Origin of the sequence: Micromonospora psammae, assembly GCF_036902725.1 — a bacterium.
Taxonomy (GTDB): domain Bacteria; phylum Actinomycetota; class Actinomycetes; order Mycobacteriales; family Micromonosporaceae; genus Micromonospora.
The window spans coordinates 56,133-113,413 of the sequence record NZ_JBAKHM010000018.1; the positions used below are offsets into that span (position 1 = coordinate 56,133).

General features: G+C 73.7%; 48 protein-coding genes and 2 pseudogenes (2 of these 50 cut by a window edge). 25 read left to right on the top strand and 25 right to left on the bottom strand.

The annotated features are described in order from the left end of the window. The 5 genes and pseudogenes from ligD to V6U79_RS20870 all read left to right on the top strand — a co-directional run. Positions 1-701 carry the 3' portion of a non-homologous end-joining DNA ligase gene (gene ligD / locus V6U79_RS20850; protein WP_334526906.1) on the top strand. Its footprint begins 340 nt before the window's first position, so only the last 701 of its 1,041 coding nucleotides appear in the window; its start codon lies beyond the left edge, outside the window; the stop codon is at positions 699-701. Between the two features lie 324 nt (positions 702-1,025). Continuing rightward, the gene (locus V6U79_RS20855) at positions 1,026-3,821 is read left to right on the top strand and encodes a helix-turn-helix transcriptional regulator (RefSeq protein ID WP_334526903.1); all 2,796 of its coding nucleotides are present in this window, start codon (positions 1,026-1,028) and stop codon (positions 3,819-3,821) included. A 553-nt stretch (positions 3,822-4,374) separates the two neighbouring features. After that, positions 4,375-4,505 (top strand): annotated as a pseudogene (locus tag V6U79_RS20860) (GMC oxidoreductase); the annotation flags it as partial. Positions 4,506-4,617: 112 nt separating this feature from the next. After that, on the top strand, positions 4,618-5,727 hold the full coding sequence (locus V6U79_RS20865; RefSeq protein WP_334526900.1) for an NAD(P)-dependent alcohol dehydrogenase: 1,110 nt from the start codon (positions 4,618-4,620) through the stop codon (positions 5,725-5,727). 306 nt (positions 5,728-6,033) lie between these two features. Continuing rightward, positions 6,034-7,350, top strand: a complete 1,317-nt coding sequence (locus tag V6U79_RS20870) for an iron-containing alcohol dehydrogenase (protein ID WP_334526897.1) — start codon at positions 6,034-6,036, stop codon at positions 7,348-7,350. 14 nt (positions 7,351-7,364) lie between these two features. Here the strand turns inward: V6U79_RS20870 and V6U79_RS29840 are convergent. Beyond that, positions 7,365-7,585, bottom strand: a pseudogene (locus V6U79_RS29840) (hypothetical protein); the annotation flags it as partial. Positions 7,586-7,736: 151 nt separating this feature from the next. On the opposite strand from V6U79_RS29840, the gene V6U79_RS20875 reads away from it, so the two are divergent. Then, positions 7,737-7,910: a hypothetical protein gene (locus tag V6U79_RS20875; RefSeq protein ID WP_334527021.1), complete on the top strand. Its 174-nt coding sequence runs from the start codon at positions 7,737-7,739 to the stop codon at positions 7,908-7,910. A gap of 18 nt (positions 7,911-7,928) precedes the next feature. Here the strand turns inward: V6U79_RS20875 and V6U79_RS20880 are convergent, their stop codons facing one another. Next, entirely contained in the window at positions 7,929-8,222 is a 294-nt protein-coding gene (locus tag V6U79_RS20880; protein ID WP_334526894.1) for a hypothetical protein, read from the bottom strand. 42 nt (positions 8,223-8,264) lie between these two features. On the opposite strand from V6U79_RS20880, the gene V6U79_RS20885 reads away from it, so the two are divergent. From V6U79_RS20885 to V6U79_RS20905, 5 genes are all read left to right on the top strand, one after another. Further along, positions 8,265-8,672, top strand: coding sequence for a hypothetical protein (locus tag V6U79_RS20885; RefSeq protein WP_334526891.1), 408 nt, complete (start codon positions 8,265-8,267; stop codon positions 8,670-8,672). Positions 8,673-8,759: 87 nt separating this feature from the next. Beyond that, positions 8,760-11,951: an FtsX-like permease family protein gene (locus V6U79_RS20890; protein ID WP_334526888.1), complete on the top strand. Its 3,192-nt coding sequence runs from the start codon at positions 8,760-8,762 to the stop codon at positions 11,949-11,951. Positions 11,952-11,985: 34 nt separating this feature from the next. Then, complete coding sequence (locus V6U79_RS20895) at positions 11,986-14,694, top strand: FtsX-like permease family protein (protein ID WP_334526885.1); 2,709 nt, start codon at positions 11,986-11,988, stop codon at positions 14,692-14,694. Between the two features lies 1 nt (position 14,695). After that, entirely contained in the window at positions 14,696-15,694 is a 999-nt protein-coding gene (locus V6U79_RS20900) for an ABC transporter ATP-binding protein (RefSeq protein ID WP_334526882.1), read from the top strand. Beyond that, positions 15,691-16,410, top strand: coding sequence for an ABC transporter ATP-binding protein (locus V6U79_RS20905; RefSeq protein ID WP_334615535.1), 720 nt, complete (start codon positions 15,691-15,693; stop codon positions 16,408-16,410). The genes V6U79_RS20900 and V6U79_RS20905 overlap by 4 nt, the downstream gene beginning before the upstream one ends. 718 nt (positions 16,411-17,128) lie before the next feature. Here the strand turns inward: V6U79_RS20905 and V6U79_RS20910 are convergent. Continuing rightward, on the bottom strand, positions 17,129-17,581 hold the full coding sequence (locus V6U79_RS20910; protein WP_334615537.1) for a GNAT family N-acetyltransferase: 453 nt from the start codon (positions 17,579-17,581) through the stop codon (positions 17,129-17,131). Between the two features lie 74 nt (positions 17,582-17,655). Between V6U79_RS20910 and V6U79_RS20915 the strand changes: the two genes are divergently transcribed. After that, on the top strand, positions 17,656-18,168 hold the full coding sequence (locus tag V6U79_RS20915) for a potassium channel family protein (RefSeq protein WP_334526874.1): 513 nt from the start codon (positions 17,656-17,658) through the stop codon (positions 18,166-18,168). On the opposite strand, the gene V6U79_RS20920 is transcribed toward V6U79_RS20915, so the two are convergent. Together V6U79_RS20920 and V6U79_RS20925 are read right to left on the bottom strand one after the other, a co-directional pair. Next, positions 18,095-19,657, bottom strand: a complete 1,563-nt coding sequence (locus tag V6U79_RS20920) for an alpha/beta hydrolase (protein WP_334615570.1) — start codon at positions 19,655-19,657, stop codon at positions 18,095-18,097. The genes V6U79_RS20915 and V6U79_RS20920 overlap by 74 nt on opposite strands. A gap of 54 nt (positions 19,658-19,711) precedes the next feature. After that, positions 19,712-20,827, bottom strand: coding sequence for an ATP-dependent DNA ligase (locus V6U79_RS20925; protein ID WP_334615538.1), 1,116 nt, complete (start codon positions 20,825-20,827; stop codon positions 19,712-19,714). Positions 20,828-20,963: 136 nt separating this feature from the next. On the opposite strand from V6U79_RS20925, the gene V6U79_RS20930 reads away from it, so the two are divergent. Then, on the top strand, positions 20,964-21,173 hold the full coding sequence (locus V6U79_RS20930; RefSeq protein WP_334526869.1) for a hypothetical protein: 210 nt from the start codon (positions 20,964-20,966) through the stop codon (positions 21,171-21,173). Positions 21,174-21,194: 21 nt separating this feature from the next. Here V6U79_RS20930 and V6U79_RS20935 read toward each other — a convergent pair whose 3' ends face one another. Continuing rightward, entirely contained in the window at positions 21,195-21,686 is a 492-nt protein-coding gene (locus V6U79_RS20935) for a GNAT family N-acetyltransferase (RefSeq protein ID WP_334526867.1), read from the bottom strand. A gap of 79 nt (positions 21,687-21,765) precedes the next feature. Between V6U79_RS20935 and V6U79_RS20940 the strand changes: the two genes are divergently transcribed. Next, a complete protein-coding gene (locus V6U79_RS20940; protein WP_334615539.1) occupies positions 21,766-22,260 on the top strand; it encodes a DUF1990 domain-containing protein in 495 nt (164 codons plus the stop codon). A 49-nt stretch (positions 22,261-22,309) separates the two neighbouring features. Here V6U79_RS20940 and V6U79_RS20945 read toward each other — a convergent pair whose 3' ends face one another. From V6U79_RS20945 to V6U79_RS20990, 10 genes are all read right to left on the bottom strand, one after another. Next, entirely contained in the window at positions 22,310-23,920 is a 1,611-nt protein-coding gene (locus tag V6U79_RS20945) for a hypothetical protein (protein ID WP_334615540.1), read from the bottom strand. 75 nt (positions 23,921-23,995) lie between these two features. After that, positions 23,996-24,916, bottom strand: coding sequence for a DNA-3-methyladenine glycosylase family protein (locus tag V6U79_RS20950; RefSeq protein WP_334526858.1), 921 nt, complete (start codon positions 24,914-24,916; stop codon positions 23,996-23,998). A 352-nt stretch (positions 24,917-25,268) separates the two neighbouring features. After that, the gene (locus V6U79_RS20955; protein WP_334526855.1) at positions 25,269-25,928 is read right to left on the bottom strand and encodes a hypothetical protein; all 660 of its coding nucleotides are present in this window, start codon (positions 25,926-25,928) and stop codon (positions 25,269-25,271) included. A 202-nt stretch (positions 25,929-26,130) separates the two neighbouring features. Further along, positions 26,131-26,910: an anti-sigma factor family protein gene (locus V6U79_RS20960; protein WP_334615541.1), complete on the bottom strand. Its 780-nt coding sequence runs from the start codon at positions 26,908-26,910 to the stop codon at positions 26,131-26,133. Further along, complete coding sequence (locus tag V6U79_RS20965; protein ID WP_334526850.1) at positions 26,907-27,605, bottom strand: sigma-70 family RNA polymerase sigma factor; 699 nt, start codon at positions 27,603-27,605, stop codon at positions 26,907-26,909. Before V6U79_RS20965 ends, V6U79_RS20960 begins: the two co-directional genes overlap by 4 nt. Before the next feature lie 80 nt (positions 27,606-27,685). Beyond that, positions 27,686-28,543 (bottom strand): spermidine synthase, encoded by an 858-nt coding sequence (locus tag V6U79_RS20970; RefSeq protein WP_334615543.1) that lies wholly within the window; start codon positions 28,541-28,543, stop codon positions 27,686-27,688. Continuing rightward, the gene (locus V6U79_RS20975; RefSeq protein ID WP_334615544.1) at positions 28,543-29,511 is read right to left on the bottom strand and encodes a hypothetical protein; all 969 of its coding nucleotides are present in this window, start codon (positions 29,509-29,511) and stop codon (positions 28,543-28,545) included. The genes V6U79_RS20970 and V6U79_RS20975 overlap by 1 nt, the downstream gene beginning before the upstream one ends. Positions 29,512-29,626: 115 nt before the next feature. After that, positions 29,627-32,101 (bottom strand): AAA family ATPase, encoded by a 2,475-nt coding sequence (locus tag V6U79_RS20980; RefSeq protein ID WP_334615545.1) that lies wholly within the window; start codon positions 32,099-32,101, stop codon positions 29,627-29,629. Further along, the gene (locus V6U79_RS20985; protein WP_334526840.1) at positions 32,101-33,249 is read right to left on the bottom strand and encodes an exonuclease SbcCD subunit D; all 1,149 of its coding nucleotides are present in this window, start codon (positions 33,247-33,249) and stop codon (positions 32,101-32,103) included. The genes V6U79_RS20980 and V6U79_RS20985 overlap by 1 nt, the downstream gene beginning before the upstream one ends. A 125-nt stretch (positions 33,250-33,374) precedes the next feature. Beyond that, complete coding sequence (locus V6U79_RS20990) at positions 33,375-35,120, bottom strand: ATP-binding protein (RefSeq protein ID WP_334526837.1); 1,746 nt, start codon at positions 35,118-35,120, stop codon at positions 33,375-33,377. Between the two features lie 225 nt (positions 35,121-35,345). Here V6U79_RS20990 and V6U79_RS20995 point away from each other — a divergent pair, with 225 nt between their 5' ends. Then, positions 35,346-36,980, top strand: a complete 1,635-nt coding sequence (locus V6U79_RS20995) for a hypothetical protein (RefSeq protein WP_334526834.1) — start codon at positions 35,346-35,348, stop codon at positions 36,978-36,980. On the opposite strand, the gene V6U79_RS21000 is transcribed toward V6U79_RS20995, so the two are convergent. Then, positions 36,910-37,386 carry a DUF7144 family membrane protein gene (locus V6U79_RS21000; protein WP_334526831.1) on the bottom strand — a complete coding sequence of 159 codons (477 nt, stop codon included), beginning with the start codon at positions 37,384-37,386 and terminating at the stop codon, positions 36,910-36,912. The genes V6U79_RS20995 and V6U79_RS21000 overlap by 71 nt on opposite strands. 191 nt (positions 37,387-37,577) lie before the next feature. Beyond that, complete coding sequence (locus V6U79_RS21005; protein ID WP_334615546.1) at positions 37,578-38,363, bottom strand: pyrimidine reductase family protein; 786 nt, start codon at positions 38,361-38,363, stop codon at positions 37,578-37,580. A 150-nt stretch (positions 38,364-38,513) separates the two neighbouring features. On the opposite strand from V6U79_RS21005, the gene V6U79_RS21010 reads away from it, so the two are divergent. The 6 genes from V6U79_RS21010 to V6U79_RS21035 all read left to right on the top strand — a co-directional run bounded on the left by V6U79_RS21010 (position 38,514) and on the right by V6U79_RS21035 (position 45,088). Beyond that, positions 38,514-39,059 (top strand): plasmid pRiA4b ORF-3 family protein, encoded by a 546-nt coding sequence (locus V6U79_RS21010; RefSeq protein WP_334615548.1) that lies wholly within the window; start codon positions 38,514-38,516, stop codon positions 39,057-39,059. Positions 39,060-39,297: 238 nt separating this feature from the next. Continuing rightward, complete coding sequence (locus V6U79_RS21015; RefSeq protein ID WP_334534381.1) at positions 39,298-40,590, top strand: ABC transporter substrate-binding protein; 1,293 nt, start codon at positions 39,298-39,300, stop codon at positions 40,588-40,590. Positions 40,591-40,700: 110 nt separating this feature from the next. Then, on the top strand, positions 40,701-41,669 hold the full coding sequence (locus V6U79_RS21020) for a carbohydrate ABC transporter permease (protein ID WP_334534378.1): 969 nt from the start codon (positions 40,701-40,703) through the stop codon (positions 41,667-41,669). A gap of 11 nt (positions 41,670-41,680) precedes the next feature. Beyond that, complete coding sequence (locus V6U79_RS21025) at positions 41,681-42,523, top strand: carbohydrate ABC transporter permease (protein ID WP_334534375.1); 843 nt, start codon at positions 41,681-41,683, stop codon at positions 42,521-42,523. Further along, on the top strand, positions 42,520-43,953 hold the full coding sequence (locus V6U79_RS21030) for a GH1 family beta-glucosidase (protein ID WP_334615549.1): 1,434 nt from the start codon (positions 42,520-42,522) through the stop codon (positions 43,951-43,953). Before V6U79_RS21025 ends, V6U79_RS21030 begins: the two co-directional genes overlap by 4 nt. A gap of 88 nt (positions 43,954-44,041) precedes the next feature. Beyond that, complete coding sequence (locus V6U79_RS21035; protein WP_334534370.1) at positions 44,042-45,088, top strand: LacI family DNA-binding transcriptional regulator; 1,047 nt, start codon at positions 44,042-44,044, stop codon at positions 45,086-45,088. 179 nt (positions 45,089-45,267) lie between these two features. Here V6U79_RS21035 and V6U79_RS21040 read toward each other — a convergent pair whose 3' ends face one another. Beyond that, entirely contained in the window at positions 45,268-46,365 is a 1,098-nt protein-coding gene (locus tag V6U79_RS21040; RefSeq protein ID WP_334615550.1) for a phosphotransferase family protein, read from the bottom strand. A 145-nt stretch (positions 46,366-46,510) separates the two neighbouring features. On the opposite strand from V6U79_RS21040, the gene V6U79_RS21045 reads away from it, so the two are divergent. Together V6U79_RS21045 and V6U79_RS21050 are read left to right on the top strand one after the other, a co-directional pair. Next, positions 46,511-47,212, top strand: coding sequence for an ACT domain-containing protein (locus V6U79_RS21045; protein ID WP_334615551.1), 702 nt, complete (start codon positions 46,511-46,513; stop codon positions 47,210-47,212). Positions 47,213-47,300: 88 nt separating this feature from the next. Next, positions 47,301-48,377, top strand: coding sequence for a GNAT family N-acetyltransferase (locus V6U79_RS21050; protein WP_334615552.1), 1,077 nt, complete (start codon positions 47,301-47,303; stop codon positions 48,375-48,377). A 37-nt stretch (positions 48,378-48,414) separates the two neighbouring features. On the opposite strand, the gene V6U79_RS21055 is transcribed toward V6U79_RS21050, so the two are convergent. The 3 genes from V6U79_RS21055 to V6U79_RS21065 all read right to left on the bottom strand — a co-directional run bounded on the left by V6U79_RS21055 (position 48,415) and on the right by V6U79_RS21065 (position 51,659). Then, on the bottom strand, positions 48,415-48,819 hold the full coding sequence (locus V6U79_RS21055; protein ID WP_334534359.1) for a VOC family protein: 405 nt from the start codon (positions 48,817-48,819) through the stop codon (positions 48,415-48,417). A gap of 30 nt (positions 48,820-48,849) precedes the next feature. Further along, on the bottom strand, positions 48,850-50,415 hold the full coding sequence (locus V6U79_RS21060) for an aldehyde dehydrogenase family protein (RefSeq protein WP_334534356.1): 1,566 nt from the start codon (positions 50,413-50,415) through the stop codon (positions 48,850-48,852). 497 nt (positions 50,416-50,912) lie between these two features. Then, on the bottom strand, positions 50,913-51,659 hold the full coding sequence (locus V6U79_RS21065) for an LPXTG cell wall anchor domain-containing protein (RefSeq protein ID WP_334615553.1): 747 nt from the start codon (positions 51,657-51,659) through the stop codon (positions 50,913-50,915). A 370-nt stretch (positions 51,660-52,029) separates the two neighbouring features. On the opposite strand from V6U79_RS21065, the gene V6U79_RS21070 reads away from it, so the two are divergent. Both V6U79_RS21070 and V6U79_RS21075 read left to right on the top strand, forming a co-directional pair. Then, complete coding sequence (locus V6U79_RS21070; protein WP_334615554.1) at positions 52,030-54,936, top strand: glycoside hydrolase family 9 protein; 2,907 nt, start codon at positions 52,030-52,032, stop codon at positions 54,934-54,936. Positions 54,937-55,013: 77 nt separating this feature from the next. Continuing rightward, on the top strand, positions 55,014-55,544 hold the full coding sequence (locus V6U79_RS21075) for a DUF488 domain-containing protein (protein ID WP_334615555.1): 531 nt from the start codon (positions 55,014-55,016) through the stop codon (positions 55,542-55,544). Between the two features lie 98 nt (positions 55,545-55,642). Here the strand turns inward: V6U79_RS21075 and V6U79_RS21080 are convergent, their stop codons facing one another. The 3 genes in view from V6U79_RS21080 to bioB are tightly spaced (at most 8 nt apart) and all read right to left on the bottom strand, a layout consistent with a single transcriptional unit that may run on beyond the window. Next, on the bottom strand, positions 55,643-56,149 hold the full coding sequence (locus V6U79_RS21080; protein ID WP_334615556.1) for a GNAT family N-acetyltransferase: 507 nt from the start codon (positions 56,147-56,149) through the stop codon (positions 55,643-55,645). A gap of 4 nt (positions 56,150-56,153) precedes the next feature. Further along, positions 56,154-56,357: a biotin synthase auxiliary protein BsaP gene (gene bsaP, locus V6U79_RS21085; RefSeq protein ID WP_334615557.1), complete on the bottom strand. Its 204-nt coding sequence runs from the start codon at positions 56,355-56,357 to the stop codon at positions 56,154-56,156. 8 nt (positions 56,358-56,365) lie between these two features. Next, on the bottom strand, positions 56,366-57,281 hold the 3' portion of the coding sequence (bioB, locus tag V6U79_RS21090) for a biotin synthase BioB (RefSeq protein WP_334533661.1). It continues 80 nt past the right edge of the window; 916 of the gene's 996 nt are visible here — the last part of the coding sequence; the start codon falls outside the window, past its right edge — the gene reads right to left on this strand; its stop codon occupies positions 56,366-56,368.

The following is a 57,281-nucleotide window of genomic DNA, read 5'->3' on the forward strand; positions in this document are numbered from 1 at the left end:
CCGCCCAGATGGGCACCATCGTGTTCCACCCCTGGCCGGTGCGCGCCGCCGACGTCGACCGCCCCGACGAGCTGCGGATCGACCTCGACCCGCAGCCCGGCACCGACTTCGCCGACGCGGCGACCGCCGCCGGGGAGCTGCGCGGGCTCCTGGCCGAGCTGGGCGTCACCGGCTGGCCGAAGACCTCCGGCGGCCGGGGCGTCCACGTCTACCTGCGCATCCAACCCCGCTGGACGTTCACCGAGGTGCGCCGGGCCACCATCGCGCTGGCTCGCGAGCTGGAACGGCGCCGGCCCGAGCTGGTCACCACCGCCTGGTGGAAGGAGGAGCGCGGCCGGCGCGTCTTCGTCGACTACAACCAGATGGCCCGGGACCGCACCATCGCCTGCGCGTACTCGCTGCGCGCCAACGCCCGCGGCACCGTCTCCACCCCGGTCGACTGGGACGAACTGCCCGACGTCGACCCGGACGACTTCGACCTGCGCAGCGTCCCGGCGCGGCTGGCCGAGCGGGGCGACCCGCACGCCGGCATCGACGACACCGCGTACGACATCACGCCGCTGCTGGAGTGGGCCGACCGGGACGCCGCCGCCGGCCAGGGCGACCTGCCCTACCCGCCGGACCACCCGAAGATGCCCGGCGAACCGAAGCGGGTCCAACCCTCCCGGGCGAAGCGCGCCGTCGGCGAGGATCCCGCCTAATCCGATCTGGTTCCAAGGGGTCGGTGGTCGTATGCGGTCAGGGATCGCGTCACGGACACCGTCCTGGGGGTGACCGGCCCGCGGGGGACCCGTACGGGGTGGCGGTTGGCCCCCGGATGCGGTGCTGCTATCCGGACGAACCGCCACTTTCGTCACCGGTCGTGCTCGCACCGCCTTGATCGGCGGTAGGCGGTGTTCATACTCACCTCCCAAGGCTCAATGGGTGTGGTCCGTAAGAGATTCGGAAATAGAGCCGAACCATGAACAGTGGCGCGAGCACCCCGTCCGGGCTGCGGATCTTCCGGCGATAGGGTCGACAGCACTATGGCGCGGGTACGGCGAACCGAAGCCGATCTGCTCGACGGCATGCTCGAGCGGACTGTAAGGGGAAGCGGTGGCGCGGCGGTTGTCGTCGGTGAACCGGGGATGGGGAAGACGTCGCTGCTGGCCGATGTCGAGGCGCGGGCTCGGCAGCGCGGCATGCGCGTACTGCGGTGCCGGGGCGTGGAGTCGGAGAGGGACATGCCCTTCGCGGGCCTGCACGAGCTGTTGCGGCCCTGCCAGGATGGGATCGAGCAGCTGGCCGGGCCGCAGCGGGCCGCGCTGGACAGCGCGCTGGGGCTGAGCGACCGGCCCGCGGAGCGGTTCCTGGTGTCGGTGGCGGTGCTGGGACTCCTGGTCGCCGTGGCCGAGGAGCGGCCGGTGGTGGTCCTGGTGGATGACATGCACTGGCTGGATCCGGATTCGCGTAACGCGCTGCTGTTCGCGGCCCGGCGCCTGGCCCTGGAGTCGGTGTGCATGGTGCTGGCCGCACGACGTACCCCCGAGTGGGATGTGGGCCGGGCCGGGCCGCCGGTGATCGAACTGGGGCCGCTGTCCGACACGGAGGCGGCAGCCGTGCTGGCCGAGCGGCACCCGGAGATCGTTCCTCCGGTGAGCGAGTGGCTGCTGACGGCCGCCGCGGGCATCCCTCTCGTCCTGTTCGAACTCGCCTCCACGCTCGACGCGGCCCAGCTGAGCGGGACAAGGGAGCTGCCCCCAGACCCGGTGGTGGGCCCGCGGCTGCGCGCGGTGCTGCTCAGCGATGTTCAGCGGCTCGGTCCGGATGCCCGGCGGGTACTGCTGCTCGCGGCCGCCGAGGGCGGGGAGGATATGGACCTCCTGCTGCGGGCGGCCAAGTCGCTGGGGATCGGCGCCGAGGCGTTCGACGCCTTGCAGGGTTCGGGAGCGGTGTGGATGGACCGGGGGCGCGTGCGGTTCCGGCATCCGCTGATCCGCCAGGCGGTGTACGAGGATGCTGGACCCGCCGCCCGGATGGCAGCGCACCGCGCGCTCGCCGAGGCCGGCGATCCGGAGCGCCGGGCCTGGCACCTGGCCGCCGCAGCCGAGGGGCCGGACGAGGGCATCGCCGTGCTGCTGGAGCGGCAGGCGGAAGTGTGCCTGCGCCGGGGGGCGACCGGTACGGCGGAACGGGCCTTGGTGCGGGCCGCCGAGCTGAGCGAGAGCGACGCAGTGCGGATGGCGCGTACCGTACGCGCCGCCGAGGCTGCCTGGCAGTCCGGGGAGAGAGAGCAGGCGCAGGCCCTGGCCGGCCGAGTGGACGAACGGCACGCCGACGCGCCGACGCGGGGACGGCTGCTGGCGCTGCGCGGCATCACCGAGTACTTCTCCTGCACCGGGGAGGCAGCCCACTTGCTGCTGGTGCGCGCGGCCCGGGAACTCGCGCCCACGGACGCCGCACGCGCGGCCAAACTGCTCGCGATGGCGGTGCGCGCGGCCTGGGCGGCGAACCTGCCCTCGCTGGTCGCGGAGACGGGGGTCCAGGGCGCGGCGCTGCTGTCCGCCGAGCCCTCGCTGGCCCGGCCGCTCGGCCATCTCGTCCAGGTGAGTGCGGCACGGTCCTTCCCCGACTGTGGGAGCAACCCCGGTCCGGGGGATCTGGGAGAAGGGGAGCGGTCGGCTGACCTGCGCGGGCTCTTCACCGAGCTGGCGCCGACCCTCGCCGACAGTGACCGGGACTGGGTCGCGATCGCCGCCCTGCTCGCCCTGGCCTGCGGGACGGAGGACATCGTCCACCGCGCGTACGTGACACAGGAGCAGCGTTTGCGCAGTGGCGGCGCGGTGGGCCAGCTGGCGGTGGTCCTGTCCCAGATGAGCACGCTGGAAGTGGCCGCCGGACGCTGGACCACCGCCGTCTCGAACGCCGCCGAGGGGGGATGGCTGGCGGAGCAGTCCGGGCAGCCCGCGACGACGGCAGTCTCGGACAACGCACTGGCCTGGGTGGCCGCCATGCAGGGCCGGGAGCGGGACTGCCGGGAGCGAGCCGATCGCACCTTGCGGTTCGCGTCCGAGCACGGCATCAACGTCATCGCTGCGGGCGCCCGTTGGCACCTGGCGCTGCTGGAGCTGGGGATGGGCCGGCCAGACGCGGCGATGGATGTCCTGCTGCCGGTGGTGGCTCCCGGGGGCCCGAGCAGCCACCCCTCGTTCGCCGCACTCGCCATGGCCGACCTGACCGAGGCAGCCGTACGCTGCGGACGTCTGACGGAGATACGGGGCAGTCTCGAGGAGGCAGCCCAGGGTGGGCTGGAGTCGGACATCGCCTGGGCGCGGTCGGCCGGCCATCGCATGCTGGGGCTGCTAGCCACCGCCGAAAGGCAGACTCCTGCGGCGGACGAGACGGCTGCCGGGCATTTCACCGCCGCGATCGACGCGGCGACAGCGGCCGGGCGTCCGTTCGACCTGGCCCATACGCGGCTGCTGCACGGTGAGCTCCTGCGGCGCCGCAAGCAGCGCGGGCAGGCGTTGCCGGAACTGCGGGCGGCATATGAGACCTTCGACCGGCTGGGGGCGACACCGTGGCGGGAGCGGGCGCGGCGGGAGATCCAGGCCGCCGGCGACCAGGTGGCCAGCAGTACGCCGGACATCCTGGAAGATCTGACGCCACAGGAGTTGCAGATCAGCCGCCTCGCGGCGAGCGGGCTGACGAACAAGCAGATCGCCGACCGGCTGTTCATCAGCCCCCGCACTGTCGGCTATCACCTGTATCACGTGTTTCCCAAACTGGGTGTCACGTCCCGTTCCCAGCTGCGCGAGGTCCCCGAACTGCGCTCGGAGTAGCAGGGCGTCACGCCTCGTGCCCCAAGGCCACGACGCCTTCACCATCGCATTGCAGACGGCCCGCGCGCCACGACCGGCACCGCCGTCCTGGCCGCACTGCTGCCCGCCGGTAGACCCAGATAATCCGCCTGCAAGGTCAAATCACCGATCTCGCCCTACCACACCCTAAAGCCGACACCTGGCCACTGACCAGCACAACCATCACGGAAACCGTGATCACCATGACGTCGCCGGCCGGCCATCCTCGCTCTCCTGGCCGCGATCCCCAGGGAATCTGGAAGCCCGCGACATCGCACGCTAACCTCAACAGCTTTTGTGCCCAAATGTCGCAATAAGCCATGCAGTGACCGATCGAAAGACCGCTCCGGCCACCTACACGCTGTGCTGACACACCCCTTGACACCGAGATTCAGCACCCAACTTCCTGGCCTTGCCCCGTACACCAGTCATCGTGACTGATCCGCACGGCCGCTTCCCCAGGCAAACTCGCCACATCGGTACAAGGAGGTGGGCGACAATGAGCAGCAGGAGCAAAGTCTTTGATCACCCCGAGTTGCGGGTGCACGGGATGCGGGGCTGCGTGTCGCCGACGCTTCGGTCATGCCGCACGAGACCAGCGGCAACACCAATGCCCCCAGCATCATGATCGGCGAGAAGGCTGCGGACCTGATTCTCGGCCGCAGCGCCGATGACCGGGCACAGCTCCGGCAGGATCCGGTGCCGTCCAGGCAGCCAGCCCCGTACGGGACCGGCACCTTCACAACCGCGAACCCATTGAGCAGAAGGCGAGAAGACCATGCCCACGACCGTGACCGCAGCAGTGGCCCGCACCGGACAGGACGGCTTCTCGATCGAGCGGCTGGAGCTGGAGGACCCGCGTCCGGATGAGGTCCTCGTCCGCTACACCGCGGCCGGCCTGTGCCACACCGACCTGGAAGCCGCCGCGGGTCGTCTGCCCACCCCGCACCCGGTCGTTCTCGGCCATGAGGGTGCCGGTGTCGTGGAGGCCGTCGGCTCCGGGGTCACCGGCTTCCGGCCCGGCGACCGGGTCGTACTCAGCCTCGACTCCGACGGCACCTGCCGCAACTGCCTGTCCGGGCAGCCTGCCTACTGTGAGCGACACGTCCCGCTGAACTTCGAGTCCCGCCGCGCGGACGGCTCGGTCGGACTCAGGGACAGTGCCGGGCCGGTCCATGATCACTTCTTCGGCCAGTCCTCCTTCGCCAGCCACGGCCTCGCCCACCCGCGCGGCCTGATCAAGGTGGACGACGAGGTGCCGCTGGCGACACTGGCCCCTCTCGGCTGCGGCATCGTCACCGGCGCCGGAGCGGTCTTCAACTCCCTCCGGGTCCAGGCAGGCAGCACGGTCGCCGTCTTCGGCGTGGGATCGGTCGGACTCTCCGCGCTGATGGCGGCCGTCGCCTGCGGCGCCACGCGTGTCATCGCCGTGGACACCAAGCCCGAACGCCTCGCCCTGGCCAAGGAGTTGGGTGCCACCGACCTGGTGGACGCAGTAACCGCCGACACCACCGAGGCCATCACCGACCTGACCGGCGGCCGCGGGGTCGACTACAGCGTCGAGTCGACGGGCGTCGTCGCGGTGATGAACACCGCCATCGCCGCCCTCGCCCCCCTGGGCTCCGCCGCCATCCTCGGTGTCGCCGCCCTGGACGCCACCTTGCACGCCAACGTCTTCGAACTGCTCAAGGGCCGCACCATCGCCGGCTCGGTCATGGGACACCAGGCCCCCGGTGTCCTCATCCCCCGCCTGCTCGGCCTGCACCGCCAGGGCCGCTTCCCATTCGACCGCATGATCAGCACCTACCCGCTGACCGACATCAACACCGCCGTCGCCGATGTGAAGACAGGCGGCACCGCCAAGGCCGTCCTGACCCACGCGGTCTGACCAAAGGCCTCTTCCATGACGGTTGGCACGCAACCGCGCAACAGAACCGAGCGCCCAAGCGCCACATATGGTTCAAGCTTCAATCATTCGAGTTGGGGGGTGACGAAGATGCGAATCGCAACCGCGGCCGGCGATGTCACGTCAAATGAACGGCCGTTGTCTGCTGCGCACCGAGAACCCGCCCCTTCGCCAACTGGTTAAGCCTGCCGCTCAGCGGGAACTGCCAGTGACGCGCGCCAGATCGCGGCTTCGTTGTCATCAGCCTCCCCCGAAGTGGGAGGGTGTGCCCGCAAAGGTTCACTGACGGTGCACTGTTCACCGAGTTTGAAAAACTCCAGCTCTAGTTCTCTCGCGATGATCGATGCCGGCCTGACCGATGCCTCGCTGAGGCGAGATGCGGCGAAACCTGGCCATCGCGAAGGAGCGCCTGATAGAGGGGTAGATGATATGTTCACAACTTTCCGTTCTCCCGCACTTGTGGAATTTGGCGCCGACGGACTGAAGCGACTCGCCGAGATTTGCCAGTCGTTCGGCGTCAGCCGGCCGCTCATTGTCACAGATTCGTTCCTCGCTGCCAGCCCCCTGCTTGAGAAGGTAACTCAGCCGCTGGTCGCGGCGGGTGTGGAGTATGGCCTGTTTCGCGAAACCCTTCCCGAGCCGACCACGGGCTCGATTGACACACTCCGCGAAAAATTCGCGAGCGACGACTACGACGGCCTGATCGCCTTTGGTGGCGGCAGCGCAATGGATTCCGCCAAAGCGCTGGCCGTCACTGAGACATTCGGAAAGGATTACCGGCGCTGGGTGGTGCCGAACACTCCAGCGGGTCGGGTTTCTGTGCCGATCATCTGCGTCCCCACCACCGCCGGCTCCGGGTCCGAAGTAAGCAATGCCTGCATTCTGAAGGAAACTGCTACAGGCGAGAAACTCGTGTACCTCGGGCAGAGTTGTGTCCCGAGTGCTGCGGTCATCGACTACGAATTGACCTTGAATGTGCCCGCCTCGCTGACTGCATCCACAGGAATTGACGCACTCGCGCATTCGCTGGAGGCATATACCTCCACGGGAGCCAACCCCTTCAGCGATGCCATGGCGCTGAGCGCGTTGAAGCTGATCGGCCCAAACCTGCGCACCGTCATCAGCCAACCGAATGATCGTGAAGCGCGCCGACAGGTGATGCTGGGCGCAACACAGGCAGGTTATGCGTTCACCAGCGCTGGTGTCACCCTGGTGCACGGTATGACCGCTCCACTCGGGGGCCTGTTCGGCATCCAGCACGGGGTCTCGAACGCGATGGTGATGCCGACCGTGCACCGGTGGTCGACCAGCGCCGCGCAGAAACGATACGCCGCGGCCGCCAAGGCGCTGGGGCTCGCTGGGGACGACCACGACGACGCAACCGCTTCCAAGCTGGTCGCAGACGAGCTGACGGCGCTCAACCGGGATCTGGGACTGCCGTCCATGCAGGCCTACGGTCTCGACAAGCAGCGGTACTTCGAACAGATCGACACCATGACCGAACAAGCTTTCCTCACAGGTGGGCCGGCGTTGAATCCCCGTGTGCCGACGCCCGAAGAAATGGCAGATCTGTATCGAGCAGCCTGGGAAGAGAAGTGGGACTGAGCTGAGGCAGCCCACACCGGTTTTCGGGCATAACGGATCCCGCGGGTCTCGTTGTGGTAGCCCAGCAGGGCCTGCATCACGGACACGGTGATCAACTCAAGCGTCGGTGACCTTCGGGGTGATCCCGACCGCTGGCCGCCACCGTTTGAGGTGCGCAGACGCCTTCGGTCGCGAGGGTGTCCAAATCGACGTGCCGTGGCCTCCACGGTCGCCTTGCCTGGGCAACGTCGATCATGGATGCCCTCGCGCCTGCGTACTGCCCGTATCCCTTGGAACAGGCCATGCACCCATGCTCGCCCCTGTTATTGCCTCTGTCAACAATCACCGTAGTTGTCGCCGTGCGGCGACTGTGCCGCTGTCATCGTCAACGTGTGGAGCTTGTCGGCGTGTCGGAGATTCGGGAGATGCTCGGTGGCGTCTCCCGGCAGCGCGCGTCCGTGATCGCCAATCAACGGAACTTCCCGGAGCCGATCGCCGTGCTGGCGATGGGCAAGGTCTGGCGGAAGTCCGACGTCGAGAAGTGGATCAAGCAGCACCGGCCGGACTCGTCCGCCGACTGACCACCCGCCAATGCGCCGTCAGCGGTGCCGGGCCATCGCCTCCACGGCCTCCTTGGCGGTCTTCAGATCCGCGCCGGTCGCCGCCCGGTACGCCTGGATCGCTTTGATCTTCTCGCCCCGGGCCAGATGCTCCCGGACCCCGGGCAGCGCCGGGCCGTCGTCGACCACCCCGGGGTGGTCCATCACCAGCTGGAGCCGACGTTCGATCTCCGTCAGGCGGGCGGCCGTGCCGTCCCGCCCGGTCGAGCCCGGCAGGCGGACCAGCAGCAGCGTCGCGACGAGCAGCGTCAGCGCGGCGAGGGTGAACTCCATGTCCGCGAGGAAAGCACATCCCCACCAGGCACACTTGCCCCCATGACCTCCACCCCGGACGTGATCCGCGGCATCGTCGGCGTCTACCACGCCGACGGCGGGCTCCGCGGCGAGCTGGCGTACCTGATTGGCAAGGCCCGGGGCACGGCGCACTGCGGGCTCTGCGACGTCACCCACCACGCGCTCGGCCGCCGGCGCGAGTGGCGGGAGCTGGTCGCCGCGCTGGGGGTGCCCGTCGAGCTGGTGCACCTCAACGAGCGCAGCCCGGCGGTACGGGCGGCCAGCGAGGGGCGTACCCCCTGCGTGCTCGCGGTCACCGACGCCGGGCACCGGCCGCTGCTCGGCCCCGACGAGCTGGCGGAGGTCGACGGCGACGTCGCCCGGTTCGCCACCGCCCTGCGGGGCGCCGCCGACCGGGCCGGGCTGCGCTGGGCGCCGGACGAACGATAACGATCACGTAAAGGGCGCGAACCTTTCCCGGCGCGTACCCCCTCTTCCTGATCGTCGGCCCGGCGGGGGCTGCGGGGGAGGGGTCGGATGAAGCTGGTCTGGAGGCGGGCCCGCGAGGCGCGCGGGCTGCTGGCCGCCGCCGTGGCGGCGGCGCTGGTCGCGGTGGTGCTGGTCGCCGGGCTCTCCGAGTACAACCGGCGGGCGGTGGAGTCAGGGCAGCGGGCGCTGCTCGCCTCCGCCCCGGTCGAGGAGCGCAGCCTGCTGGTCACCGGTTCCGGCGGTGCCGACCCGGCCGAGTTCACCACCCGGGACCGGGCGGTCCGGGAGGGCTTCACCGCCGCGTTCGGTGGCGCCCCGGTGACCGTCGCCGCCGCCCGCTACGGCACCGGCCGGGAACTCACCGGCGACCTCGGCGAGGTGCGCCGCACCGACGACGACCCGGCCTTCGCCAACCTGGCCACCCTCGACGACCTGCCCCGCCACGCAGACCTGGTGGCGGGGGCCTGGCCGCCGGCCGGCAGCGGCGGGGTGACCCTGCCGGAGAAGGTCGCCGGCCTCCTCGGCCTGGCCCCCGGCGACCGGATCCCGATCCGCGACCGCCGCTCCGACCGCGACGGTGAACTCGTCCTCACCGGCACCTGGCGGCCCCGAGACCTCGCCGACCCGTACTGGCGGCTGGCCCCCGGCGTGGCCGCCGGCGCCGGCGCCGAGGACGGCTCCTCCTTCGGGCCGTTCGTGCTCGACCCGGCCGACTTCGTGGCCGCCTTCCCCGGCTCGGCCTCCGCGTCCTGGGTGGTCGTGCCCGACCTCGCCGCGGTGGGGGCGTCCCGCCTGGCCGAGCTGCCACCCCGGGTCGCCGCCGCCGCGGTGGAGGTCCCCGAGCAGGCCGGCCTCGGCTCGTCCGCGCAGACCGTGACCCGCATCGACCGGCTGCTGGACCGGATCAGCCGGGCCGACCTGACCGGCCGCTCCGCGCTCGCCACCCCACTGCTGCTGATCCTCGTGCTCGGCGGTTACGCCCTGGTGCTGATCGCCGCCCTGCTGCACCAGGACCGGCGGCCCCAGACCGCGCTGCTGCGGGCCCGGGGCGCGGCCCGCCGGCAGCTCGCCGGCCTGGCCGCCCGGGAGGCGTTCCTGGTGGTCGTCCCCGCCGCCGTGCTCGGGCCGGTGCTCGCCGAGGTGGCCCTGAGTCGGCTGGGCGCGGGCGGGCCGGTCGACCTGAGCCGTGCCGACACCGACACCACGCTGCTCTGGGCGGCGGCCGCCGGCACCGCGGCCGGCTGCCTCGCCACCATGGTGCTGCCGGCGCTGCGCGGGGCGGAGACCTACGTCGCCGACCTGGCCGCCCGGTCCCGGCCGACCCGGTCCGCCGCCGTGCAGCGGGCCGGCGTCGACCTGGTGCTGGTCGGCTTCGCGGTGCTGGCCTGGACCCAGCTGCGGCAGTACGCGTCGCCCGTCGCCGGCGCCGGCGGCCGGCTCGGGATCGACCCGCTGCTGGTCGCCGCCCCGACCCTGGGCGTGCTCGCCGGCGCGGTGGTCGCCCTGCGCCTGCTGCCACCGGTGACCCGGTTCGCCGAGCGGTTCGTCGACCGGCGGCCGTGGACCGCCACCATGTTCGGCATGTGGCAGGCCGGTCGGCGGCCGCACGCCGGACCGGTGCTGCTGCTCGCGCTCGCCGTGGGCGGCAGCACCCTGGCCTGGTCGCTGGTCGCCACCGCCGACCGGTCCCAGGTGGACCGGGCCGACCACACCGTCGGGGCGGACCTGCGCCTGGTGGAGCGCCGCGGCGCCGCGCCCGCCGACCGGGCCACCCGGCTCGCCGAGCTGCCCGGGGTCGACCGCGCCCTGCCGGCCTGGTCCGACGAGATCCGGGTGAGCCGCGCCGACCTGGAGACGACGGTGGTGAGCCTCGACTTCGCCACCGCCGGTGGTGTCGTCCGGCTCGCCGACCGGCTGGCCGACGAGCCGTCGTCCACCCTGTTCGACCGGCTCGTCCGGTCCCGCGCCGCGCCGGCCGGGCTGGAGCTGCCCGCCGGCACCCGGACGCTGACCGGCACCCTGCGGACCCCGGTGCGGGAACCGGTCGCCCCGCACCCGGTCTCCGTCTTCGTCCTGATCACCCAGACGGACGGGGCGGCCTGGCGACTGCCGGTCGCCGTCACCGGCAGCGACGGCCGGCCGGCGCGGTTCACGGTGGCCCTCCCCGAGGCGGGGCCCGGCGCAATGCGGCTGGCCGGATTCGAACTCGACGCGGGGGACATCGCCGGTCGGGCGTACCGGATGGAGCTGGCCGAGCTGGCCAGCGCCGGCGCGGACGGGCGGGCCCGCCCGGTGTCGTTCACCGGCGACTGGACGGTGACCAGCGGCGACCCCACCGACCCGGTGTCACTGGACACCACCACCGGCGGCCTCACCGCCGAGCGCGAGGTCGGCCTCGCCCCCGGCGGACGGTTCGCCTACCAGGTGGCGTCCCGCTTCGTGGTGGTCCCGTCCGGCGAGAACCGCCCACCGGGGGCGTTGATGACCCCGGCGGTCCGCGCCGCGCTGGGGCTGCGCGTCGGCGACACGGTCACCCTCGCCCTCTCCGGGGCCACGCTGCCGGTCCGGCTCGTCGGCGAGCTGGACGCCGTGCCGTCCACCAGCGGGGCGGGGATCCTGCTCGACCTGCCCGCGGCCACCGACTGGCTGGTCCGCGACCGCGGCGTGGTCCGGCCCACCGCCCAGTGGTGGCTCTCCACCGACCGCGACGGACACACCGAGGCGGCGCGGGCGGCGGCCGGGCTCGCCGGGATCACCGTGCTGGACCGGCGGGTGGTGGCCGACGAGGCCGCCGCGGACCCGTACTGGCAGGGGGCGCGGACCGGGCTGCTCGCCGCCGCCCTCGGGTCCGTGCTGCTGGCCCTCGTCGGTCTGGTCGTCGACGTCTGGGCCACCACCCGGCAGCGGCTGGGGGAGTTCGCCGTGCTGCACACCCTGGGCGCCGGACCCCGGCTGCTGGCCCGGGCACTGCTCGCCGAGCAGACCTTCCTGGCCGGCATCGGGGTCGGGGTCGGCCTGCTGCTGGGCGCGGTGGTCGGCGCCGCGATGGCCCCGCTGGTCGTGCTGACCCCGGCGGCCGACCGGCCGGTGCCGGAGGCGGCCTTCGTGCTGCCCTGGCAACCCGTCGGACTGACCGCGGCGGGTTTGCTGCTGGCGGCGCTGGCCGTCAGCGTGTTCATCGCCCTCGGCATCCGGCAGCGGGTGGCGGCGGCGCAGTTGCGGATCGGGGGAGACCGGTGACCGGGACGATCGAGGCCGGCGGCGAGGTGGCGACGTGCTGAGCGTGGGCGCGGCCGCCCGCCGGGTCCGGGCCTTCGGTGGGCAGTTCCTCCTGCTCGCCGTCCTGACCATGACGGCGACGCTGCTGGTCAGCGGGGTGCCCCGGCTGGTCAACTGGTACGCCGGGCAGGGCCTGCACCAGTTCCTCGCCGACCGTCCCGCGCAGGAGCGGGACCTGACCTACTCGGCCGCGCCGCTCACCGCCACCGCCAACGGCACGTCGCTGATGGAGGCGTACCGCAGCGACCTGGAGACCATCCGGGCCGGCATGCCGCCCCGGGTGCGCGAGCTGGTCGCGCAGCGGTGGTTCAGCGCCCAGACCGAGCCGAGCCGGGTGGTCGGCCGGGACCTGGCGGCGCGGAACCTTACGGTGGACCTCGGCCTGCGCGTCGTGCCGGACATCCGGGAGGCGGCCACCCTGGTCGAGGGACGCTGGCCGGACCGGGGGCCGGTGCCGTCCGGGAAGCCGGTGCAGGTGGCGCTCGCCGCGCAGGTGGCCGGCCAGTTCAACCTGCGGGTGGGCAGCCGGCTGACGCTCAAGGGCCCGGACACCCCGGGCGTGTCGCTGCCGCCCACCCCGATCGCCGTGGTGGGGTTGTTCGCGCCCCGCGACGGCGGCGACGGCATCTGGGACGCCCTGCCGCCGCTGCTGCGGGTGGTCGAGCCGCTCGGGGACGGGCAGCCCTTCGTCGGCTTCGCGGTCGTCGACGAGGCCGTACTGGACCGGCAGGCCGCGATCGGCTGGTCGCTGCGGCTGAGCTGGCGCTACCGGCTCTCCGCCGACATCGACGTCCGGGCCCTGGACCAGATTCTCGCCGGCCTTCAGGAGATGTCCCGCAGGTCGGCGGGGCGGACCTTCGTCCAGGGCCTCGACGTCCCGCTGCGACAGTTCATCGCCGGGATGGACGCCGCCCGGACGGTGCTCGCGGTGATCGCGGCGGGGACGTTGGCCACGCTGGGCGGGCTGGTGCTCTTGGCGACCGGCTCGGCGGTCCGCCGGCGCCGGGGCGAGTTCGCCCTGCTGCGGGCGCGCGGCGGTGGTCCCGCGGCCGGGGCGGGACGCAGCCTCGCCGAGTCGCTGCTGGTGGTGCCGCCGGCCGCCGTGCTCGGCTGGCTGGCCGGCACGCTGGCGCCCGGCGGCGCCGGCGACACCCTGGGGCTCGCCGTGGCGCTGACCGTGCTGGTGACGCTGGCGTTGCCGGTGGCCACCCTGACCGCGCCGGCCGAGGTGACCGGGCGGCGGGACGGGCTGCGGCTGCGGCCGTCGACGCGCCGGCTCGGCGTCGAGGGCGGACTGCTGCTGCTCGCCGCGCTCGCGGTGGTGCTGCTGCGCCAGCGGGGCCTGGAGTCCGGCGAGGTGGACCCGCTGCTGGTGTCGGTCCCGGTGCTGCTCGCCGTGGCGGCGGCGCTGGTGGCGATCCGGCTCTACCCGCTGCCGCTGCGCCTGCTCAGCCGCCTGGCGGCCCGGGCCCGGGGCAGCGTCGCCTTCCTGGGCACCGCCCGGGCCGGACGGGCCCAGGCCACCGCCCCGCTGGTGGTCGTCGTGCTGGCCATCGCCACCGCCGCGTTCAGCGCCGTCGTCGCCGCCGGGGTCGAGGCGAGCCGGGACCGGGCGGCCACCGCCGTGGTGCCCGGGGACGCTCTGCTGCTCGGTGAGCGGTTCGCCCCGGACACCCGGACCGAGCTGGAGCGGGTGTCCGGGGTGCGGGTCGCGGCCCCGCTGGCGGAGGAGCCGGCGCAGCGGCTGGCGACGGACGCGCTGGGCACCGACGCCCGGATCGGGGACGTCACCGTCCTGCTCGTCGACGCCGCGGCCCTGGACCGGGTGGTCGCCGCCGCCGGCCGCGATCCCGGGCTGCCGAGGACGCTGGTGACCGCCGGTCCGGGTGGTCCGGCGCCGGCGGTGGTCTCCCCGGCGGTCGCCGCCGACCTGGCCGGCGCGGGGCTGGCCGGGTCCGCGTTCGCCACGGTGCAGGGCCAGCGGTACGAGTTCCGGGTGACCGGGCAGGCGGAGACCTTCCCCCTGCTCACCGGGGGCGGGGACCGGTTCGTCGTGCTGCCCTGGCAGGCCCTGCCGGCCAGGGAGTACGCCGTGGTGCCGACCGGCTTCGTGCTGGCCGGGGAGGATCTCGACGTCGCGCGGCTGCGTGAGGTGGGCACCGAGGGGCAGTCCCGGTTCCAGCACGGATCGGCGGTGAGCGCGCGGGAGCGCAACCTCCCCGTGGAGGTCTCCACCTGGACGACGGTCCGGCGGGAGTTGGGCGAGGGTGGGCCCAACGGCGTGCTCGTCTTCGGGTTCGTCGCGGGGGCGGTGGGGGGCACCGTCCTCGGCCTGCTCGCCATCGCCTTCACCGTGCTGGCCGGCGCGCGGGCCCGCGGGCAGGTGCTGTCCCGGCTACGCACCCTCGGCCTGTCCCGCGGGCAGGGGCGTGGCCTGCTGCTGATCGAGCTGTCGCCGCTGGTCGGCGCGGCGGTGCTGACCGGCGCGCTGGTCGGCGCGCTGCTGCCGGTCCTGCTCAACCCGGTGCTCGGGCTGGCCACCTTCACCCGGGGCACCCCCGTCCGGGTGGCCTTCGAACCGGCGCTGGTCGCCGGGGTGGTGGCGCTCGGGGCGGTCGCCCTCGGCTTCGCGGTCGCCGTCGAGGCCCTGAACAATCGCCGGCTGCGCCTCGGTGAGGCGCTCCGGCTCGGAGAGGAGAGCTGAGATGACCGCTACCGCGGAGCAACCCGTCGCGCCGGACCTGGCGGCGCTGCAACAGCGGGCGGCCGCGCGGGCCGCCGAACGGGCCGGCGGCCGGGACCGGTTGCGCGGCCACATCGTCTGCGACGGCCTCGTGCGGATCTTCAAGACCGAGGGGGTGGAGGTGGTCGCCCTGCAGGGGCTCGACCTGGTCATCGACCGGGGCGAGCTGGTGGCGATCGTCGGGGCCTCCGGGTCGGGCAAGTCCACCCTGCTGAACATCCTCTCCGGGCTGGACACCCCGACCGCCGGCATCGCCCGGGTCGGGGAGTACGACCTGCTGAACCTCTCGACCCGGCGGCGGCTGAGCTACCGGCGGGACATGGTGGGCTTCATCTGGCAGCAGACCGGGCGCAACCTGCTGCCGTACCTGACGGCGCGGGAGAACGTCGAGCTGCCGATGGAGCTGGCCGGCCGGGGCGGTGGCCGCCGGGGCCGTCGCCGGCGTGCCGAGGAGCTGCTGGAGCTGGTCGGGGTCGGCTACTGCGCGGACCGGCGACCGGGGCAGCTCAGCGGCGGTGAGCAGCAGCGCTGCGCGGTGGCGGTGGCGGTGGCCAACGACCCGCAGGTGCTCTTCGCCGACGAGCCGACCGGTGAGCTGGACGAGGCGACCGGGGCGGAGGTCTTCGGCGCGCTGCGCACCATCAACGCCGAGCTGGGGGTGACCGTCGTGGTGGTCACCCACGACCCGGCCGTGGCCGGTCAGGTCCGCCGGACCGTCGCGATCCGCGACGGCCGGACCGCCTCCGAGGTACGCCGCACCGCGCGGGTCGGCGCCGACGGCGGCACCGAGCTGGTCAGCGAGGAGTACGCCGTGCTGGACCGCTCCGGGCGGATGCAGCTGCCGGCACCCTTCGTCGAGGCGCTGACCCTGCGGGACCGGGTCCGCCTCAACCTCGAACCGGACCACGTGCAGGTCCGCCCCGGTGACCGTACGCCGGACGCTGACGGGAGTGACGCATGAGCGAGCAGGTGTCCGTCCGGGCCGGGGACGCGGCCGTCGTCGACGAGGTGGTCCGGGTCGAGGGGGTGAGCCGCACCTTCGGCCGGGGCGCGCAGGCGGTGCACGCCGTGCGGAACGTCTCGTTCACCGCCGGCCGGGGCGAGCTGGTCGCGGTGCGGGGCCGCTCCGGCGCGGGGAAGACGACGCTGCTGAACCTGGTCGGCGGGCTGGACCGGCCGGACGCCGGACGGGTGCGGGTGGCCGGGCACGACGTGACGGCCGCCAGCGAGGCGGAGCTGCTCCGGCTGCGGCGCGGCACGTTGGGTTTCGTCTTCCAGACCTTCGGCCTGGTGCCGATCCTCTCCGCGGCGGAGAACGTGGGCGTGCCGCTGCGGCTGGCCCGGGTGCCGGCGGCGGAACGGGAGGAGCGGGTGGCGGTGCTGCTGGAGCTGGTCGGCCTGGGCGCGCACGCCGCGCAGCGGCCGTACGAGCTCTCCGGCGGGCAGCAGCAGCGGGTGGCGGTGGCCCGCGCCCTCGCCCACGAGCCGGACCTGCTGATCGCCGACGAGCCGACCGGTCAGCTCGACTCGGAGACCGGGCGGTCCATCATGGACCTGCTGCGTGCCGTGGTGCACGCCCGGGGCATGACGGCCCTGGTCGCCACCCACGATCCCGCCCTGATCGACCTGGCCGACCGGACCCTCACCCTCCGCGACGGCCACCTCGTCGACGCCTGACGAATCGACGCCCGACGGCCCGGCCCGCCCGCCCCGGATTGTGGGGGCCGCGGTGCCGTGTCGTGGTGCTGCGGCGCCGCCGTGCTGCGGCGCCGCCGTGCTGCGGCGCCGCCGTGCTGCGGCGCCGCCGTTTCGCGGCGCGCCGTGCTGCGTGCTGCCGTGCTGCCGTGTCTGCTCGGTGGGTTGGGATACCCCGTCGTCGCACCGGCCCACCCTCGGCACGGGTTTGTCGTTCCTTTAGAGCTGATGACGTAAAGGACTCAGCGTGCGACAGGTGGCCGGCTGCCGGCACCGGCGCCCCTCTCGGCCGTGGTGCCCCTTTCGGCTGGGGCGCGTCTACGGGAGCCTGCGCACCACGCTCGTCCCCCAGAGCTGGCGCCTGTTGAGTCGTTTACGTCATCAGCTCTAAAGGACCGGAAGCCTCGGACTGCCTGGCGTCTCTGCTGGGTCCGCGTCTCGGCGTCTCGGCGTCTCCCGGGCCTGCGTCTCTGCTCGGCCCGCGTGTGCGGCCGGGTTCGTGTCCACGTCGGGTCCTGGTCGGGGCCCGTGCGTGCGGTCGGGTTCGTGTTTATGCCGGGTCCTGGTCGGGGCCCGTGCGTGTGGCCGGGTTCGTGTCCATGCCGGGTCCTGGTCGGGCCCGCGTCCGGGCCGGTCGGATGTGCGGGCGGGTCAGCGGGCGGCGGGGACAGGGACCGACGCGGGCGTGGACGACCGTGGGTCAGAGAGGGAGTTTCATGCCCTCGTGGCTGGCGACGAAGCCCAGGCTCCGGTAGAAGCGGTGCGCGTCGGCGCGGCTCTTGTCGGTGGTGAGCTGCACGAGCCCGCAGCCGCGCTGCCGGGCCTGGTCGACCGCCCACTCCATCAACTGCCGACCCACTCCGCGGCCGCGCAGGTCGGAGCGGACCCGCACCGACTCGATCAGGGCGCGCTCGGCCCCGTGCCGGCCCAGCCCCGGGATGTACGTGATCTGCAGGCAGGCGACGGGTTCGGCGTCCAGTTCGGCGACGATCTGCTGGTTGCGCGGGTCGGCGGTGATCTCGGCGAAGGCCCGCTCGTACGCCTCGTCGACCTCGACGTGGTCCCGCGCCCGGCCCAGCACGTCGTCGGCGAGGAGCGCGAGGAGAGCCGGCAGGTCCGCGCGGGTCGCCTCCCGGATGGTCAGGTCACTCATGACCGGCAGCCTGCCACAGCCACTACGGCCGATGTGCGGGCGTCCGTTGACCGGAGCGGGCAGCATGATTCGGCATGGAGAACCTGCTGCTGCCCTTCCGATGGATCTACCGGGGACTGTTCTGGTTCGCCAACTCGCCCCGGACGCTGATCACCTCGTACCTGCTGATGATCGTGGTGGCCGGGGTGATCTACGGCCAGGTGGAGAACGCCAGCGCGGCCGACGCGGTCTGGTGGGCGGTGGTCACCGCCTCCACCGTCGGATACGGCGACATCTCGCCGACCACCTGGCAGGGGCGCTTCCTCGCCGCGTTGCTCATCTCCACCATGGTGCTGCTGGTCATCCCGCTGATCACCGCGCACTTCGCCAGCCACCTCATCGTCGACGACGACGCGTTCGAGCACGACGAGCAGGAGGAGCTCAAACACGAAATCCGGCGGATGCGGGCGCTGCTGGAGGAGTTGGCCGCCCGGCAGGGCATCGAGATGCCGGAACTGGAGCGGCCTCAGCCGCTCAACGCGCCGGACAGCGCAGCCCCGCTCTGGGAACGGTCAAGGAGATCAGGTAGGCGTCGACCGCGTCCGTGACGCAGGTGGTCTGCGGGTACGCGGTGTGCCCCTCGCCCTCCCAGGTCAGCACCCGCCCCACCCCCAGCATGTCGGCCAGCCGCGCGGTCTGCTCGTACGGGGTGGCCGGATCGCCGGTGGTGCCGACCACCACGATCGGCGGCGCGCCCACGGCCTTGCCGGTCGGGTACGGGTCCCGCTGCCCGGGCCACTCGGCGCAGCCCAGCATCCCGACCGCCAGGGCCGGCCCGAAGAGCGGGTACTTCTCCCGCCACTGGGACTGGAGCTGGCGGATCTGCTCCCGGCTCGGCTTCTCGGTCTCGTCGGCGCAGTTGACCGCCAGGTTGGCGTCGAAGAGGTTGGAGTACCGCCCGTCGTCGTCGCGGCCGGCGTACGCGTCGGCCAGCCGGAAGACCTCGCTCGGGTCGCCGCCCTCCAGCTTGTCGATCGCCCGGGCCAGCTCCTCCCAGCCCGACTCGGTGTAGAGCGAGGAGATGACCGCGTAGAAGACCCAGCCCGAGGTGGCCTCCCGCCCGTCGGCGCCCCGCACCGGTGAGACCTTCGCCTTGTCGATGGCGGAGGTCACCGCGGCCCGGGCGTCCGGGGCGATGGGGCAGCGGCCGGCGTTATCGGCGCACCAGCGGGTGAAGTTGCCGAACGCCCGTTCGAAGCCCCGGGCCTGGCTCTCCGAGCCGGCGATCAGCTTCTGCTCCGGGTCCACCGCGCCGTCGAGCACCAGCGCGCGGACCCGCTGCGGGTAGAGCTGGGCGTAGGTGGCGCCGAGCAGGGTGCCGTAGGAGTAGCCGAGGTAGGTCAGCTTCTCGTCGCCGACCGCCGCCCGGATCGCGTCCATGTCCCGGGCGGCCTGCTCGGTGCCGTAGAGCGGGAGCTGGGCGCCGTACCTGTCGCCGCAGCCCCGCCCGATCTTCCGGTTCAGCGCGACGTAGTCGTCGAAGGACTCCTCGGTGCGCGGGTCGGGGTCGTAGCCGAAGCTGGCGTCCAGGTCGGCGTCGGGGATGCACTTGACCGGGCTGGACCGGGACACCCCGCGCGGGTCGAAGCCGACGATGTCGAACCGGTCGGTGATCGACGCGGGGAGCCCGCCGAAGGCCTGCCCGAAGGAGAGGTAGACGGCGGTGTCCACACCGGACCCGCCGGGGCCGCCGGGGTTGATCACCAGCGAGCCGATCCGGTCCCGCTGTTTCGACGAGCGGGCCCGCAGCAGCGCGATCTCGAAGGTCTCCCCGCTGCCCGGGCCGGCGGTCGCGCCGGTCCCGGCGCCCCAGTTCCGGGGCACGGTGATCCGGGCGCACTCGTACCGCACGCCCGGCGCGCCCCGGCCGACCAGCTCCTCGGCCACCTCGGGGCAGGCCCGCCAGGTCGGTGCGGCGCCCGGCGCCGCCGCCCCGCCCTCGGCCGTGGTGCGCGGCGCGAACGCCGGCAGCGTGCACCCGGCGGCGAAGAGCGCGGCCGCGACGAAGCCGGCCAGGGAGAGCCGGACCCGGCGGATCCGGTCGGAAGTGCAGGTCACCAGCGAGCCTCCGTGATCGTGTCGACGGCCAGGCTACGCCGGGCCGGCGGCGGTCGGCTCGACGGTCGCCAGTGGATCGCCGCGCAGCACCTCGTCGACGTCGAACCGGATCGGCCGGTCGAGCTGGTCGTAGCGGCAGGAGCGTGGGTCGCGGTCGGGCCGCCAGCGGACGAAGCGGGCGGTGTGCCGGAACCGGTCGCCCTCCATCGCGTCGTAGCCGACCTCCACCACCAGCTCGGGGCGCAGCGGCTCCCACTCGAGGTTCTTGGTGCCGGTCCACCGGCTCACCCCGCCCGGGATGCGCTGGCCGCGCTCGTGGTCGCCGTGCACCCACGGGTGCTCGCCGCCGCCGTCCCGGTAGGGGGCCAGCTCCTCCAGCAGCTCCGCGCGGCGGGCCATGGTGAACGAGGCGCTCACCCCGACGTGGTGCAGCACCCCGGCGTCGTCGTAGAGACCGAGCAGGAGCGAGCCGACCACCGGGCCGGACTTGTGCCAGCGGAAGCCGGCCACCACCACGTCGGCGGTCCGCGCGTGCTTGACCTTGGACATCAGCCGCTTGCCCGGCTCGTACGGCAGGTCGGCCGGCTTGACGATCAGCCCGTCCAGCCCGGCGCCCTCGAAGACGTCGAACCAGCGGCGGGCGGTCTCCGGGTCGGTGGTCACCTGGGTGACGTGCACCGGCGGGTGGACCCCGGCCAGCGCCTGCTCCAGCCGGGCCCGGCGGCGCGGGTAGGGCTGGTCGAGCAGCAGCTCGTCGTCGAGGGCGAGCAGGTCGAAGGCGACGAAGTCGGCCGGCGTCGTCTCGGCGAGCAGCTTCACCCGGGAGGCGGCCGGGTGGATGCGCTGGGCGAGCAGCTCGAAGTCGAGCCGCGGCTGGCCGCCCGGGCCGTCGCGCCGGATCACGATCAGCTCCCCGTCGACCGCGCACCGCTCCGGCAGCTGCCGGCGGGCCTGCTCGACCACCTCCGGGAAGTAGCGCGTCATCGACTTGCCGCCCCGGCTGGCCAGCTCCACCTCGTCGCCGTCGCGGAACACGATGCACCGGAAGCCGTCCCACTTCGGCTCGTACGTCAGGCCGGGGTCGGTGGGCAGTCGGGCCACGCTCTTGGCCAGCATCGGCTCGACCGGGGGATTGATCGGCAGGTCCACGGCGACCAGTCAATCAGACGGCACCGACACCCGTGAGGCAGATCACCACCGGGCGCCCGTACGGCGTGTCCCGTCGCGTTCCGCTCGTCATCCGCGCGCCGCTCACGTTCGGGCAGCTCAGAGCTACCGTCGCCGGGTGGAGTTGGCATGCGGGTGCTGCGGGCGCTGGCGGGTCAGCGTGGAGCTGATCCGGGGCCGGCACCGCTACCGGCTGGTGCGCCGATACCCGGCCGAGTTCGGCGGCGGCAAGAACGTGCTCGGCGAGGTCGGCACCGTGGCCGAGCTGGAGGAGCTGCTGCACCGACGTACCCCCCTCACCCTGGCCGACCTCCAGGAGGCGGCCTGACCCCGCCCCCGGCGCAGGGGCTCAGGGGTGGCGGCGGGCGGGGCCGACCGCCGGCTTCTCCAGCACGGCCAGCCGCACCCCGTTCGGGTCGGAGCGGTACCCCACGACCCGGTAGCCGTGCCGCTGGTACAGCCGCAGGTTCCGCTCGCTGCCCGCGCCGGTGAACAGCTCCAGCCGCCCCACCCGGCCGGCGCAGGCCGCCTCGACCGCCGTCAGCAGCCGGCTGCCCAGACCGCGCCCCTGCCAGTCGGGGGCGACCGAGAGCCGGCCGACGAGGGCGGTGTCCCCGTCCAGCCGCGCCCGGACGGAGCCGACCAGCCGGTGCCCGGCGCGGGCGGTCAGCACGATGGTCGGCCCGGCCAGCACCGACCGGACCTCGTCGAGGGTCTCGGTCAGCGGCGGCAGGAACGGGTCGGCGTAGTGCTGGGCCTCGGTGAGGTAGGCGGCGCGCTGCACGGTGAGGAGCTCGCCGGCGTCCGCGACACCGGCCGGAACGACGGTCACCCCGGTCACGTCCGCCAGCCAACCACAGCCACCCCGGCGGGTGGTGGCCGGCGACCGTAGGCTGGGCGTGACCCCGAGGAGGTGTCGGGTGCCCGAGCTGACGTACCCCGAGGTGGGGGCGACCCGCGACGGTCGCCTGCCGGCCGGCTACCACCACCTGCGCCATCGGGTCCGGTTGCCGGACGGCTGCTTCCCGGCCGCGGCGGACGCGGTGCTGCGCTGGCGGCTGCACCGGGCCGCGGGTGTGGTGATGCGCACCGACGCGGCCCGCGCCGACCCGGGCGTGCGGGTGACCCCGGGCCTGGGCGTCGGCCCGCTGCGGATCTGGGGCCCCACCGAGGTGGTCTGGGCGGCGAGCGAGCCGGACCGGGCCGGTTTCGGCTACGGCACCCTGCCGGGGCACCCCGAGCGCGGTGAGGAGGCGTTCCTGGTGCTCCGGGAGGCGAGCGGGGTCTACTTCGAGGTGCTGGCGTTCAGCCGTCCGGTCCACTGGTACGTCCGCGCGGCCGGGCCGGTCGCCCGGTTCTTCCAGCACGCGTACGCCTGGTGGCTCGGGCGGACCCTGCGCCGTCTCTGCGCCTGACCGCGCCGGCCCGCGCCCGGGTCCACCGGGCGCGGGCCGGCGCGGCTCCTCAGGCGTCGGTCACGGTCAGCGTGAGCGGGCCGCCCGGCATGGGCTGGCCCCCGACGCCGTAGGTGGTGCTGAGCCCACTGGCGTCGTTGAGGGTCACCTGGTACGTGTACACGCCGGGGGCGACGTCCGACGGCAGGTACCCGTGGATGCTCAGCCGGCCGTCCGGGCCGGCGCCGGCGCCGCCGAACTGCTGCGCGACGACCTGGCCGTCGGTGCCGTACAGGTAGAGCGAGTAGCCGTTGACCGGGGCGATCGGCGCGCTCACCGTCATGGCGACCACCGGCCTGGTGTCCGCCGCGGCGCTGCGCGCCACCGTGGTCGGGGTCACCGAGATGTCGCTGGCGGTCGGCGGGGTGGTGTTGACCCGTTGGGTGATGGTCAGCCCCGGGTCGGGCGCGTCGTACCGGCTGCCGTAGAGGGCGAGGGCGCCGGCGTCGTCGCGCACCGCGATGCCGGTGACGACGCACTTCCTGGTGCGGCTGTACACCCGCACCGGGACGGTCACCGCGCCGTCGGCGCGGGTCGACGGCGTGGTCGAGGTCTGCGTGCAACCGTTCGTGTCGAAGTCGACCACGATCTCCCGCACCCCGCCGGTGGCGCCGGCGACGGTCATGCTCAGGGCGGTCTGGACGGTGGTGGTCCAGTTGTCCACCGGGTTCGGGGTGACCGCGAAGCCGCTCGCGTTGAGCACGTCGTTCGAGGTGACGGTGACCGGCCCCAGGCCGTGTCCGGTCGCCGCGGCGCGGTTGCCGGCGTTGTCGGTCAGCGCGAGTTCGGTGACCCGCCAGTCGCCGGACGCCGCGCCGGCCGGGAGGCGCACCTCGACAGAGCAGGTGGGCGAGTTCGGTTCGGTGGCGGTATACGCCCCGCAGTGCGGGTCGGGGCGGTGGAAGGTCGCCTCGAAGGCGCCGGTGGCGGTCCGCCCGTCGGGGCCGGTGAGGGTCAGGGCGCCCTTCCAGAAGCCGGACTCCCAGTCGGCGACCGTGACGACGTAGCGCAACACCGCCTCCTTGCCCTTGACGTAGGCGTAGGGGCGGGAGTCGCTGATCGGCTCCAGGTATACGTCGGTGAGCGACGGCGGGGTGGAGTCCGCCCCGGTGCGGGCGGTCAGCGTGGTCTCGTACCGGGCCAGGGCCGCGCGGTCGAGGACCACCGCGCCGTCGCGCTCGTCGTGCGCCTCGAAGCGGGTGACCAGCCACCGGGCGGAGGTGCCGGCCGCGTACCGCGGCACCACGAAGTCGTACTCGAAGGTGGACCGCTGGAGGGTGCCGGACACCCAGCGGGCCTTGGTGTACGAGGTCTCGCCGAACTGGAAGTCGATCTCGTACGTCTGCCCGACGAAGCTGCCGGTGGTCGGGCCGGCCTGCTGGAGCAGGACCGTGCCGTACAGGTTCTGGGCTGCGGCGTCGCCGTTGCGGACGGTCCACCGCAGCGGCACCACCGCCCCGTCACCCGAGGCGTCGACCCGGGTCGGGGAGAACTCGATGTTCTGGAGGCTGAGCGTGCCGGGAGCGGCGGTGGCCGGGCTCGCGACGACGCCCACCGAGGCCACCGACGCGACGACGGCGAGGACCGCGCGCGCCAGTAGCCCGATCGATGAGGATGACATGCAGGCTGTATAGCAGCCGGACGCCGGTTTCGTTGTCCGCTGTCGGGTCCGGGGACGGCCGTCCGGGTCGGGGCGTCAGAACCGGGCGAACGAGCGGATCGGCATCCGCGGCCCGAACTTCGGCGCCTGGATGCCGGCGGCGGCCAGCAGCAGGCAGACCCGGCCCCGATGCCCCCGGAACGGCTCCAGCAGGGCCAGCATCCGCGCGTCGTCGCCGCGCGCCTCGCCGGCCAGCGCCCAGGCGACGATGTTCGGCACGTGGTAGTCGCCGACGCTGACCGCGTCCGGGTCCCCGTACGCGACCCGGACCACCTCGGCGGCGGTCCACGGCCCGATGCCGGCGATGGCGGTCAACCGCCGGGTGGCCTCGGCGCTGTCCGCGCAGCGCTCCAGCCGGTCGGCGACGGCGGCGGCCCGGCGCAGCGTGTCGGCCCGGCGTTGCTCCACCCCGAACGGATGGAAGACCCAGTACGGCGCAGCGGCGACCGCCGCCGGCTCGGGCGGTAGGAGCAGCGGTTGCAGCGGGCCGGGCGCCGGCTCGCCGAAGTGCCGTACGGTCGCCGCGTACGCCCGGTACGCCTCCTTGCCGGTGACCTTCTGCTCGAACACCGCCCGCAGGACCCGAGGGAAGAGCAGCCCGGTGGCCGGCATCCGCAGCCCCCGGTGCCGGGCGGCCAGCCGGGCCACCAGCGGGTGCGCGGCGGCGAGTTCGGCGAAGCCGGTGAGGTCGTCGCGCAGACCGGCGATCGCGTCGGCCCGTTCGACCACCCACTGGGCGCCGGGGCCGTAACCGTCGGCGGTGATCTCCCCGCCGTCGGGGCGCAGCGCCAGGGTGGCCGGGCCGGCCGGGGTGCGGGTGGCCCACCAGAACGTGCCGGCGGCGATCCTGGCGCACGGGTCGTACGGGCTGAAGGTGAGGGCCCGGACGGAGGCGGCCAGCCGGTAGTCGGCCGGGGGATGCAGCACCCGGCGGGCGGCGGGCTCGGTCCAGGTCACGCCGACACTCTGCCACGGGCCGGTCCCGTGACGGACGACACCGCCGACGCCCTGCACGTCGGCGGTGTCTCCATCCCGATGCGGGCCGGCCGCCCGAGCGGCCGTGGGTGCGGGTCGGCGGACCTCGGTGGCGCGCCTGCTGGCGTGGGCGCGCGCACCGCCCTCGTCCGCAACGGGGACTGGTGGGGGAGGGCTGGCGGCAGTCAGGACGAACCGTGGCGCCGGCCCGGGTGGGCCGGCGCCACGGCCGGGACGCAACGCTGCCGGTACGCCGGCGTCCAGATCCGTGACGGTGGCCGGCCGCGCCCTCCCCGGCTGCGACCGGCCACCGTGTCCGGGGGCGACCGTCGGATCAGTACGTGTAACCCGAGTTGCCGCCCTGCGCGCCGCCCGAGTCACTCGCGGCCGGCGGGGCGACCGCCTTCGGGGTGCCGGTCGGCAGGCAGGTCAGGTTCTTCTTGCCGTTCGGGTCGACCACGAACCAGGTCCCACCGACGGCCTGGCCCTTCCACTGGCCGGGCTTCTTGTCGCCGATGTAGCGGTAGACCGGCCATCCGCCGATGGTGATCTGCCGGGTGCCGTCCTGGCGGGTGACGGTGCCGACCTTGTCGTCGGAGACGCCTTCCAGCTGCGGGTTGCCGTCGGTCAGCGCCGGCGGCCAGATCTGGGCGCACTTGTCCACGCAGTTGGACGACGGCGGATCGTCGGAGTCCTTGTCGAAGCGGTAGAGGATCCAGCCGTCCTGGTCGGTGACGACGTTGCCCATCCGGGCGACCTTCTTGCCGACCAGTTGGTCGGTGAGCTTCACGTCGGCGGGGGGCGGCGCCTGCTCCGACGCGGGCGCCTCGGGGGCGGCGGAGGCCTCCGGTTCGACCGCCGCGGTGGGCTCGGCCGCGGCAACGGCGACCGGCTCGGCGGCGCTGCTGTTCGCTCCGTCGTAACCCGCGGGAGCGCAGGCCGTTAGTGCGACCATCGCGCTCGCGACGATGACGGACCGCTTCATCTGTGCCACGTGCCCTCCTCATTCTTGGCAGTTCACCGAGTAGTACGGAGGGTCCGCTGTCAAGGTTGAACGATTGAGAGTGGGCAATTTCACTGACGATGCGTTGAACCGATCCGCCGGAATCTACGTGTGCCGCCACATCCCCGTCATTTCGCCGGGAAAGCCGAAACGGCGCCGGCCCGCGGGGCCGACGCCGATCCGTACCACCCGGTCAGGGGTCGACCGTCACCAGTGGACTGGCCACCCCGTTCGCGTCCATCGACTGCACCTGCAGCTTCGCGATGTCGCTGGGCGGAGTCGAGGTGTTCGCCTGCAGCTGGAGGTCCTGCGGGTTGGCGTTCGTGCCGTACCCGGTGCCCGGCACCGACCAGGTGGAGACCACCTCGGTGGTGGCGTTCTTGCGCACCAGCACCAGCCGGCAGGTGCGTGGACCGGGCAGCCGGGTCAGGTTGAACCCGATCCAGGTGCCGTACTCCTTCTTGGCCAGGAACATCGTGGCCCCCACGCCGGTGCTGCTGTCGGTGGCGTCGTACTGCTCACCGGGAATCTCGTTGGGGCCGCCCGCGCCCGGCCCGCTGCGGGTCGGCTGCGGGGTGGGCGGACCCACCGGCACGGTCACCGTCGGCCCGGCGACCGGCGGACCGCCCGTGTCGCCGCCGCCCAGGGTGGACACCCCGACACCGCTCGCCGCGCCGACCGCCACCACCGCGGCCGCCGTGGCCAGCACCCGCCGGAACCGGGTGCGCCGTCGATGGGTGCGGACCGCGACCAGCGTGCGGTCCAGCAGGGCGGGATCGGTGGCGGTGTGCTCCATCGCCATCATCGTCTCGCCGTCGATGTCGGAGAGCAGCCCGACCACGGGAACCATGGTCTCCAGCTCGGCGGCGCAGGCCCAGCAGGTGGCGAGGTGCTCCTCGAACCGTTCGGCGTCCTGCTCGTCCAGGACACCGAGCGCGTACGCGGCGACGTCCATGTGGTCTGCCCGGCTCATTCCGTCACCCCCCTCTCCTGCAGGGCCGTGCGCAGCGCGCGCAGCGCGTAGTAGACCCGTGACTTGGCGGTGCCGAGCGGCAGGCCCAGCTCCTCCGCCGCCTCCGGCACCGTCCGGCCCCGGAAGTACGTCGCCACCAGGATCTCCCGGTGCGACTGACTGAGCGTACGGAGGGCGTCGGCCACCGTCATGGTGCGCAGCACCCGGTCGGTGCTGTCCGACTCGGCGAACGCGGTGAGGTCCCGGTCGTACGTCTCGGCCGGCCGGGCCTGCTCGCTGCGGTGCTCGTCGATGGCGATCCGGCGGGCCACCGTGACCAGCCACGGCCGCAGCGAGCCCTGGCCCTGGACGCCCAGCCGGTGGGCGTTGCGCCAGGCACGCAGCAGGGTCTCCTGCACGATGTCCTCGGCGCGCTGCCGGTCACCACCGGTCAACCGCATCACGAACATCAGCAGCGGACCGGCGTGCTCGGCGTAGAGCAGCCGGATGAGCTGGTCGGAATGACTGGCCTCGGGGGACGCCGCCTGGTGGCGTCCGGGCGCCGGTCGGGGCGTCACCGGGCCATTCTGGCGATCGGTGGGTCCGGCGTCGACCCCACGACCGGACCTCGTCGCACGGGAGTGGGGCTGGGCCCGGGCGAACATCCACCCTGGTCTGGCCATATCGCCGTGCAAGCCGGCCGCGACCGCGTGCATGGAACCTCCTGGTGCCCGATGACATCAGCCGGCCCAAGGGGGAGGGCCGCCCGGTGATACGCACGGGCCGGCCCAACGGATCAACGGCGAACCGAAAAAATTCCCGGCGGGGGTGGGGTGGAGTCGGTGGCGTCGGCGTCGCGCACCACCGGGACGCCCCCGGCGAACCGGTCCAGCTCCGCGCCGGCCACCACCCGGCCGGGGAACCAGTCCCCGGCCGCGCGCCGGGTCAGCTCCGGCACCGGCGGCTCCGTCCGGCCCGCCACCAGCACCAGGTTGCCGTAGCGGCGCCCGCGCAGCACCGCCGCGTCCCCCACCAGACACGCGCCGGGCAGCACCGAGCGGACCGTGGCCACCTGGGCGCGGGCGTGCCGCAGCGGCGGCCCGTCGGCCAGGTTCGCCAGGTACCAGCCGGCCGGCGCCAGCACCCGCGCCACCTCGGTGGCGTACTCGACGGAGGTGAGGTGGGCCGGGGTGCGGGCGCCCGCGAAGACGTCGGCGACCACCACGTCGTACGAGGCGTCCCGGGTGGACGCCAGCGTGGCCCGGGCGTCGGCCACCCGCACCTTCAGTCGCGAATCGGTCGGCCAGGGCAACGCCCGGCGGACCAGCTCCACCAGCGCGCCGTCCACCTCGGCCACCCGCTGGGTGGAGCCGGGGCGGGTGGCCTGCACGTACCGGGGCAGGGTCAGCGCCCCGCCGCCGAGGTGCAGCACCCGCAGCGGCGCGCCGGCCGGGGCGAGCAGGTCGATCGCGGCGCCGAGCCGGCGGACGTACTCGAACTCCAGGTGGGTCGGGTCGGTCAGGTCCACGTGCGACTGCGGCGCGCCGTCCAGCAGCAGCGTCCACGACCCGGACCGGTCCGGGTCCGGCACCAGCTCGGCCTGACCGGTGTCGACCGGCGCGACGACCCGGTCGTCGCCACGACGGCGGCCCATCAGCGACGCACCGCGCCGGCGCGGGTGGCCATGGTCAGCGCCCGGTGCAGCAGCCGGGCATCCCCCAGCAGCCCGCGCAGCTTGCGCTCCAGCCCGGCGATCGGCACCAGGTTCTGCGGGGCCCGCGGGTCCTTGTACGGCGAGGAGGCGAACCGGGGCAGGGTGACCAGCGACAGGTCGGCCAGCGCGATCGCCTCCTCCGGCGGTAGCTCGGCCGAGCACTCCATCCGGACGATGCCGGCCCAGGGCGCGCCGAGCGCCACCGGCAGCCGCAGGTACCAGGACCAGCCGCCCCACGCGGTGCCGAGCCGGAACACCGGCGACCGCTCGCCCGCACCCAGCCCGGTCACCACGGCCGTCAGCCGGGCGTCGAGGTACTGGCTGTGCTGCGTCTTGATGTAGCCGAGGGTGCGCGGCAGCTGCCGCCGGCTGCGCAGCGGACCGTCCACCACGAGCAGGTCCCCGTCCACCCGCGCCGCGTCGGAGACCGCGACCTCCAGCGCGGTCAGCGGCGCCTGCACCGCCGCCGGCAGCTTGCTCAGCTCGCCGGTCCCGCCGACCCGGTGCACCGGGTAGCGGACCGACCCGCACACCACCTCCTCGGCGGAGGGGCTGGCCGTGAAGAGGCCCCGCCCGACCCGTGCCCCGGCCAGCGCCGCCGCGCCGCGCTCCAGGTCGCAGCGGACCACCCCGGCCGCGTACGACGCGGCGATGCCGGGGAACGAGGCGCCATCCTCCTCAGCCGTCCAGACGCTGGCGTCGATCCGGCGCACCCCGTCGACGAGCAGCACCACGTCGGGGGCGCGCAGCCCCGCACGGGGCCCGATCGCCCGCCATTCGGCCACCGGCAGTTCGACGTCCGCCTCGACCTGGGCGCTGCTCGGCGTGGCCGGCCCGCCGACCGACGCCTCGAACGAGGCGCCGTAGGAGGGATCCCAGGTGTCGACGAAGAGCCGTGGCCCGGTCACGGGGCTCGCCTCTCGTTCGCGACTGCGGGGCTCCGCTGCGCTGCGCTCCTCGCGCTCAGTGGGGCCGACCTTTCGTTCGCGACTGCGGGGCTCCGCTGCGCTGCGCTCCTCGCGCTCACAGGCCGGTCCGTTCGACGTGGGCGCTGCGGGCGTCCTTGCGGACCTCGTAGCGGACCGGGATCCGCTCGGCCAGCGCCGGCACGTGGGTGACCACGCCGACCATCCGGTCGCCCCGCGCCGCCAGGCTCTCCAGGGTGGCGGCGACGGTGTCCAGGGTGGCCGCGTCGAGGGTGCCGAAGCCTTCGTCCAGCACGATCGACTCCAGGCTCGCCGCCGTGGTGGACATCCCGGCGAGCTGCTCGGACAGCGCCAGGGCCAGCGCCAGCGACGCCTGGAACGTCTCCCCGCCGGAGAGGGTGCGCACCCCCCGGCGCAACCCCGCGTCGTGGTGGTCGACCACGAAGAACTCGCCCTTGTCGTGGACCAGGTCGTACTGGCCGTGGGAGAGCTCACGCAGGATCCGCGAGGCCCCGTCGACCAGCAGGTCCAGCGCCTCGGCCAGCAGCCACCGCTCGAAGTTGTTGGCCCGCAGGTGCCCGGCCAGAGCCCGCGCCGTGCGGGCCTGCCGTTCGTGCTCGACCCGCTGCCCGCGCAGCTCACCGGCCTGTTCGCGGCGTTCCTCGATGCGGCGCACCGCCGCCTCGGCCCGCTCCGCGGCGACCGTCACCGCGCGGACCGGGTCGTCGGCGGGCGGCAACCCGGCCGTGCTGAGCAGGCCGGCGATCCGCTCCTCGACGGCCGTGGCCGCCGCCTCGGCCTCGGCCACCGTCGCCGCCAGCCCGACCCGCTCGGCGCGCCGCTGCCCGAGCTGACCGGCCGCCCAGTCCACCAGGGCGGTCCAGGCGCCGGCCACGTCGTCGCGGTCGGCGGCGGGCGGGCCGAACCGGGCCAGCCCGTCCCGGGCGGCGTCGAAACCGCGCCACGTCGCGCGCAGCCGCTCCTCGGCCGCGTCCAGCGCGCCCCGGGCCCGCCGGGCGGCGTCCCGACCGGCGCGGACGGCCGTCGCGGCCTCGTCGAGGGCCCGCCGCAGCCGGGTGTGCTCGTCCAGCGCCGCGCGCAGCGCCTCCGGCGCGGCGGCCCCGGCGAGCTGGTCGTCCAGCTCGGCCAGCCGGGAGCGGAGCTGGTCGTGCTGGGCGCGTGCCCGGAGCAGCACCCGCTCCAGGTCGCGGGCGGCGGCGTCGCGCTCCTGCACCCGGGCCTGGGCGGCCTTGGTGGCGGCCCGGGCGGCCTTGCCGGCGGCGGTCGCCTCGGCCACCGCCGAGCCCGCCGGCAGCGGCGGCACCCGGCCGACGGTCTGCTCGCAGACCGGGCAGTTCGCGCCGGCGCTCAGGTGGGCCCGCAGCGCCACCGCCTGGTCGGTCGCCTTCGCCTCCTCGTGCGCCCGGAACGCCGCCTCCAGCTCGGCCTCGGCCCGGGCCGACGCCTCCCGGGCCGCGGTGAGGGCCGCCACCGCGACGTCGTGCTCCCGCTGGGCCGTGTCGAGCGCGCCGCGGACCAGCTCCGCCTCGCCGGTCAGCCGGTCCCGGTCGGTGTGCGCCCGCAGCAGCAGCCGTAGCGTGCTCTCGTCGCCGGCGGCGGCGAGCTCGCCGCGCAGCTTCTCCTCGCGCTCCTCGGCCAGCGCCACCGTGGCCGCCGCCTCGTCGGCCGCCACCCGCGCCGTGGTGACCGCCCGGGCCACCTCGGCGACCCCGTCGGGCGCCCGCACCCCGGCCAGCCCGGCCAGGTCGGCGTCGAGGGCGGCCAGCGCCGCCCCGGCCTCCCGCGCCGCCGCCCGCGCCCGCTCCCGCTCGGGTACGGCCGCCTCGACGGCGGCGGCGAGCTCGCGCATCCGCGCCACCTGCCCGGTGGCCGCGGCCAGGGCGGCGTCGTCGATGTCGGTCAGCCCGGCGAGCACCCGGTCGACCGTCTCCAGCTTCGCCTCGGCCTGCCCGGCCCGCTCGGTGGCCCGCTTCTGCACATCCTCGTAGACCCCGAGGCCGAGCAGGTTGACCAGGATCTGCTGCCGGGTGGCGGGCTTGGCGTGCAGGAAGTCGGCGAACCGCCCCTGCGGCAGCACCACGCAGGAGGTGAACTGCTCGTACGGCAGCCCGACCGCCTCCAGTACCGCCTCCTCCATCTCGGCCGGCGTGCCGGCGATCACCTCGCCGAGGTCCTCCGGGCTCAGCCCGGTGTCGAGCTTGGTGACGTCGAAGCCGGCTGGCATCAGCTGCAACCCCGCGTTGGCGGTCTTGACGTTGCCCCGGCCGTCCCGGCGGACCACCCGGGTCGCCACGTAGCGCGCCCCGGCGGACTCGAAGACCAGCCGGACCCGGGCCTCGGTGGCCGACGGCGCGAGGGCGTTGGCCAGGCCCCGGGCGCCGCCCCAGCGGGGGACGGTGCCGTAGAGGGCGAAGCAGATCGCGTCCAGCACCGTCGACTTGCCGGAGCCGGTCGGCCCGACCAGCGCGAAGAAGTCGGCGTCGGTGAAGTCGACGGTGGTCTCGTCCCGGAAGACGGTGAAGCCTGCCATGTCCAGCCGCATCGGACGCATCAGCGGTCCGCCTCCTCGAAGAGCTCGTCGAAGAGCTCCCGCACCCCGTCGTCGTCGTGGCCCCGGCTGTCCAGGTAGTCGGCGAAGAGCTCACGCGGGGAGCGGCCGGCCCGCTGGGCGACCCGGGCGCCGCTGCCCGGCGCGGGCATCAATTCCGGATCGATCCGGATCTCCAGCGCGCCCGGGAGCAGCTCCTGCACCTCCTCCCGCAGCCCGGCCCGGGGCTGCTCGCGGACGAAGACCCGCAGCCAGCCCTCGGGCGGGGTCAGCTCGGCCAGCTGGGCCAGGGTGCCCCGGACCGTGCGCAAGGGCAGCGCGGCCGGCACCGGCACCTCCCGGACCTGGGCGGCGGTCCGGGCGGTCACCTCGACCAGCGTCACCGAGGGGACGTTCTCCTGCTCGCCGAAGTCCACCGCCAGCGGGCTGCCGCTGTAGCGCACCGGGCAGGGGCCGATCACCCGCTGCGACCGGTGCAGGTGACCCAGCGCCACGTAGTGGGCGTTGCCCGGGAAGACCGTCGCCGGCACCGCGTAGCCCAGGACGGTGTGCGCGTCCCGCTCGCCGCCGCCGGTGCTCGCCCCGACCACGGTCAGGTGGGCGGTGACCAGGTGCACCCGGTCCGGTTCGGTGAAGCCCTCGGTCAACCGGGCGAGCACCCGGCCCAGGTGGTCGGCGTAGGTCTGGTTGGCCTCGGCGGCGGTCAGCTCGTACATCTCCACCGCGCGGACGGCGTACCGCTGGGAGAGGAAGGGCAGCGCGGCCACCTGCCAGCGTTCGCCGTCGCGGGTGACCCCGTCGATGACGTGCTCGGCCGGGTTCTCCCGCACGCTGCCGCGCAGGGTGATCCCGGCCGCCTCGGCCCACGGGCGCAGCGCGTCGAGGGCCGCGCCGTTGTCGTGGTTGCCACCGATCGCCACCACGTCCGCGCCGGTGCGGCGCAGCGCGGTCAGCGCCCGGGTGACCAGCCGGGTCGCCTCCGGGGTGGGCGCGGCGGTGTCGTACAGGTCGCCGGCGACGATCACCAGGTCGGGGCGCTCGGCGTGGGCGATCTCGATCACGCCGGCGAGCACCTGCTTGTGCTCCTCCGCCCGGGACCGCCCCTTGAGCACCTTGCCGACGTGCCAGTCCGAGGTGTGCAGGATCTTCACTGCTGTGCCGGCCTTTCGTTCGCGACTGCGGGGCTCGCAGGCTCACTCCTCGCGCTCACCAATGCCGGCCTTTCGTTCGCGACTGCGGGGCTCGCAGGCTCACTCCTCGCGCTCACCGGTGCCCCCTAGAACGGGATGTCGTCGTCGGCACCCGAGCCGACCACCGCGAACGGGTCGACCGACTGGGTGATCGAGCGCAGCGTCTCCGACGGGGCCCGACCCGCCTCGGAGACCCGGGTGGCCCAGGCCGGGAAGGGGAACTCGAGGCAGAGCGGGACGGGGATGTCCGGCTGGTTGACGAACATGGTGCCGGGCTTGGCCAGCAGCGCCCGCTGGCGCTGGGCCGGTGGCAGGAAGCCGTACTCGGGGCGGGACGCCTCCGCCGGGTCCAGCCGCCCGACCACCCGGATCGCCGAGTTGGTGACGATCCGCCGCTCCACCTCGCTCGCGGTCTGCTGCGCGCCGACCAGGATCACCCCGAGCGAGCGGCCCCGCTCGGCGATGTCGAGCAGCACCTCCTTGATCGGGGAGGAGCCCTCACGCGGGGCGTACTTGTTGAGCTCGTCGAGGACGACGAAGAGCAGCGGCTTGGCCGTGCCGGCCTTCTCCTTGCGCTCGAACTCGCTCTTGAGCGTCACGCCGACCACGAAACGCTGCGCCCGGTCCGGCAGGTTGTGCAGGTCGACCACGGTGACCTGGGCGCTCTCGGCGGTGTTGATGCTGTGCGGACGGCGCAGCGCCAGGTCGCCGCGGATCAGCCGGCCCAGGTCCTTCTTGCTGCCGATCAGCCGGCGGGCGAAGGCGTTGACCGTGCCCAGGCCGACCGCGCTGCCCGCCCAGTCGGCGCGGGTCTCGTCGTCGTTGAGCTGCTCGACGATGTGGTCGACCAGGTCGGCGTAGGACCCCAGCCGGACGCCGTCGAGGCTGACCCCGCCGTCGGCGGGCTGGGCGTACCGGGCGAGGTGGGCGGCGACCGAGTGGACCACCATCGTGTACTGCTGGCGCTCGTCGTCGGCGTCGGCGAAGACGTACGGCAGGAGCCGGTCGGCGCAGAACTCGCTCAGCGTCCAGTAGAAGCTGTCCACCCCGGTGAGCCGGCTGCTCACATCCGGCGTGCCGGAGGAGTCGCCGACCCGCGGTGGGGCGTACACCCGCACGTCGGGGAAGGCCCCGGCGTCCAGCCCGAGCTTCGCGTACGACGCCCGGGTGGCGTCGTCCAGCCGGAGGTTGGGGTGGTCGAGGAAGAGCAGGTCCTCGCCCTTGACGTTGAAGATCAGCGCCTTGGCGTTGACCGCGTCGCCGCCGAGCACCCCGGAGCGGAAGACCGAGTAGAGCAGGAAGGTGGCGAAGCTGGTCTTGGTGGCCACGCCGGAGATGCCGGAGATGGAGACGTGCGCGCCGCGACTGCCGTCGAGGAAGTCGGCGTTGAGGTAGACCGGGACGCCGTCGCGGCCCATGCCCATCGGGATCCGCCGTTCCATCCGGTCGAAGTGCAGCGCCCGGGCCCGGGCGTCGCCCTCGGCGCGGTAGACCGCCGCGCCCGGTGCCGGCGGCACGTAGAACTCGGGGTCGACCCGGGTGGTGGTGATCTCGGCGGCCTCCTGCACCTGGGCGGGGAGGGTGCCGTCGGCGATCGCGAAGACGTCGGAGTCGAACTGGGCGCCCTCGTGCCGCGCCCGGACCTGGGTGACCACTCCGGCGATGGTGACCGGCTCGCGGTCGGGCAGCTCCCGCCGGGTGACCACCACGTCGTCGAGCTGGAGGTAGCTGTCGGGGGAGACGGCGGTCCAGAACTGCAGGGGGGTGGCGTCGGCGGTGCCCAGCACCCGGCCGACCGCCCTGCCCGGGCCGTCGAGCTGGTCGTCGGTCATCGGGGGACTCCGGTCAGCTGGTCGTCTCGGTCGGGGCACACGTGGTGCATCCTGCCCGAGGAGTACGACAGGTTGCCACGTGACGCGGCGGACGCCACGCGCCCCGTTCGGCACCGTCGCGCTACGGGATCGCACGGCCACGCTGGGTGCCGCCGTCGGCGCGAATCGCATCCTGCGCGGCGTGATCCGGGAGAGCATCGGAGGACCGGGAGAGCGAGGGGTGCCGTGGGACCGACACGAGGCCGACTTGTCGGGCTGCTGGGCCTCGCCGCGCTGCCGCCGGCGCTGGAGGAGGCGCTGCTGGTCGGCGTCGGCCTGCACGCCGCCCGGGGCCTGGCCCCGCAGGCCACCGCCGTCTGGCCGTACGACTCGTACCACGACCTGCGCTGGCTGCTGGTCTACCACGACTCCTGGGGCATGTTCCTGCTCGGCCTGCTGCTGCTGACCGTGCTGCGCGGCGTGCTCTCCGCCGGGCTGACCGCGCTCGCCTGGCCCGACGGCGTACCCCGGCCCTCCTGGGGCTGGCTGGTGCGGCGCAACCTCGAGGTCGCGGTGCTCGCCGCGGCGGTCATCTCGCCGTGGGCCGCCCTCTCCGTGGCCTTCTCGGCGGTGGCGCTGTCCTGGTACCTCTTCGCCTCGCTCGGCCCGATGCTGGTGCTCGCCCCCTTCCTGGTCCGGGCCGGGGTGGTGGCCCGGTGGTGGAAGGGGCTGCCCCCGATCGAGCTGCTCGGCTGGGCGTCGCTGAACTTCGTGGTCCTGACCCTGGCCGGCGCGGTGATCTCCGGCGCCTCCGGCTGGTGGACGGTGGTGCTGGCCGGCCTGGCCGGCGTGGTGAACGGGCTGCTCTGGCAGCGGACCGTGGCCGCCGCGGCGGCGCCGGCCCGGCTCCGCTGGGCGCGGGTGCCGGTCGCGCCGATCGCGTTCGTGCTCGCGCTGGCCGGCGCGGTCTGGGCCCAGGCGGCGATCGGCTTCGCCAGCGGCGGTGGGCGGGGGGAGTGGCGGCCACCGATCCTCACCGAGCGGTTGCCCGACCGGGTCCCTCACGCGGTGATCGTGCTGGGCGGGCACAACTCCAGCTGGGACGGGAGCCCCTCCGCCGACCCGCGGGTCGAGCGCTTCTCCTACCAGGGCCTGGACGCGCGGGGCCGCCCCCTGCCGTACCCGCCGGAGGCGACCCACCGCTCGCTGGACTCGAGCGCCTCCCTGCTCGCCGACCAGATCGACGCGGTGCACCGGCGCACCGGACGTCCGGTCGCCCTGTTCGGGCAGAGCGAGGGCTCGATGGTGGCCCGCACGTACCTGGAACGGCTGCCCCGCGGCCCGGTGAACGCGGTGGTGATGTTCAGTCCCCTCGTCCAGGCCGGCCGCGCCTACTACCCGCCGCCCGGCCACTCCGGCTGGGGAGTGGCGACCGGATGGCAGCTGCGGGCGATGTTCTGGCTGGCGGCCCTGCCCCAGACGGTGAAGGACGAACCCGACAGCCCGTTCGTGCGGTCGGTGCTGATCAACGCGCCGTTCTACCGCAACCGCACCCTCTGCCCGGTCGCCGGGGTGCGGATGATCGCCTTCATGCCGACGGTCAGCGCCGCGGAGGCGCCGCCGGGCGAGTACAGCCGCGTCCCGGTCTACCAGCAGCCCGCGCTGCACGGCGGGCTGGTGGGCGAACGGGCGGTGGAGGACCGGGTGGTCGCCTTCCTGGCCGGGGAGCCGGTGGAGATGCCCCGGGGCGAGTACGGCCTGTTGCAACGGCTGGGCGCCGCCTGGCAGGCTCCGCCACTGGCCCTGGCGCTCAACCCGATCTGGTCGGCGACCAGGGAGGGGGATCCGGCGATGACCGGCCGGGTCTGCGAGGCCCGCTGAGCCGTCCGCCACCTCCGGCGGCGCGTCGGTGGCGCAGCAGCAGCCGGACGGCCGTGGCGTACAGCCCCACCACCAGCAGCACCCGGACCGGCGCGTACGGGAACAGCAGCAGGTCCACGACGGCGCCCACCGCGGCGCAGCCGAGGGCGACCGGCACCGTGCCCCGGCGTCCGGTGACGACCGCCAGCCCGGAGAGCGTGACCGCCGCGCCGATGGCCCCGTGCAGCCTGGCCCAGCCGGCGATGTCCACCAGGTACACGCCCTGCCCGGTCGCGACGGCGAACGGGGCGCCGGTCGTGGCGGCCAGCGCGGAGAGCAGGTCCACCAGGCCGGCGAGGACCAGCAGCGCGCCGACCAGCAGCGGTCGGCCCGGTGGGATCGCGCCGCCCGGCGCGGGAACGCCCATTCGCCCAGGTTAGGACCGCCGGTCCCGACGCGGACCGGTCCCGGGCACGGGTACGCGGATCGGTGTGCCCGGGCCCGTCGTCGTGGCCGTTGGCGGACCGCCCGCGTACCCGGTGGGTGGCCGCCGGGGACGGCCCGGCGCGGCCCGGCGTCCACCGCCGGCGGCGGGCGTGGCGGAGCGGGCGCGTGCCGTCAGGCGGCCGGCGCCGCCCCGGCGGGCGTCGGCGCGGTGGCGTCCCGGGCGTGGCGCAGCATCAGCACGCCGTCGTCGGCGGCGAGCACGTGCCGTAGCGGCAGCTCGCGGGGCGCGCCCGCCCCACCGGCGGAGATCCGCCCGGGGCCCGGGCCGGCGAGCAGCGGGGCGACGGTCAGGCAGAGCTCGTCGACCAGGTCGGCGGCGGTGAGCGCGCCGAACAGGTGCGGACCGCCCTCGCAGAGGATCTGGCCCAGCCCGCGGCGGCGCAGCTCGGTCAGGCCGGCGGCGAGGTCCACCCGCTCGTCACCGCAGCGGACCAGCTCGGCGACGTCGGTCAGCCCCGGGGGCGGCTCGGCGGCGGCGTGGGTCAGCACGAGGGGGCGCACCGGCGCGTCGGCGAACGCGGCCTGCTCCGGGTCGAGGTCCAGCGACCCGGAGACGACCACCAGGGTGGGGTACTCGGCCAGCCCCCGCTCCCGCCGCCAGGCCCGGCGCGGCTCGCTCAGCCGCACCGCGCGGTAGCCCTCGTGGTACAGCGTCCCGGCGGCCACCAGCAGTCCGTCGCAGAGCATCCGGAGCAGCCCGAAGACCCGCTTGTCCGGCGCGCCGGAGAGCCCGGCGGAGTAGCCGTCGAGGCTCACCGCGCCGTCGAGGCTGGCGACGAAGTTGACCCGCAGGTGCGGGCGGTCCGCGCGACCGTAGAGCGCGGTCAGCTCGGCGTCGTCCAGGGGCGGCGTGGCCGGCGTCGGCCAGATCCGGCGGATCGGGGTTCCGACGGTCATTCGCCGGCCGGACCGGTGACCGGAGGGGTGGGTCCGGGGGTACGGTGCTGGCAGTCGCACCACTTCCGGCCGGGACAGTCGTCGTGCCGCCGCTCCCGGCAGGCTCGGCAGATCATGCCGGCAGCCTATGCGGTGGGAGGAGGGGGCAGCATGCCACGTCAGATCTTCCAGCTGAAGATGTCCCTCGCCGGGGTACGCCCGCCGGTCTGGCGGCGGGTGCTGGTGCCCGGCGGCTACACCCTCGACCGGCTGCACCGGGTGGTGCAGCACGCCATGGGTTGGCGCGACTGCCACCTGCACTCGTTCGAGATCGACGGGGTGCAGTACGGCGAGCCGGATCCGGACGGCGAGCTGTCGCACCGCGACGAGCTGGACGTCCGGCTCGACGCGGTGCTCGGCAAGGGCAGCAGGTTCCGCTACGTCTACGACTTCGGCGACTGGTGGGAGCACGACCTGGTGGTGGAGGACGGCGTCACCGCCGATCCGGAGGAGCGGTACCCGTCCTGTGCGGACGGCGAGCGCGCCTGCCCGCCGGAGGACGTCGGCGGCCCGTCGGGCTACCTGGTCCTGCTCGCCGCCCTGGCCGATCCGATGCACCCGGAGCACGCGGCGATGCGGGAGTGGGCGGGCCGCGGCTTCGACCCCGCCGGCTTCGATCCGGGGCGGGCGAGCACGCTGCTGCGTCGCCTCTGCTGATCCCTTCCGGCCACCGGGCGAACGGCGGCGGGCGCCAGCGGTAACGATCTGGGAACGCTCCCATCGGTCTATTGACACCCCCCACCCCTCCCGGCACGCTCATGGGAGCGTTCCCAGGGCGTGGCGCGGATCACTACGCACCCGCCCGGCCGACCCGGCCCACCGGTCCGGCCCGGGAGCGCGCAACGCACCCCCCACCACACCCAACCCAGCCTCACCACTGAAAAGAGGGGTCAGGATGAGCGTCACCACGCGGCGTACCCGCCTCGCGGCCGCCGCCCTGGCCGCGGTCACCGCACTCGGCGGTCTCGCGGCCTGCGGCAAGGACGACGACGCCACGGCGTCCGGCGGGAAGCCCGCCAAGCTGGTCGTGGACACCTTCGGCGAATTCGGCTACGACGAGATCGTCAAGCAGTACGAGAAGGACACCGGCATCAAGGTCGAGCTGCGCAAGACCGCCCAGCTCAACGAGTACCGACCGAAGATCGTCAGGGCGCTGGCCACCGGCAAGGGCGCGGCCGACGTGGTCGCCCTGGAGGAGGGCATCCTCAACGAGTTCAAGGCCAACCCGGCCAACTGGGCCGACCTGGCGCCGCTCGTGGCCGACCACAGCAAGGAGTACCTGCCCTGGAAGTGGGAGCTGGGCAAGGCGCCGGACGGCCGGCTGATCGGCCTGCCCACCGACGTCGGCTCGCTGGCCGTCTGCTACCGCCGCGACCTCTTCCAGGCCGCCAAGCTGCCGACCGAGCGGGACCAGGTCGCGGCGCTCTGGCCGGACTGGAACGCCTTCATCGAGACCGGGAAGAAGTACCGGGCGGCCACCGGCAAGGGGCTGCTCGACTCGGTCACCACGGCCTCCAGCGCGGTGATGTTCCAGCAGGGCGGTGACCTGTTCTACGACAAGCAGGACAACGTCGTCGCCGACACCAGCGCCTCGGTGAAGAGCGCCTGGGACACCGCGGTCGCGATGGCCGACGCCAACATCACCGCCGAGACGGCCACCTGGTCGCCGGAGTGGTCGGCCGGCTTCAAGCAGGGCACCTTCGCCGCGACCTTCTGCCCGTCCTGGATGCTCGGCATCGTGCAGGAGAACTCCGGCCTGGAGAACAAGGGCAAGTGGGACGTGGCGCCGGTCCCCGGCGGCGCGGGCAACTGGGGCGGCTCCTGGCTCGCCGTGCCGACCCAGAGCAAGCACCACAAGGAGGCGGCGAAGCTCGCCGAGTACCTGACCAACGCGCAGAGCCAGGTGGCGGCGTTCAAGGCCAAGGGCCCGCTGCCGACCAACCTGGAGGCGCTGAAGAACCCGGAGTTCCTCGCCTACACCAACGAGTACTTCAACAACGCGCCGACCGGCAAGATCTTCGGGGAGAGCGTCGCCAAGATCCAGCCGCTGCACCTCGGTCCCAAGCACCAGGCGGTGAAGGAGAACGCCTTCGAGCCGGCGCTGCGGTCGTACGAGAGCGGGCAGTCGAACAGGGACAAGGCCTGGGAGCAGTACGTCAAGGACGCCAAGACCCAGGGCGCCTTCTGAGCTGACCCCGCACGGCGGTGGCGTCCGGGTCTCCCGGGCGCCACCGGCCGCGTCCCGTCGCACGTACCGCCCGCCCCACCGGCCCCGCCGGCGCCGGGAAAGGACACCGCATGAGCCTGTCGGTCACGACCGCGCCGCCGTCGCCCACGGCGTCGCCGCCCCCACCCACCCGGCGTCGCAGCCGGGCGTTGTCGCTCACCCGCCTCGACCTCAAGCTCTCCCCGTACCTCTACATCGCCCCGTTCTTCGTGATCTTCGGCATCTTCGGGTTCTACCCGATGCTGCGCACCGCGTGGATGTCGCTGCACGACTGGGACCTCATCGGCGAGCACAGCTTCATCGGGGTGGACAACTACACCCGGCTCTTCACCGACGAGTACTTCTGGAACGCCACGGTCAACACCTTCGGCATCTTCCTGCTCTCCACGATCCCGCAGCTGCTGCTCGCGCTCTTCCTGGCGACCCTGCTCAACCGCACGCTGCTGCGCGCCCGGACGTTCTTCCGGATGGCGATCTTCATGCCGAACGTGGTCTCGGTCGCCGCCGTGGCGATCGTCTTCGGCATGCTCTTCCAGCGCGACTTCGGCCTGATCAACTGGCTGCTCGGCCTGGTCGGGGTCGACGCGGTCGACTGGGACGCGCAGCGGTGGAGCTCGTGGACCGCCATCGCCTCCATGGTCAACTGGCGGTGGACCGGCTACAACACGCTCATCCTGCTGGCCGGCATGCAGGCCATCCCGAAGGACCTCTACGAGGCGGCGGCCATCGACGGCGCCAACCAGTGGAAACAGTTCTGGCGGATCACCCTGCCGATGCTCACCCCGACCTTCGTCTTCGTGGTCACCCTCTCCACCATCGGCGGGCTCCAGCTCTTCACCGAGCCGCTCGTCTTCGCCAACGGCAACATCATCGGCGGCGACCAGCGCGAGTTCCAGACCCTGGCCATGTACATGTACGAACTGGGCATCGAGAACCTCAACACCGCCGGGTACGGCGCCGCCGTGGCCTGGGCGATGTTCGTGCTGATCGCCCTGGTCTCGCTGGTCAACTTCCTGCTCGTCCGCCGTACGGTCAAGTGAGGAGCGACCGGATGAACTCCGCTTCCCAGCGCCTCTGGCGCACCAGCCCGCTGATGTACGTCGCCCTCGTGCTGGCGGTGCTCTTCTCGATCTACCCCTTCTACTACATGGTCGTCATCGCCACCCGCAGCCTGGACTCGATCAACGACGTGCCGCCGCCGGTCACCCCGGGCGGCGCGTTCGGCGACAACTTCGGCCGGGTGCTCGACAACGACGCGGCGAACTTCCTCACCGGCCTGCTCAACTCGATGATCGTGGCCGGCGTGGTGACCGTCTCGGTGGTGATCACCGGATCGCTGGCCGGCTTCGCCTTCGCCAAGCTCCGCTTCCGGGGCCGCAACATCCTGCTGCTGTCGATCATCGTGACCATGATGATCCCGACCCAGCTCGGCCTCATCCCGCTCTGGGGCATGATCCAGGACCTCGGCTGGTACGACACCCTCTACGCGGTGACCGTGCCCTTCCTGGTCAGCGCCTTCGGCGTGTTCATGATGCGGCAGTACGCCACCCAGGCCATCTCCGACGAGCTGATCGAGGCCGGCCGGGTCGACGGGGCCAGCACCTTCCGGATCTACTGGAACATCGTGCTGCCCGCGCTGCGCCCCGCCGCGGCCGTGCTCGGCCTGCTCACCTTCATGGAGACCTGGAACTCCTACCTGTGGCCGTACGCCGTGCTCACCCCCGAGAACCCGACCCTGCAGGTGTCGCTGGCGTTCCTGTCGTACGCCTACTACACCGACTACTCGCAGGTGTTCGCCGCGACCGCCATCGGTACCGTGCCGTTGGTGATCGTGTTCGCCCTGTTCGGCCGCCAGATCATTGGCGGGATCATGGAAGGTGCCGTCAAATCGTGAGCAACCCACACCACCCGCCCGCAGTCGGCGTACTCGACCAGGGGCCGGAACTGACCTTCCCGCCCGGCTTCCTGTGGGGCGCGGCGACCGCCGCGTACCAGATCGAGGGGGCGGCCACCGAGGGTGGCCGGACCCCGTCGATCTGGGACACGTTCAGCCACACCGAAGGGCGGGTCGTCGCCGGGCACACCGGGGACGTGGCCTGCGACCACTACCACCGGATGCCCGACGACGTCCGGCTCATGGCCGAGATGGGACTGAAGTCGTACCGGTTCTCGGTGGCCTGGCCCCGGGTGCAGCCGAACGGCTCCGGCCCGGCCAACCAGCAGGGCCTGGACTTCTACCGCCGGCTCGTCGACGAGCTGCTCGGGCACGGCATCGAGCCGTGGCTCACCCTCTACCACTGGGACCTGCCCCAGCCGCTGGAGGACGCCGGCGGCTGGCCGGCCCGGGACACCGCCGCCCGCTTCGCCGACTACGCCCAGCTCGTCGCCGACGCCCTCGGCGACCGGGTGAAGTACTGGACGACGCTCAACGAGCCGTGGTGCTCGGCGTTCCTCGGCTACGGCTCGGGCGCGCACGCGCCCGGGCGCTCCGACGGCGCCGACGCGGTGCGGGCCGGGCACCACCTGATGCTCGGGCACGGGCTCGCCGTGCAGGCGCTGCGGGCGTCCCGGCCGCAGGCGCAGCTCGGCATCACCGTCAACCTCTACCCGGTCACCCCGGCCACCGACGCGCCCGCCGACGTCGACGCCGCCCGGCGGATCGACGGGCTGGCCAACCGGTTCTTCCTCGACCCGGTGCTGCGCGGGTCGTACCCGGCGGACCTCACCGCCGACCTGCGCGAGGTGACCGACTTCGGGCACGTCCACGACGGTGACCTGGCGGTCATCTCCAGCCCGCTGGACCTGGTCGGAATCAACTACTACAGCCGGCACGTGGTCGCCGCCCCGGTCGAGGGCGCCGAGCCGGAGCCGTACTGGCGGGCGCCGTCGTGCTGGCCGGGCAGCGAGGACGTCCGGTTCGTCACCCGGGGCGTCCCGGTCACCGACATGGACTGGGAGATCGACGCGCCGGGCCTGGTGGAGACGCTGCGCCGGGTCCACGAGGAGTACACCGACCTGCCGCTCTACGTCACCGAGAACGGCTCCGCCTTCGTCGACGCGGTGGTCGACGGGCGGGTCGACGACGTCGACCGGCTGGCGTACTTCGACGCCCACCTGCGCGCCGCCCACGAGGCGATCAGCGCGGGGGTGCCCCTGCGGGGCTACTTCGCCTGGTCCCTGATGGATAATTTCGAATGGGCGTGGGGTTACACCAAGCGGTTCGGCATGATCTGGATCGACTACGACACCCAGGCCCGCATTCCCAAGTCCAGCGCCAGGTGGTACGCCGAGGTCATCCGACGCAACGGTCTGGCCGCACAATAGGCGAAGCCAGCCAGTTCCACGGGCGGCCCCGCGTCCACCCGCTCCCCACGGGTGGTGGCGGGTCCGCCCGACGTCGGAGGAGCAGACGATGACAACGCAGCGCACCCGGTCGCTCGGGCGCCCGACCCTCGACGCGGTCGCCGCCCGCGCCGGCGTCGGGCGCGGGACGGTCTCCCGGGTGGTCAACGGCTCGCCCCAGGTCAGCCCCGAGGCCCGAGCCGCCGTGCAGCAGGCCATCGCCGAGCTGGGGTACGTCCCGAACCGCGCCGCCCGGGCGCTGGTCACCCAGCGCACCGACTCGATCGCCCTGGTGGTCTCCGAGTCGGGGGAGCGGGTCTTCACCGAGCCGTTCTTCGCCGGCATCGTCCGCGGGGTCAGCTCCGGGCTGCTGGAGACCCCGTTGCAGCTCTGGCTCGCCATGGTGCAGTCCCCGATCGAGCGGGAACGCGTCGAGCACCACCTGACCAACCAGCACGTCGACGGGGTGCTGCTGCTGTCGCTGCACGACTCCGACCCGCTGCCCACCCTGCTGGAGGAGCGCGACCTGCCCACCGTGCTCGGCGGCCGGCCGGCCCGGATGCTCCAGCCCGGCGCCCAGCCGTCCTGGTTCGTGGACGTGGACAACGTCGGTGGCGCCCGGCAGGCGGTGGAGCACCTCGCCGCCCGGGGGCGGCGGCGGATCGCCCACCTCGCCGGCCCGCAGGACATGGGCGCCGGCCTGGACCGGCTGACCGGCTACCGGGAGGCAGTCCAGGCCGCGGTCGGCCGGGTCGACCCCGCCCTGATCGCGTACGGGGACTTCAGCGAGGGCAGCGGCGCGGTGGGCATGCGGCAACTGCTGGAGACCTGCCCCGACCTGGACGCCGTCTTCGTCGCCTCCGACCTGATGGCCTTCGGCGCGCTGCGCACCCTGCGCGACGCGGGCCGCCGGGTCCCCGAGGACGTGGCGGTGATCGGCTTCGACGACGCGCCGATCGCCCAGCAGTCCGACCCGCCGCTGACCACGGTGTTCCAGCCGGTGGAGGAGATGGGCCGGCAGATGGCGAGACTGCTGGTGGCCCGCATCCGCGGCGACGAGATCCCCAACCCCCACCTCCTCCTGGAGACCAAACTCGTCGAACGCGCCTCCGCCTGAGCCCGCCCCCGCCCCGGCGACGGGCAAGATCGCGCTGGATCCTGGAACTCGTGGTGTCCGGGTCGGGGCGAGGTCGCTACATCCAGGGATGTAGCACGATCAAGCGGCGCACTCGTGCCCCGACCGGCGGCGGCCGTCGGGCGGTACGGCGGGCGGCGGGTGCGGGACGGGGCTGCGAGTCACCTGTCGCGGAGCGCGCGCAGGCCGTGCTCGACCAGCGGTGACACCATCTCGCCGATCCGGTCGAAGCCGGCGCCGAGGGTCTGACCGAGGGTGTGCCGGTAGTGGATGCCCTCGCAGATGACCGCCAGCTTGAAGCAGCCGAGCGCCACGTGCCAGTGCAGCGGCCCGACGTCGACGTCGCTGCGCCCGGCGTACCGGTCGATCAGCTCGGCGCCGGTGGGGAAGCCGGCCCGGGGGCCGATGCCGTCGGCGACCGGGTTGCCCTCGGCGAGGTCGCTGTCGCCGAGCACGTCCCAGTAGGTCAGCAGCAGGCCCAGATCGGCCAGCGGGTCGCCCAGGGTGGCCATCTCCCAGTCCAGCACGGCCCGTACCGTCACCGGGTCGACGGTGGCGAGGAGGTTGTCCAGCCGGTAGTCGCCGTGCACGATCCGCCCGGTGTTGACGCCCTCCGGCACCGACGCGGCGAGCGCGTCGCGCAGCTCGTCGATGCCGGGCAGCGGGCGGCTGCGGGAGCGGTCGAGCTGACCGGCCCAGCGGCGCACCTGCCGGCCGAGGTAGCCCTCCGGGCGGCCGAAGTCCGCCAGCCCGACCCGCGCCGGGTCGACGGTGTGCAGCGCGGCGAGGGTGTCCATCATCGCCAGGGCCAGCTCGCGCCGCTGGTCGGCGCCGAGCGGGTCGGTCTGCGCGCGGCTGCGGAACACCTCGCCGCGGACCCGCTCCATCAGGTAGAACGGCGCGCCGATCACGTCGGCGTCCGCGCAGTGCAGCAGCGCCGCCGGGACCGGCACGTCGGTCTCGGCCAGCGCCGAGATCACCCGGAACTCGCGGGCCATGTCGTGCGCGGTGGCCAGCACGTGCCCGAGCGGGGGGCGGCGCAGCACCAACTCCTGCCCACCGGCGTGCAGCAGGTAGGTCAGGTTGGACTTGCCGCCGGCGATCAGCGTGGCCCGCAGCGGCCCGGTGGCCAGCTCCGGCCGGTGGGTGCCCAGGTAGCCGGTGAGCCGGTCGAGGTCCAGGCCCTTCGGCGACCGGGCGGGCGCCGAACCGGTCGGGGCACCGGGTGCCGGGTACGCGTCGACGGCCGGTTCGGTCATCCGAATAGTTGATGGCAGCTCAGCTTTCTTGTCAAGGCTGGAGTTTCCGCCCGGGACATGCCGCTGCAACAGGGGCGAAATGCTCAAACGGCAGGCTGGGACCAGCCTGCCGGCCGCGGCCGGCCCGCCGAGCGGAGGAACAGACATGTTGCTGAGAGTTCGGGTGACCCTGCCGGACCGACCCGGCACGCTCGGCCAGGTGGCCCGCACGCTCGGCGTCTCCGGCGCCGACATCGTCCAGGTGGTGGTCCTGGAACGGCTCGGTGGGCGGGCCGTGGACGACTTCACCGTGGTCTGGCCCGGCGCCGCCCGGGTGGAACGCCTGATGGCCGGCCTCGCCGCGATCCCCGGGGTACGCGTCGACGGGGTGTGGCGGGCGATCGGCGCCCCGACCACCACCGGTCAGGACGCCGAGCTGCTGGCCCAGGTCGCCGCCAACCCGACCGACGGGGTGGCCACCCTGGTCGACGCGGTGCCGGGGCTGCTCGCCGCCGACTGGGCGGTCGCCGCGGTGGTGCCGGTGGACTGGGCCTCGCGTACCGGTGGGGGGACGGCGACCGTCGGGCACGCCAGCTGGCGTGCGCCGGAGCCGCCGGTGCTGCCCGAGATCACCCCGCTGCGGGCCCGGGCGCTGACCGGTCTGGACGGTGGCCACTACGCGGTGGCGCCGTTCGGCCGGGCCGGGCTGGTGCTGGTGGCGGCGCGGGAGCACAGCGAGCCGCTGACCGCGGCCGGCTTCCACTCCACCGAGGTGGACCGGCTGGCCCAGCTGGTCCGCGCCAGCGCGGTGATCCTCGGCGACCGGCTGGACCTGGTCGGCGCGCCGCCGGTGACCAGCGTCACTTGAGCGCGGGCAACGGTTGCCGGGCCGTCACCGTCGGGCAACGGCACGGCAACAGCCGCCCGGCAGGGTCGTAGCGGGGAAGGGAGCGGACATGGCGTTGTGGCGGATCCGAGCGACCGTGGACGACCGACCGGGCTATCTGTCGGTGCTCACGGCGAGTCTGGCGTTGCGAGGGGTCAACATTCTCACCGTGCAGGTGCACACCACCGAGGCGGGCGCGGTCGACGACTTCCTCGTCGACGCGCCGGACACGTTGGACCAGGCCGACCTGCTGGCCGCCGTCGAGCGGGGCCGGGGACGGGACTGCTGGGTGGCGCGCAGCGAGGCGCGCGGCTTGGTCGACCAGCCGACGCGGGTGCTCGGCCTGGCCACCCGGCTGGTACGCGACCCGGACGCGACTGGTGCGGCACTGCGCGTGCTGCTCGGCGCGGACGAGGTGACCTGGCGAGCGACGCCGGCCGCCCCGCACGCCGGGGTGGGCGCGGCGACGATGCAGCTCGCCGACCCGTCCGGCGGCTCGTTCACGCTGCGGCGGGCGGCGCCCAGCTTCACGCCGGCCGAGTACGCCCGGGCGCAGGCCCTGGTCGAGTTGGCGACCACCGCGTCCCGACGCTCCACCGACCAGGTGATCCTGGTCCTGCCCGACGGCGCGGAGCTGGCCGTACGCCCGGCCACCGGCGACGACCTGGCCGCCGTGGTCGAGCTGCACGAGCGCTGCTCGGCGCGCAGCCGGCAGCGCCGCTACCTGGGCGGGTCGGCGTCGCCCAGCCGGTTGCGCCGACTGCTGACACCGAGCCGGGGGGCGACCCTGGTGGCGACGGCCGGCTCCGGCGCGGCGGCGGAGCCGGTCGTCGCGATGGCGAACCTCCTCGCCGAGGGGGACGAAGCCGAGGTGGCCCTGCTGGTCCGGGACGACTGGCAGCGGCGAGGGCTCGGGTCGGCGCTGCTGCGGCGCCTGGTCGGGCACGCCGGCCGGGCCGGGTACCGGGCCCTGGTCCTGCACACCCAGGCGGAGAACGCCCCGATGCTGCGGACCGTGGCCCGGCTGGACCGGCCGACGACGACGGCCCGGGACGGCGGGCTGGTCACCGTGGTGCTGCCGCTGGACGTCGACGCGCCGCGACGCGGGCGCTCGACCGCGGGTGTGCCCGGCCCCCGCCGGCCGTAGCCCGGTCCGGCCCGGCCGGCCGCCGCCGGCGGGGGTGTCAGCCGAAGACGGGCCCGGCGCGACGGTGACCCGAGACGCAGAACCGGTTCCCCTCGGTGTCGGCGAGGACGACGTACGGCAGCTGCCCGGGCTCGGGCTCGGCGGGGTAGTGCCGCCAGTCGACGCGCTGGGCGCCCAGCCCGAGCAGCCGCTCGATTTCCTCGTCCAGGTCCCGTTCCCCCGCGTGCAGGTCGAGGTGCACGCGGGGGAACTCCTCCACCGGACTCCGGCTGACGTCCATGGCGATCGCCGCGCCGGGCTGCCCGGGTGGGGGCTCGACCACGATCCACCCGTCGCCGTCGTAGCGCGGTGCCCGGCGCCCGTACCCGAGGGCGGCGGCCCAGAATGCGGCCGCCCGGTGGTCGTCGGTCACGCCCAACGAGATCTGCTCGATCCTCGACATCGATCGAGGTTAGCCCGCCGGGCGGGCCGGTCAGGTGGCCGGGTAGCTGCTGTAGTCGGGGAAGTTGCCGTAGAGCCGACCGTCGCCGCCCACGGTGACCGCCTGCACCAGCAGGTCACCGCCGACGAAGGCGCCCTTCCAGGAGGCGCCCCGGCCGCCGAACGGCTCGTCCCGGTCGCCCCGCGAGCGCGGCTTGTTGATGCCCACCTTGAACGCCTGGAGGTCGACCGCGAGCTTGGCCGCCTCGTCGGTGTCGTCGCAGGCCAGCGACGCGACCAGCGCGCCGTTGGAGGCGTTCATCGCGGCCAGCAGCTCGTCGGTGGTGTCCACCACGACGATGGTGTCGACCGGGCCGAACGGCTCGGCGTGCATCAGCCGGGACCGGCCGGGCGGGGCGAGCAGCACCGCCGGCGCCACGTACGCGGAGGTGTCCTGCCCGTCGAGGAAGGGCGCGCCGTCGAGCTTGCCGCGGTGCAGCGGCACCGCGCCGCCGCGTACCGCCTCGTCGACCTTGCGGCGCAGCTCCTCGGCCTTGGCGCCGCTGATCAGCGGGCCGAAGTCCAGTTCGGGCAGCGGGTCGCCGGCCGACCAGTCGTCGCCGACGGCGAGCGGGTGTCCGAACCGGACCGAGCGCACGACCGGCAGGTACATGTCGAGGAACTCGTCGACCAGCTCGCGCTGGACCACGAACCGGGGGTACGCGGTGCAGCGCTGCTTGCCGTACTCGAATCCCTTCTTCAGGTGGGTGGCGAGCAGGTCCCACTGGGAGAAGTTCCAGATGCCCCAGGCGTTGAGGCCCTCCTGCTCGATGAAGTGCCGCTTGTCGGTGTCGAGCAGCGCGGCGGCCACCTTGCCCCCGTTGGAGCGGCCACCCACGAAGGCCACCGCGCCGATCTCCGGCGCCCGGACCAGCACCTCGGAGAGCTCCTCGCCGCTGCCGGAGAGCAGCGTGGCGGGCAGCCCGGCGCGGTGCATCAGCGCGTGCGCCACGGTGAGGCAGACCGCGCCGCCCTGCGACGGGGTCTTGGCGATGACCGCGTTGCCGGCGAGCAGCTGCACCAGCTCGGCGTGGACCAGCACGCTCATCGGGTAGTTCCAGGAGGCGATGTTGCTGACCGGCCCGGGCAGCGGCTCCCGGCCGTCGGCGAGCATCCGGTCGATCTCGTCGACGTACCAGCGGACGCCGTCCAGGGCGCGGTCCACGTCGGCGCAGGCGAGCCGCCAGGGCTTGCCGATCTCCCAGACCAGCAGCAGGGCGAGCAGGTCGCGGTGCGCGGTGAGGGCGTCCAGAGCGTCGGTGACCCGCGCCTTGCGCTCGGCGAGCGGGGTCGCGGCCCAGTCGCGGTGCGCGGCGGCGGCGTGGGCGACCGCCGCGCGGGCGGTCTCGGCGTCCAGCTTGGGCAGGTTGACCAGGACGGTGTTGTCCACCGGGGTGCGGACGGGGCCGGGCGTCCCGACGGCCCGCCACTCGCCGGAGACCAGGTTGTGCAGGGTGGTGGCGCCGTCGGTGTCGGGCCCGAAGGCCTCCGGTGCGGCGGCGACCGCGCGGGCGAGGGTGTCGGACCAGGCGGTGCCGTCGGCGAGTCGTAGAGCCATCGCGTTTCTCCTCAGGGTCGGACCGGGGAGCGGCGGCGTCGATGGCACCGCTGGTGTGGCGTACTGTCCCGCGCCGTCGCGCGGGTGGGCAACAGTACGTTCGTATGCCGGAACGCCCGGCCCGCCGTCCGCCGTCCGCCGGATGCCAGTCCGGCCGCGCGTCACGGCGTTGAGCTGGGCGTACGAAGCCAAGCGATCGACAGAGGCCGATGATGTGATGAATCTCCGGGCGACGTCGACCGGGTTACCCGTCAGTACGGACCATCGGTCCGGACGGATCAACGCGGGGCCGCGCCGGCGGTGCGCGCCGGGCGGAGAGCCGCCGCGAGCGGGGGACCGGGGCACCCGCGCGGGCGGGCATCCGAGCGCCGCGCGGGCGGGCGTTCAGGGTGCCGGGCGGGCGGGGATCCGGGCGCGTCAGCGCGGATCCGGGCGCCGGAAAGACGACCGGCCGCCGGACGGGTGTCCGGCGGCCGGTCGCGTTGTCGCCGGTCCGATCAGCTGGTGAAGGTGACGTTGTCCCGGCGGCGACGCATCGCCACCAGGGTGGCGCCGCCACCGATGAGGCCGACGCCGATCAGGCCCATGGTGGTGGCGGCGGCACCGGTGATCGGCAGCCCGCCCTCGTTGTCGTCACCGCCGCCGCTGCCGCCGTTGCCGCCGTTGCCTGCCGACGGCGAGGTCGACGAAGAGCTCGGCGTCGACTCCGACGGGTTCACCGACCCGCCCGGCGTGGTCGGCGTCGCCGGGGTGCCGGGCGACTGCGACGCGCCGGTGCCGGTGCCGGCGCAGGTGTGGCTCAGGTTGAACTTGTCGGCCTGGCCGCTGATCGTGGCGCTGCCGCCGGTCAGCTTCCAGCCGGCCGGGGTGAACAGGTACGCGTGCTTGACCTGCTTGTCTCCGCCGCCGTTGCCGGAGAGGAAGTCGGTGTAGGGGTCGGTGGAGTCCGGCACCTTCACCGTCACGGTGCTGCCCGCGCTGTTCTTGAACGTGAGGGTGAGGCTCTCGAAGTTGCCCGCCTTGTTGGTGGGCAGGACGAAGTGCCAGCCGTCGTGGCCGGCGGGCAGGCCGTCGAACTTCTCGTCGCCGCACTGCTGGGTGCCGAAGCCGGCCGCCGTCGAGCCCACGTGGCCCGGGTGGAGCGGAGCGGTGCTGCTCGCCCACGCCGGGGTGGCGAAGGTGAGGCAGGCCGTGGCGGCGGCTGCGGTGAGGGCCGCGCGCGCCACGTGCCGACGCTGTGGCATGTGGAATCCTCCAAGATCGGTAGAGGGGACGGCACATGATCCCATGCACGGCATCGAGAGGTCACATCGGACGATCGGCCTGAGCTGGGGCGACGCGCCGGTGATGCGGTAGGAATCCGGCAGATCGCAGCCCGTTTCGCCGCGTGTCGGTGTAACGCGGACGGGACGGCGGACGCTCCGGCCCTCTCGCCCGGTGGGCGGCGCCTTCACAAACGGATGGCCGGCGCATTACATTGTTACTCATCCATGGGAGCGCTCCCGCGCTGTCGTGGTCACCCCACCACACCGCCTCCGGTGGTACCCGCCCTGCCCGGACGCCGTCCCGCGCCCCGGTGGGTGCCGTCGGCGGCACCACCGACAGGAGCACCCCATGCCGCACCCCCACCGGGCCCGCCGGACGGCCGGCGCCCGGCACCGGCTGCGCCGACTGATCGCCGCCGGTGCAGCGCTCACCAGCGGGCTCGCCCTCGCCGTCGGCGTCCCGCCACCCTCCACAGCGGCCGCCCGCCCGGCCGACGTCGCGGTCGCCGCGCCGGCCTTCAACTACGCCGAGGCGTTGCAGAAGAGTCTGTTCTTCTACGAGGCCCAGCAGTCCGGGCGGAAACCGGCCTGGAACCGGGTCTCCTGGCGCGGCGACTCCGCGCTCACCGACGGCGCCGACGCCGGCCTCGACCTGACCGGCGGCTGGTACGACGCCGGCGACCACGTCAAGTTCGGCTTCCCGATGGCGTTCAGCACCACCATGCTCGCCTGGGGCGCGGTGGAGTACCGCGACGGCTACGTCGCCTCCGGCCAGCTGCCGCACCTGCTGAACAACCTGCGCTTCGTCAACGACTACCTGGTCAAGGCGCATCCCGCCCCGAACGTCCTCTACGGACAGGTCGGCAAGGGCGACGACGACCACAAGTGGTGGGGCCCGGCCGAGGTGCTGCCGATGGCGCGGCCCGCGTACAGGATCGATGCCAGCTGTGGCGGCGCGGACCTGGCGGGGGAGACGGCGGCCGCGATGGCCGCCTCGTCGATGGTGTTCCGGCCCACCGACGCCGCCTACGCCGACAAGCTGCTCGGCCACGCCAAGCAGCTCTACACCTTCGCCGACACGGTGCGCAGGAGCTACCACGAGTGCATCACCGACGCGACCAGCTTCTACCGCTCCTGGAGCGGCTGGCAGGACGAGCTGGTCTGGGGCGCGATCTGGCTGCACCGGGCCACCGGCGACCCCACCTACCTCGCCAAGGCCGAGAGCGAGTACGACCGGCTCGGCACCGAGAACCAGACCAGCACCAGGTCCTACAAGTGGACCATCGCCTGGGACAACAAGCAGTTCGGCGCGTACGTGCTGCTGGCCAACCTCACCGGCAAGCAGAAGTACGTCGACGACGCCAACCGCTGGCTGGACTACTGGACGGTCGGGGTCAACGGCGCCCGGGTGCCCTACTCACCCGGCGGGATGGCGGTGCTCGACTCCTGGGGCGCGCTGCGTTACGCCGCCAACACCTCCTTCGCCGCGCTGGTCTACAGCGACCGGACCACCGACGCCACCCGCAAGGCCCGCTACCACGAATTCGCCGTCCAGCAGATCAACTACGCCCTCGGCGACAACCCGCGTAACTCCAGCTACGTCATCGGGTACGGGAACAACCCGCCGCGCAACCCCCACCACCGCACCGCCCACGGCTCCTGGTGGGACAGCCAGCAGGTGCCCGCCGAGACCCGGCACGTGCTCTACGGCGCGTTGGTCGGCGGCCCGTCCGCGGCCAATGACGCGTACACCGACAGCCGCGGTGACTACGTGATGAACGAGGTCGCCACCGACTACAACGCCGGCTTCACCTCCGCCCTCGCCCGGCTCTCCCAGGAGTACGGCGGCACCCCGCTCGCCGGCTTCCCCGCCGCCGAACGACCCGACCTGGACGAGCTGACCGTGGAGACCACCGTCATGCAGGCGGAGCCGCGGGCCACCGGGCTCAAGGCGGTCGTCTACAACCGCTCCGGCTTCCCGGCGCGGGCGTTGACCGACGCGCGGTTCCGCTACTACTTCCGACCCGACGGCACCGGCCCGGTCCAGGTCACCCCCGGCTACACCCAGGGCTGCCCGGCGCCGACCACCGCCCGGCAGTTCAGCGGCGACATCTGGTACGTCGAGGTCGACTGCACCGGCCACACCATCGCCCCGGCCGGGCAGTCGCAGCACCGGATGGAGGTCCAATTCAAGATCGGCGTGCCGGAGGGTGGCACCTGGGACCCGACGAACGATCCGTCGTACCAGGCGACCGCCGGGCCGAACCCGAAGGTGCCGCTCTACGCCGGCGCCACCCGCGTCTGGGGAACCGAGCCCGGACCGGTCACCCCGGACACCACCGCGCCCACCCCGCCCGGCACCCCCGTCGCCTCGGCGGTCACCTCGACCGGGCTGACGCTGACCTGGCCCGCCTCCACCGACACCGGCGGCAGCGGGCTGGCCGGCTACGAGGTCACCCAGGCCCAGGTGGGCAGCGACGCGCTGCTCCTGCTCAACGCCGCGACCAACTCCCTCGCGGTCACCGGGCTGCAACCCGAGCGGACGTACCAGTTCTGGGTGCGGGCCCGGGACGGCGCCGGCAACCGGTCGACCGCCTCGCCGACGGTCTCGGTGGCCACCCCGGCCTCGCCGGCCCCGGACACCACCGCGCCGACCCGGCCGGGCACCCCGACCGCCTCCGCGGTCAGCGCCACCGGTCTCACCCTGAACTGGGCGGCGTCGACCGACAACGTCGGCGTCACCGGGTACCGGGTCTACCGGGAGGCCGGCGCGACCGATGCCCTGGTCGGCTCGCCCACCGGCACCGCCATCACCCTGGCGGGGCTGACCGCGGCCACCGAATACCAGTTCTACGTCGTCGCGGCCGATGCGGCCGGCAACGCCTCCGCGGCGTCCGCGCCGGTCACCGTCACCACCGCGGACCCGCCCGCCGCCGGCGGCTGCAAGGTCGGGTACGTCACCAGCGACTGGAACACCGGCTTCACCGCCAACATCACGATCACCAACACCGGTCCGACCGGGATCAACGGCTGGACGTTGGCGTTCACCTTCCCGACCGCCGGGCAGAAGGTGGGCCAGGGCTGGTCGGCGACGTACAGCCAGACCGGCACGGCCGTGACCGCCTCGAACGTCTCCTACAACGGGGTGCTGGCACCCGGGGCGTCCACCGGCTTCGGCTTCAACGGCACCCACACCGGCACCAACCCGAAGCCGACGGCCTTCACCCTCAACGGCGTCGCCTGCACCGCCGCCTGACCGCCCTCGTCGAGATCCTGGGCAGTCACCGTTCGCGCGGAACGGTGACTGCCCAGGATTCACGGCAGGATGTGGTGGTGGAGCGGGGACTGGTGACGGTGGGGCACGGGGCGGCCGACCGGGCGGGGCTGGGGGAGCTGCTGGCCGGGGCGGGGATCGCGCTGGTCGTGGACGTGCGGCGGTTCCCCGCCAGCCGCACCAACCCCGACGTCCGCTGGGAGGAGCTGGAACGCTGGCTACCGGAGCACGGGATCGGCTACCGCTGGGAGCCGCGCCTCGGCGGCCGGCGGCACATCCCGGCGGGCGCACCGCAGCCGGACACCTGGTGGACGGTCCCGGCCTTCCGGGCGTACGCGGCGTACACCCGGACCCCCGACTTCCGGGCGGCGCTGGACGCGGTGCTGGCCGACGCGGCGGCCCGGACCACGGCGGTGATGTGCAGCGAGAGCGTCTGGTGGCGCTGCCACCGGCGACTGATCGCCGACGTGGCGGTGCTCGGCCACGACGTGCCGGTGCACCACCTGATGCCGGACGGCCGGCTCGCCCCGCACCGGCCCGCCGCCGGGGCCCGCCGGGACGGCGACCACGACCTCCGCTGGGACGGCTGAAGACCCACCCGCCCGCGCCCCGGACACCGACCCGCGTTCCCGGCCGGCCAGTCGTCCTGCCGGCGGCCGCGGCTGGCCCTGATCGTCGCGGTCGTGGTTCAGTCGGCGAGTTCGTCGGCGAGCAGGTCCATCAGCAGGCCGTCCTGCCAGCGGCCGTCCGCGCCCCGCTCGTAGCGGCGCAGGATGCCGACCGGGCGGAAGCCGACCTTGGCGTAGGCGCGGATCGCCGGGGTGTTGGCCGCCGCCGGGTCGATGGTGAGCCGGTGGTGGCCGTGCTGGTCGATCAGGTGCCGGGCCAGGGTGCGGACGGCGTCCCCACCCAGCCCGGCGCCGTGCACGGCCGGGTCGAGGAAGATGTCCAGCGCGGCGTGCCGGTAGTCCGGGTCGGACTCCTCGAACCACTGGATCGCCCCGACGACCCGGCCGTCGTGCTCGATGGCGTACACCGTGAGGTCGTCGTCGGCGAGGTCGGCGCGGACCGCCGCGGCGAGGTCGTCGCCCCCGCGCCACCAGCGGCGGACCTCGGGGGCGGCGCGGATCGCGGCGAGGGCGGACACGTCGGCGTCCGTCACCGGACGCAACGTGACCGACCGCCCCCGCAGCACCGGGTCAGCCCCGCAGCTCGCCGTGCTCGACGCAGACCGCCGACCAGCCGACCGGCAGCACCTGCACCTTCATCCGGCGCCGGCAGTGCCCGCAGTACCGGGGCGGCTCCAACGCCCGCGCGGTCGCGCACCCCAGGTGCGGGCCCGCCGCGGCCGATTCGCCGCAGCGGTCGCACCAGGCCGTCGTGGGTTCGGCCAACTCGGTCACCGGCTACCTCACAGGGTGGCGGAGAGCGCCTTGACGGGCATCTTCAGGTCGTCCAGCAGTTCCAGGTCGGCGGTCGCCGGCCGGCCCAGCGTGGTCAGGTAGTTGCCGACGATCACCGCGTTGATGCCGCCCAGCAGGCCGTCGCGGGTGCCCAGGTCGCCGAGGGTGATCTCGCGGCCGCCCGCGTACCGGAGGATGGTGCGCGGCATGGCCAGCCGGAACGCGGCGATTGCGCGCAGCGCGTCCTTGCCCTCCACCACCGGGCGGTCACCCAGGGGGGTGCCCGGGCGGGGGTTGAGGAAGTTCAGCGGCACCTCGTGCGGGTCCAGCTCGGCGAGCTGCGCGGCGAACTCGGCGCGCTGCTCCACCGTCTCGCCCAGGCCCAGGATGCCGCCGCAGCAGACCTCCATGCCGGACTCGCGGACCATCCGCAGCGTCTCCCAGCGCTCCTCCCACGAGTGGGTGGTGACCACGTTGGGGAAGTAGGAGCGGCAGGTCTCCAGGTTGTGGTTGTAGCGGTGCACGCCCATGTCGACCAGCTCGTCGACCTGCTCCTGGCTGAGCATGCCCAGCGACGCGGCGACCTGGATGTCGACCTCCGCCTTGATGGCGGCGACCCCTTCGCGCATCTGCTTCATCAGGCGGGCGTCCGGGCCGCGCACGGCGGCCACGATGCAGAACTCCGTCGCGCCGGTCGCCGCGGTCTGCTTCGCCGCCTCGACCAGCGAGGGGATGTCCAGCCAGACCGACCGGACCGGGGAGGTGAACAGGCCGGACTGCGAGCAGAAGTGGCAGTCCTCCGGGCAGCCGCCGGTCTTCAGCGAGACGATGCCCTCGACCTCGACCTCCGGGCCGCACCAGCGCATCCGCACCTCGTGGGCGAGCTGGAGGGCGGCGGGCACGTCTTCGTCGGGCAGGTTCAGC

What these genes read in the sequence shown, in the direction of transcription:
- V6U79_RS20855 (WP_334526903.1), top strand. Translation starts at nt 1,026, where the DNA reads ATGGCGCGGGTACGGCGAACCGAAGCCGATCTGCTCGACGGCATGCTC.
- V6U79_RS20865 (WP_334526900.1), top strand. Translation starts at nt 4,618, where the DNA reads ATGCCCACGACCGTGACCGCAGCAGTGGCCCGCACCGGACAGGACGGC.
- V6U79_RS20880 (WP_334526894.1), bottom strand. Translation starts at nt 8,222, where the DNA reads ATGGAGTTCACCCTCGCCGCGCTGACGCTGCTCGTCGCGACGCTGCTG.
- V6U79_RS20885 (WP_334526891.1), top strand. Translation starts at nt 8,265, where the DNA reads ATGACCTCCACCCCGGACGTGATCCGCGGCATCGTCGGCGTCTACCAC.
- V6U79_RS20890 (WP_334526888.1), top strand. Translation starts at nt 8,760, where the DNA reads ATGAAGCTGGTCTGGAGGCGGGCCCGCGAGGCGCGCGGGCTGCTGGCC.
- V6U79_RS20900 (WP_334526882.1), top strand. Translation starts at nt 14,696, where the DNA reads ATGACCGCTACCGCGGAGCAACCCGTCGCGCCGGACCTGGCGGCGCTG.
- V6U79_RS20905 (WP_334615535.1), top strand. Translation starts at nt 15,691, where the DNA reads ATGAGCGAGCAGGTGTCCGTCCGGGCCGGGGACGCGGCCGTCGTCGAC.
- V6U79_RS20910 (WP_334615537.1), bottom strand. Translation starts at nt 17,581, where the DNA reads ATGAGTGACCTGACCATCCGGGAGGCGACCCGCGCGGACCTGCCGGCT.
- V6U79_RS20915 (WP_334526874.1), top strand. Translation starts at nt 17,656, where the DNA reads ATGGAGAACCTGCTGCTGCCCTTCCGATGGATCTACCGGGGACTGTTC.
- V6U79_RS20945 (WP_334615540.1), bottom strand. Translation starts at nt 23,920, where the DNA reads ATGTCATCCTCATCGATCGGGCTACTGGCGCGCGCGGTCCTCGCCGTC.
- V6U79_RS20960 (WP_334615541.1), bottom strand. Translation starts at nt 26,910, where the DNA reads ATGAGCCGGGCAGACCACATGGACGTCGCCGCGTACGCGCTCGGTGTC.
- V6U79_RS20965 (WP_334526850.1), bottom strand. Translation starts at nt 27,605, where the DNA reads ATGCACGCGGTCGCGGCCGGCTTGCACGGCGATATGGCCAGACCAGGG.
- V6U79_RS20970 (WP_334615543.1), bottom strand. Translation starts at nt 28,543, where the DNA reads ATGGGCCGCCGTCGTGGCGACGACCGGGTCGTCGCGCCGGTCGACACC.
- V6U79_RS20980 (WP_334615545.1), bottom strand. Translation starts at nt 32,101, where the DNA reads ATGCGTCCGATGCGGCTGGACATGGCAGGCTTCACCGTCTTCCGGGAC.
- V6U79_RS20990 (WP_334526837.1), bottom strand. Translation starts at nt 35,120, where the DNA reads ATGACCGACGACCAGCTCGACGGCCCGGGCAGGGCGGTCGGCCGGGTG.
- V6U79_RS21000 (WP_334526831.1), bottom strand. Translation starts at nt 37,386, where the DNA reads ATGGGCGTTCCCGCGCCGGGCGGCGCGATCCCACCGGGCCGACCGCTG.
- V6U79_RS21005 (WP_334615546.1), bottom strand. Translation starts at nt 38,363, where the DNA reads ATGACCGTCGGAACCCCGATCCGCCGGATCTGGCCGACGCCGGCCACG.
- V6U79_RS21010 (WP_334615548.1), top strand. Translation starts at nt 38,514, where the DNA reads ATGCCACGTCAGATCTTCCAGCTGAAGATGTCCCTCGCCGGGGTACGC.
- V6U79_RS21015 (WP_334534381.1), top strand. Translation starts at nt 39,298, where the DNA reads ATGAGCGTCACCACGCGGCGTACCCGCCTCGCGGCCGCCGCCCTGGCC.
- V6U79_RS21020 (WP_334534378.1), top strand. Translation starts at nt 40,701, where the DNA reads ATGAGCCTGTCGGTCACGACCGCGCCGCCGTCGCCCACGGCGTCGCCG.
- V6U79_RS21025 (WP_334534375.1), top strand. Translation starts at nt 41,681, where the DNA reads ATGAACTCCGCTTCCCAGCGCCTCTGGCGCACCAGCCCGCTGATGTAC.
- V6U79_RS21035 (WP_334534370.1), top strand. Translation starts at nt 44,042, where the DNA reads ATGACAACGCAGCGCACCCGGTCGCTCGGGCGCCCGACCCTCGACGCG.
- V6U79_RS21040 (WP_334615550.1), bottom strand. Translation starts at nt 46,365, where the DNA reads ATGACCGAACCGGCCGTCGACGCGTACCCGGCACCCGGTGCCCCGACC.
- V6U79_RS21045 (WP_334615551.1), top strand. Translation starts at nt 46,511, where the DNA reads ATGTTGCTGAGAGTTCGGGTGACCCTGCCGGACCGACCCGGCACGCTC.
- V6U79_RS21050 (WP_334615552.1), top strand. Translation starts at nt 47,301, where the DNA reads ATGGCGTTGTGGCGGATCCGAGCGACCGTGGACGACCGACCGGGCTAT.
- V6U79_RS21055 (WP_334534359.1), bottom strand. Translation starts at nt 48,819, where the DNA reads ATGTCGAGGATCGAGCAGATCTCGTTGGGCGTGACCGACGACCACCGG.
- V6U79_RS21060 (WP_334534356.1), bottom strand. Translation starts at nt 50,415, where the DNA reads ATGGCTCTACGACTCGCCGACGGCACCGCCTGGTCCGACACCCTCGCC.
- V6U79_RS21065 (WP_334615553.1), bottom strand. Translation starts at nt 51,659, where the DNA reads ATGCCACAGCGTCGGCACGTGGCGCGCGCGGCCCTCACCGCAGCCGCC.
- V6U79_RS21070 (WP_334615554.1), top strand. Translation starts at nt 52,030, where the DNA reads ATGCCGCACCCCCACCGGGCCCGCCGGACGGCCGGCGCCCGGCACCGG.